47 protein-coding genes are annotated in these 57,671 nt (G+C 41.4%); 35 read left to right on the top strand and 12 right to left on the bottom strand.

Annotated elements, in window-relative coordinates; genetic code table 11:
* Positions 1-202 precede the first annotated feature (202 nt).
* The 4 genes from K5Q22_RS05795 to K5Q22_RS05780 all read right to left on the bottom strand — a co-directional run bounded on the left by K5Q22_RS05795 (position 203) and on the right by K5Q22_RS05780 (position 3,360).
* Positions 203-985, bottom strand: a complete 783-nt coding sequence (locus K5Q22_RS05795; RefSeq protein WP_024384750.1) for an ABC transporter permease — start codon at positions 983-985, stop codon at positions 203-205.
* A gap of 1 nt (position 986) precedes the next feature.
* Positions 987-1,766 carry an ABC-2 family transporter protein gene (locus tag K5Q22_RS05790; protein ID WP_024384749.1) on the bottom strand — a complete coding sequence of 260 codons (780 nt, stop codon included), beginning with the start codon at positions 1,764-1,766 and terminating at the stop codon, positions 987-989.
* On the bottom strand, positions 1,759-2,742 hold the full coding sequence (locus tag K5Q22_RS05785; RefSeq protein WP_205013887.1) for an ATP-binding cassette domain-containing protein: 984 nt from the start codon (positions 2,740-2,742) through the stop codon (positions 1,759-1,761). The genes K5Q22_RS05790 and K5Q22_RS05785 overlap by 8 nt, the downstream gene beginning before the upstream one ends.
* A gap of 84 nt (positions 2,743-2,826) precedes the next feature.
* Positions 2,827-3,360 (bottom strand): TetR/AcrR family transcriptional regulator, encoded by a 534-nt coding sequence (locus K5Q22_RS05780; RefSeq protein ID WP_205013889.1) that lies wholly within the window; start codon positions 3,358-3,360, stop codon positions 2,827-2,829.
* A 125-nt stretch (positions 3,361-3,485) separates the two neighbouring features.
* On the opposite strand from K5Q22_RS05780, the gene K5Q22_RS05775 reads away from it, so the two are divergent.
* On the top strand, positions 3,486-5,945 hold the full coding sequence (locus K5Q22_RS05775; RefSeq protein WP_205013892.1) for a YhgE/Pip domain-containing protein: 2,460 nt from the start codon (positions 3,486-3,488) through the stop codon (positions 5,943-5,945).
* A gap of 49 nt (positions 5,946-5,994) precedes the next feature.
* On the opposite strand, the gene K5Q22_RS05770 is transcribed toward K5Q22_RS05775, so the two are convergent.
* From K5Q22_RS05770 to K5Q22_RS05760, 3 genes are read right to left on the bottom strand one after another with little or no spacing between them, the layout of a single operon-like run.
* Positions 5,995-7,059, bottom strand: a complete 1,065-nt coding sequence (locus tag K5Q22_RS05770) for a DUF4097 family beta strand repeat-containing protein (RefSeq protein WP_205013895.1) — start codon at positions 7,057-7,059, stop codon at positions 5,995-5,997.
* Positions 7,056-7,811 (bottom strand): DUF1700 domain-containing protein, encoded by a 756-nt coding sequence (locus K5Q22_RS05765; RefSeq protein ID WP_105105134.1) that lies wholly within the window; start codon positions 7,809-7,811, stop codon positions 7,056-7,058. The genes K5Q22_RS05770 and K5Q22_RS05765 overlap by 4 nt, the downstream gene beginning before the upstream one ends.
* Complete coding sequence (locus K5Q22_RS05760; protein WP_205013897.1) at positions 7,798-8,124, bottom strand: PadR family transcriptional regulator; 327 nt, start codon at positions 8,122-8,124, stop codon at positions 7,798-7,800. Before K5Q22_RS05760 ends, K5Q22_RS05765 begins: the two co-directional genes overlap by 14 nt.
* Positions 8,125-8,417: 293 nt before the next feature.
* Between K5Q22_RS05760 and K5Q22_RS05755 the strand changes: the two genes are divergently transcribed.
* Both K5Q22_RS05755 and K5Q22_RS05750 read left to right on the top strand, forming a co-directional pair.
* Positions 8,418-8,798, top strand: coding sequence for a CidA/LrgA family protein (locus K5Q22_RS05755; RefSeq protein WP_105136652.1), 381 nt, complete (start codon positions 8,418-8,420; stop codon positions 8,796-8,798).
* Positions 8,791-9,486 carry an LrgB family protein gene (locus K5Q22_RS05750; protein WP_002937552.1) on the top strand — a complete coding sequence of 232 codons (696 nt, stop codon included), beginning with the start codon at positions 8,791-8,793 and terminating at the stop codon, positions 9,484-9,486. The genes K5Q22_RS05755 and K5Q22_RS05750 overlap by 8 nt, the downstream gene beginning before the upstream one ends.
* A 35-nt stretch (positions 9,487-9,521) precedes the next feature.
* Here K5Q22_RS05750 and K5Q22_RS05745 read toward each other — a convergent pair whose 3' ends face one another.
* Positions 9,522-10,322 (bottom strand): formate/nitrite transporter family protein, encoded by an 801-nt coding sequence (locus K5Q22_RS05745; RefSeq protein ID WP_205013898.1) that lies wholly within the window; start codon positions 10,320-10,322, stop codon positions 9,522-9,524.
* Between the two features lie 141 nt (positions 10,323-10,463).
* On the opposite strand from K5Q22_RS05745, the gene gla reads away from it, so the two are divergent.
* From gla to K5Q22_RS05665, 16 genes are all read left to right on the top strand, one after another.
* Positions 10,464-11,309, top strand: coding sequence for an aquaglyceroporin Gla (gla, locus tag K5Q22_RS05740; protein ID WP_044673757.1), 846 nt, complete (start codon positions 10,464-10,466; stop codon positions 11,307-11,309).
* A 129-nt stretch (positions 11,310-11,438) separates the two neighbouring features.
* Positions 11,439-12,971 carry a helicase HerA-like domain-containing protein gene (locus K5Q22_RS05735; protein WP_205013899.1) on the top strand — a complete coding sequence of 511 codons (1,533 nt, stop codon included), beginning with the start codon at positions 11,439-11,441 and terminating at the stop codon, positions 12,969-12,971.
* A 112-nt stretch (positions 12,972-13,083) separates the two neighbouring features.
* Entirely contained in the window at positions 13,084-13,692 is a 609-nt protein-coding gene (locus K5Q22_RS05730; protein ID WP_205013900.1) for a CoA pyrophosphatase, read from the top strand.
* Between the two features lie 269 nt (positions 13,693-13,961).
* Positions 13,962-16,982 carry an InlB B-repeat-containing protein gene (locus K5Q22_RS05725; protein ID WP_205013901.1) on the top strand — a complete coding sequence of 1,007 codons (3,021 nt, stop codon included), beginning with the start codon at positions 13,962-13,964 and terminating at the stop codon, positions 16,980-16,982.
* Between the two features lie 17 nt (positions 16,983-16,999).
* Positions 17,000-17,323 (top strand): hypothetical protein, encoded by a 324-nt coding sequence (locus K5Q22_RS05720; RefSeq protein ID WP_238146102.1) that lies wholly within the window; start codon positions 17,000-17,002, stop codon positions 17,321-17,323.
* 427 nt (positions 17,324-17,750) lie between these two features.
* Positions 17,751-18,518, top strand: a complete 768-nt coding sequence (locus tag K5Q22_RS05715; RefSeq protein ID WP_205013902.1) for a DeoR/GlpR family DNA-binding transcription regulator — start codon at positions 17,751-17,753, stop codon at positions 18,516-18,518.
* A 204-nt stretch (positions 18,519-18,722) separates the two neighbouring features.
* Complete coding sequence (gene lacA, locus K5Q22_RS05710; RefSeq protein WP_018031056.1) at positions 18,723-19,145, top strand: galactose-6-phosphate isomerase subunit LacA; 423 nt, start codon at positions 18,723-18,725, stop codon at positions 19,143-19,145.
* A gap of 26 nt (positions 19,146-19,171) precedes the next feature.
* A complete protein-coding gene (gene lacB / locus K5Q22_RS05705) occupies positions 19,172-19,687 on the top strand; it encodes a galactose-6-phosphate isomerase subunit LacB (protein WP_018031055.1) in 516 nt (171 codons plus the stop codon).
* A gap of 9 nt (positions 19,688-19,696) precedes the next feature.
* Entirely contained in the window at positions 19,697-20,629 is a 933-nt protein-coding gene (locus tag K5Q22_RS05700; protein WP_205013904.1) for a tagatose-6-phosphate kinase, read from the top strand.
* Between the two features lies 1 nt (position 20,630).
* Positions 20,631-21,611, top strand: a complete 981-nt coding sequence (gene lacD, locus K5Q22_RS05695) for a tagatose-bisphosphate aldolase (protein ID WP_205013907.1) — start codon at positions 20,631-20,633, stop codon at positions 21,609-21,611.
* A gap of 184 nt (positions 21,612-21,795) precedes the next feature.
* Positions 21,796-22,629 (top strand): PRD domain-containing protein, encoded by an 834-nt coding sequence (locus K5Q22_RS05690; RefSeq protein WP_205013909.1) that lies wholly within the window; start codon positions 21,796-21,798, stop codon positions 22,627-22,629.
* Positions 22,630-22,660: 31 nt separating this feature from the next.
* On the top strand, positions 22,661-22,978 hold the full coding sequence (locus K5Q22_RS05685; RefSeq protein ID WP_003048451.1) for a PTS lactose/cellobiose transporter subunit IIA: 318 nt from the start codon (positions 22,661-22,663) through the stop codon (positions 22,976-22,978).
* Positions 22,978-24,657: a lactose-specific PTS transporter subunit EIIC gene (locus K5Q22_RS05680; RefSeq protein ID WP_205013910.1), complete on the top strand. Its 1,680-nt coding sequence runs from the start codon at positions 22,978-22,980 to the stop codon at positions 24,655-24,657. The genes K5Q22_RS05685 and K5Q22_RS05680 overlap by 1 nt, the downstream gene beginning before the upstream one ends.
* A 70-nt stretch (positions 24,658-24,727) precedes the next feature.
* On the top strand, positions 24,728-26,134 hold the full coding sequence (gene lacG / locus K5Q22_RS05675; protein ID WP_205013911.1) for a 6-phospho-beta-galactosidase: 1,407 nt from the start codon (positions 24,728-24,730) through the stop codon (positions 26,132-26,134).
* Positions 26,135-26,198: 64 nt separating this feature from the next.
* Positions 26,199-27,095 (top strand): aldose 1-epimerase family protein, encoded by an 897-nt coding sequence (locus K5Q22_RS05670; protein ID WP_205013912.1) that lies wholly within the window; start codon positions 26,199-26,201, stop codon positions 27,093-27,095.
* A gap of 51 nt (positions 27,096-27,146) precedes the next feature.
* On the top strand, positions 27,147-27,986 hold the full coding sequence (locus tag K5Q22_RS05665) for a metallophosphoesterase (protein WP_205013913.1): 840 nt from the start codon (positions 27,147-27,149) through the stop codon (positions 27,984-27,986).
* Positions 27,987-28,193: 207 nt separating this feature from the next.
* Here K5Q22_RS05665 and rpmG read toward each other — a convergent pair whose 3' ends face one another.
* Both rpmG and rpmF read right to left on the bottom strand, forming a co-directional pair.
* On the bottom strand, positions 28,194-28,343 hold the full coding sequence (gene rpmG, locus K5Q22_RS05660; RefSeq protein ID WP_002262412.1) for a 50S ribosomal protein L33: 150 nt from the start codon (positions 28,341-28,343) through the stop codon (positions 28,194-28,196).
* A gap of 15 nt (positions 28,344-28,358) precedes the next feature.
* The gene (rpmF, locus tag K5Q22_RS05655) at positions 28,359-28,541 is read right to left on the bottom strand and encodes a 50S ribosomal protein L32 (protein WP_002937589.1); all 183 of its coding nucleotides are present in this window, start codon (positions 28,539-28,541) and stop codon (positions 28,359-28,361) included.
* Positions 28,542-28,816: 275 nt separating this feature from the next.
* On the opposite strand from rpmF, the gene hisS reads away from it, so the two are divergent.
* The gene (gene hisS / locus K5Q22_RS05650) at positions 28,817-30,100 is read left to right on the top strand and encodes a histidine--tRNA ligase (RefSeq protein WP_205013916.1); all 1,284 of its coding nucleotides are present in this window, start codon (positions 28,817-28,819) and stop codon (positions 30,098-30,100) included.
* A 226-nt stretch (positions 30,101-30,326) separates the two neighbouring features.
* Here hisS and adhP read toward each other — a convergent pair whose 3' ends face one another.
* Positions 30,327-31,352: an alcohol dehydrogenase AdhP gene (gene adhP, locus K5Q22_RS05645; protein ID WP_024406784.1), complete on the bottom strand. Its 1,026-nt coding sequence runs from the start codon at positions 31,350-31,352 to the stop codon at positions 30,327-30,329.
* A 452-nt stretch (positions 31,353-31,804) separates the two neighbouring features.
* Between adhP and adhE the strand changes: the two genes are divergently transcribed.
* The 14 genes from adhE to fni all read left to right on the top strand — a co-directional run bounded on the left by adhE (position 31,805) and on the right by fni (position 51,589).
* On the top strand, positions 31,805-34,456 hold the full coding sequence (adhE, locus tag K5Q22_RS05640) for a bifunctional acetaldehyde-CoA/alcohol dehydrogenase (RefSeq protein ID WP_205013918.1): 2,652 nt from the start codon (positions 31,805-31,807) through the stop codon (positions 34,454-34,456).
* Positions 34,457-34,908: 452 nt separating this feature from the next.
* A complete protein-coding gene (thrC, locus tag K5Q22_RS05635) occupies positions 34,909-36,393 on the top strand; it encodes a threonine synthase (protein WP_205013920.1) in 1,485 nt (494 codons plus the stop codon).
* 126 nt (positions 36,394-36,519) lie between these two features.
* Complete coding sequence (locus tag K5Q22_RS05630) at positions 36,520-38,277, top strand: ABC transporter ATP-binding protein/permease (RefSeq protein WP_205013922.1); 1,758 nt, start codon at positions 36,520-36,522, stop codon at positions 38,275-38,277.
* Complete coding sequence (locus K5Q22_RS05625) at positions 38,270-39,931, top strand: amino acid ABC transporter ATP-binding/permease protein (RefSeq protein WP_205013924.1); 1,662 nt, start codon at positions 38,270-38,272, stop codon at positions 39,929-39,931. Before K5Q22_RS05630 ends, K5Q22_RS05625 begins: the two co-directional genes overlap by 8 nt.
* Positions 39,932-40,525 carry an MptD family putative ECF transporter S component gene (locus K5Q22_RS05620; protein ID WP_105121566.1) on the top strand — a complete coding sequence of 198 codons (594 nt, stop codon included), beginning with the start codon at positions 39,932-39,934 and terminating at the stop codon, positions 40,523-40,525.
* The gene (locus K5Q22_RS05615; RefSeq protein ID WP_205013927.1) at positions 40,522-41,181 is read left to right on the top strand and encodes an energy-coupling factor transporter transmembrane component T; all 660 of its coding nucleotides are present in this window, start codon (positions 40,522-40,524) and stop codon (positions 41,179-41,181) included. The genes K5Q22_RS05620 and K5Q22_RS05615 overlap by 4 nt, the downstream gene beginning before the upstream one ends.
* Positions 41,145-42,572, top strand: coding sequence for an ABC transporter ATP-binding protein (locus tag K5Q22_RS05610; RefSeq protein WP_205013930.1), 1,428 nt, complete (start codon positions 41,145-41,147; stop codon positions 42,570-42,572). Before K5Q22_RS05615 ends, K5Q22_RS05610 begins: the two co-directional genes overlap by 37 nt.
* A 5-nt stretch (positions 42,573-42,577) precedes the next feature.
* The gene (locus K5Q22_RS05605; protein WP_205013932.1) at positions 42,578-43,855 is read left to right on the top strand and encodes an MATE family efflux transporter; all 1,278 of its coding nucleotides are present in this window, start codon (positions 42,578-42,580) and stop codon (positions 43,853-43,855) included.
* 556 nt (positions 43,856-44,411) lie between these two features.
* Positions 44,412-46,028 carry an ABC transporter ATP-binding protein gene (locus K5Q22_RS05600; RefSeq protein WP_024414370.1) on the top strand — a complete coding sequence of 539 codons (1,617 nt, stop codon included), beginning with the start codon at positions 44,412-44,414 and terminating at the stop codon, positions 46,026-46,028.
* 15 nt (positions 46,029-46,043) lie between these two features.
* Positions 46,044-46,919, top strand: a complete 876-nt coding sequence (locus tag K5Q22_RS09855; RefSeq protein ID WP_044674073.1) for a helix-turn-helix domain-containing protein — start codon at positions 46,044-46,046, stop codon at positions 46,917-46,919.
* Between the two features lie 527 nt (positions 46,920-47,446).
* Positions 47,447-48,382 carry a mevalonate kinase gene (gene mvk / locus K5Q22_RS05590; protein ID WP_205013934.1) on the top strand — a complete coding sequence of 312 codons (936 nt, stop codon included), beginning with the start codon at positions 47,447-47,449 and terminating at the stop codon, positions 48,380-48,382.
* Entirely contained in the window at positions 48,375-49,400 is a 1,026-nt protein-coding gene (gene mvaD, locus K5Q22_RS05585; protein ID WP_205013936.1) for a diphosphomevalonate decarboxylase, read from the top strand. Before mvk ends, mvaD begins: the two co-directional genes overlap by 8 nt.
* A gap of 1 nt (position 49,401) precedes the next feature.
* A complete protein-coding gene (locus K5Q22_RS05580; protein ID WP_205013938.1) occupies positions 49,402-50,481 on the top strand; it encodes a phosphomevalonate kinase in 1,080 nt (359 codons plus the stop codon).
* A gap of 10 nt (positions 50,482-50,491) precedes the next feature.
* Positions 50,492-51,589, top strand: coding sequence for a type 2 isopentenyl-diphosphate Delta-isomerase (fni, locus tag K5Q22_RS05575; RefSeq protein WP_205013940.1), 1,098 nt, complete (start codon positions 50,492-50,494; stop codon positions 51,587-51,589).
* 101 nt (positions 51,590-51,690) lie between these two features.
* Here fni and K5Q22_RS05570 read toward each other — a convergent pair whose 3' ends face one another.
* The gene (locus K5Q22_RS05570; protein ID WP_205013942.1) at positions 51,691-52,485 is read right to left on the bottom strand and encodes a serine protease; all 795 of its coding nucleotides are present in this window, start codon (positions 52,483-52,485) and stop codon (positions 51,691-51,693) included.
* Positions 52,486-53,152: 667 nt separating this feature from the next.
* Here K5Q22_RS05570 and K5Q22_RS05565 point away from each other — a divergent pair.
* On the top strand, positions 53,153-57,671 hold a 4,519-nt coding region (locus K5Q22_RS05565; RefSeq protein ID WP_221868597.1), incomplete at its 3' end, for a MucBP domain-containing protein.

Below are 57,671 nucleotides of genomic sequence, written 5' to 3'. Positions count from 1 at the left end.
TCCACAGGAGTGATTTGAACTCGCTTTGCCGTACTCCAGTACAGCCTGCGACTTTTTGATGCGAACGTTGTTCGCTTTATTTCCAGCCTCCAAAGGTTCCCCGAACCTTTGAAGCTAGTACTAAAAGCAAACTAAACAACTATATTTTATAAGTATATAGAAAAAAGCTAGTGTTCTCAATCCAGAGAATGCTAGCTTTTTTTTAATTTCCAACGCTGGTGAACTTGGTCATACCATGGCGGAAGAGTTTGTAATTGATGGTAAATAGGACCAGGACAACTAGTGGCAGAGCCAGTCCCCACATAGACAGGTCTAGGAAGTAGAGGGCTGGGAAATAGGCTGTAAAAGCATAAGGGAAAACAAAAATCAGCAGGATTTGAATGATTTTTGGATAGATATTGAGTGGGTATTGAGCCATCTGATTGAGGGCGAAAATTCCCATAGTCAAAGGGAATGATTCTACAATCCAAAATGCTAGAGCAGTTGGACCGAGCTGAATAGCTGCATAGAGTAGGCCGATACAAATGGCAATAAAGATTAGTAGGGCTAGTTTTCCAAGACTCCATTCCATACCCAGTTCCTTGGAAGCTTGGGCTAGTGCGAGGGAACCGATGAGGGTTGTTCCGATTCCTTGTGGCTGGATTCGTTCACAGATAAGCTGAAAAAGAGGATTGACAGGCATGAGGAGGAGGCGTTCAAATTCGCCTTGTCGGATGTAGCGACTGCCAAACATCCAGAGATTGTCAAAGAAAATCAAGTGAATGGAGCGTCCGACGGTCGCTATTCCATAGATAAAAAGCATTTGACCGTAGTTGAAACCAGCGATTTCCTTGATATTTCCAAAGAGGATGTTGAGGAAAATCAGGTAGACAATTTGTTCAATCAAAGAGGAGAAAAGCCCGATGAAGAAGTCCACCCGAAAGGACATCTGGGCCATCATGTAGACCTTGATGTTATATAGATAGAGGCTGATATATTTCTTCATGTTAACCTCCAAAAATGACAATACGACGCTTGGCTTGGGACCAAAGAGCGGCGATGAAGCAGGCTAGAATGGGTATCCATATAACTTGCAGTCCCAAAGCTGTTAGATCGCTTTCCTGTCCCAATAAAATGGAAACTGGAACGTTAACCGCATAATTATAGGGAAGGAGTTTCAAAAAGTTTTCCACAGCCTGTGGATAGAAGCTGAGTGGCAAAAGCGCCCCAGAGGCTAGATTGAAAAGTCCCATTCTCAGAAGCATGACTCCCCAGGCATTGACTGTAAAAAATGCTAAGAAGCCAAAAGCCATATCCAGTAATTGAACGATAAACATCCCTAAAATCGAACTGACCAGAAAGAGCAAAATGGTCTGGCCGTCAGGCAGGTAGAAATCTTGATGAACAAGTAGAATACCGATAAATACGATGGCAAATTTTATCAGTTCCAAGAGTTTATTTCCAAGGTCTTTGAAAAAGAGGGCTAGGATAAAGGAATAGGGTCTGAGAAATTCCCCCGCAATGCTTCCTTTTAAAATGCTGTAGGACAAATCTTCTCCGAGTGAGAAAGAATTTAAACTGGCTAGTAGATTAGCAAAGATGATATATGTAGTAAAGGTTTGCAGGGTAAAGCCATTGACTTCTGATTGAGTGAAGAAAATGGTTTTCCAAACATAGAGAGCCACCAAAATCTTCACTGCCAGTGAAACGAAAGTCGCTAGAAAGAAAGCCTTGTACTGCATGGCATTCATCATGGTCAGGCGGGTCATGTAGAGATATTTACGCATGGATACCCTCCTCATAAATTTGGCGGACCATGGTTTCAATTTCCAATTCCTTCATGGTGACATCTTCAATTGAATAATGATTGAAAACTTGCTCAATCACCTGGGCACTAGTCCAGACCTTGCTTTGGTAGTGGATTTCAAAGTGAAAATCATCTATTCGTTCAAATTCCCAGCCTTCTAGCTGAAAGTCTTTTTCAATCGGCTTTTCTGTGGAAAAGAGAATGGTCTTGACTGTGGAAAAGCGTTCTTTGAGGACGGTCAGAGAACCATCGTAGACTTTCTTGCCCTTATCAATGATAAAAATCCGCTCACAGAGGCTTTCAATATCCTTCATATCATGGGAAGTAATCAAAAAAGTAGTCTGGTATTCTTGATTCATATAGCGGATGAAGGAGCGAATGGTCTCCTTGACGCTGGCATCCAAGCCGATGGTTGGTTCGTCCAAAAAAACAACGGCAGGCTGGTGGATAAAGATAGCCGCAAATTCACAGCGAACCCGTTGGCCGAGTGACAGATTACGGATTGGTTGCTTCATAATATCAGCCAAGTCCAATAGGTCAATCAAGACAGCCAATCGCTCTTTGAATACCTTATCTGGAACATCATAAATTTTTGCGTGAAGGATAAAAGATTCCTGGACAGGCAAGTTCCAATCCAAATGGGATTTTTGCCCAAAGAGAACTCCGATTTGTTTATTGACAGCCTTGCGATTTTCTTGCGGATTGAGGCCGTTGATACGAACCTGTCCTTGGTCTGGGAAGAGGACTCCGGTAAGCATTTTGATGGTGGTGGATTTACCAGAACCGTTAGAGCCGATATAGCCGATGATTTCGCCTTTTTCTACCTGCAAGGAAATGTCTTGAACAGCAGGGATTGACTTTTTCTTTGGCTTGAAAAAGGCCTTAATCGAACCTTTGAGACCGACTTCCTTATCTATGATGGAATAGGTTTTTGATAGATGTTCAGCTTGAATCATATCATAATCTCCTGTTTGAAAACGTTTGCGTAAGATAAGGATATTATAATATATTCCCCAGAAAGTGGCGGTAAAAAGTCACATTTAAGGTAACATTTTTATTAGAAAATCGGTCATATATTGAGGAGATTCTTGCTTACCATTTTTAATCCATACCTGCATGATACCGAAGAAGGCATGTGAAAAATAGATGCTGCTGTATTCTTTTTCCAGTTGTGATAAATTCTCTTTTCCTAAGCGCTCCGCTAAATCATTGGCAACAAGAAGTCGGACTTTATTGATAAGAAAATTTTGGATTTCTTGAGTTCCGTTATGGGTCAGTAGGGCAGAAAGCAATTTTTCACGATAGAGCAACTCGAAAATTTCTAAAAATGATGATTGGCGATTGCCATCATAACGGTCAAATTTAGCCTCTAATTTGTGAAAAAGTCCCTGTTGATAGGAGTCAATCAATTCATATTTATCCTTATAATGGGTATAAAAACTAGAGCGACTAATTCCTGCTGTTTGAGCGAGGTGGGTGGTTGTAATTTCGTTAAACCCTTGAGTTTCTAGGCAAGTCACCATTGCTTCTAAAATGGCTTGACGTGTCCGTTCTTTCCGATTATCTGTTCCCATTTTACTCCTTTTAAACATTTTTAGACACATTGTCCAAAAAATGATTCTTATTACTTGATTTTGAAAATGATACTTGTATAATATATTTTATCAGTTTTTGGACAGGATGTCTAAAGGAGTTTCTTATGTCGGAAAAAGTAAAGAATTTTTTCAAAAAACCAATGACCATGATCACCATTCTCGGTGTTGCCTGTGTCCCAGCCTTATATAACATTAGTTTCCTAACCTCTATGTGGGATCCTTACGGCCGACTAGACCAGTTGCCTGTAGCAGTTGTCAATCAAGACCAGTCGGCGAGCTTTCAAGATAAAACCCTCACCATTGGTGATGATATGGTGGATAATATGAAAGAGAGCAAAAGTCTGGATTTCCACTTTGTATCAGAAACAGATGCGGAAAAAGGCTTGGAAGAAGGGGACTATTACATGGTCATCACCCTACCAGAAGATTTATCAGAAAAAGCATCCAGTCTCTTGACGGATCAGCCTGAACCACTAACGATTTCTTACCAAACCTCTAAAGGTCACAGCTTTGTCGCTTCTAAGATGGGCGAATCAGCTATGGAGAAATTAAAGGAATCTGTTTCAAAGACGATTACCGAAACATACACAACTGCCGTTTTTGATAGCATGGGAGAGATTCAAGCGGGTATGGTTGAGGCAGCAGATGGAAGTCAACAATTAACAAATGGAGCTAGTCAATTAGAAACCGGAAGTCAGACTCTATCATCAGGCTTATCTACCTTATCTTCATCAGGTCAATCACTGGTGACAGGAGCAAACCAATTGGCTACTGGAGTTGTGTCTTATACAGATGGAGTCAATCAGGCTGCTTCAGGAAGTCAAACACTTTCCAGTGGCTTAACAACCTACACAAATGGGGTAGCGAGTCTTGCTTCAGGTGCGGAGCAATTAAATGCTAATTCCTCTCAGCTCATCGCTGGGGTGGGACAATTGCAAACAGGAGCAAGCCAGGTTGAACAACTGGTAACAGGAGCCAATCAATTGCAGGCAGGTTTGGAGCAACTCGCTAGTTCAACTAGTTTGTCTGCTGAACAGTCTAGTCAAATACAGGCCTTATTGACAGGACTTCCTCAGCTGCAAGCAGCCATCAATCAATTAAATGATAGCCTATCAAGTATCGGAGGACTTGCAGTAGATACCTCTACTCTATCTAGCCTCTTGACAGAGATGGGGGCTCAAGCTCAAGGATTGTTGACTGCAGCTCAAGCTGATAAAACAGTCAGCATTGCAGCCTTGCAAGCAACGGCTACCTATCAGAACTTGACAGCTGATCAGCAAGCTGAATTGGTTGGCGCCCTCCAAAACTCGCCTTCGACAACAGCGACAGCAGCCCAAACGATTTTGGGTCAATTGTCTCAACTCAGTCAAGCCTTATCTAGCCTACAAAGTCTTTCTGGCATGGCAACACAAATGAGCCAGCTGCAATCAGCTGTCGGTCAGATTAACACGGCTGCCAATCAAGCATTGCCAGGCGCCACAACAGCCATTGAAAACCTATCAAGTGGCTTGATTCAGGTCAACACAGCTTTGAACCAGCAAGTTCTACCAGGAACTCAAGCCTTGACGAGTGGTGTGAGTCAACTTCAAACGCAATTATCAAATGGAGCGAGTCAACTCATGTCAGGAGTAACAGCCTATACCGCAGGTGTTGCCCAATTAGCAACAGGTGGCGCCCAGTTGGTTGCGAATAATAGTAGTATCCAATCAGGAGGTGGTCAGTTAACATCAGGATTGGCAACCTTGGCATCCAACTCCAGTCAACTTGTCAGCGGTTCAGGACAACTGGCTTCAGGTAGTCAGCAATTAATTGCTGGTGCGGATCAATTAGCTAGTGGCGGTCAAACCTTGACAAGCGGTATTTCCAGTCTTCGTACAGGTAGTGAAACCCTAACAAATTCACTCAGCTCAGCCAGTCAACAACTATCAGTCATCTCTGTAGAAGACAAAAATGCACAAGCAGTTTCTCAACCAGTCACCTTGGAACACAGCGACCAAGATGATGTGAAGACCAACGGTGTCGGAATGGCTCCTTATATGGTATCTGTCGCACTAATGGTTGCAGCCTTGTCAGCGAATGTTATTTTTGTCAAACACATTGATAATCGCTCCTACAAGAATCGTTGGGATTGGGCCAAAGGGAAATTGTTACTGAATGGTACGATAGCCAGCCTAGCGGCACTGATTCTGTACGGTGTTCTTCGCTTGATTGGAATCGAACCGGCTCATCCAATGGCAACCTTGGGATTAATCCTCTTAGCCTCTTGGACCTTCATGGCCCTCGTTACAGCCTTGGTGGGTTGGAATAATCGTTTCGGATCCTTCGCAAGTTTAATTATCTTGTTACTACAGCTTGGATCAAGCGCAGGTACCTACCCAATCGAACTCAGCCCACGCTTTTTCCAAGTCATTCAGCCCTATCTTCCAATGACCTATTCTGTTTCAGGACTTCGTCAAACCATTTCAATGGTTGGAAATAGTAGTCATCAAGTTTGGATGCTGAGCCTCTTCTTAGTAGGCTTTATGGGACTAGGTCTCTTGATTTATAATCAAAAAGATGAATAATAATAAAACCAACTGCTCCATGTGAACAGTTGGTTTTTGGTTGATGTAGTTATTTTGGTGTTGGTGTTCGTAAATTAATGGTTGCGTTAGTTGAAGTAATGGTCAGGCTATTATTGCTCTCTTTTTTCTCCAAAGTTAAGGTTTGTTTATCCTCCTCTTTTTTGATCGATAATGTTTGATACTTATCTTTAGTGAAAATACCGACGTTTTCAGCTTGTTCGTTGAAGTAACTCATATCACCAACAGCTTGCTTTAGTTCTTCGAGGGTTTCATAGTGGTAGCCTAAGTGTTCCGCAAGTGTTTTGATGTCCAGCTGTGTACTGATATTCAGATTGATGTCTTGTAAGCTCTTATCTGTTAGGTTTATATTTGTAACAGATAGGCTGTGTTCGGAAGGAGTGAGGACGTTTTTTCCTAGGAGAGTCAATTGATTTGCATTCAGTTCTTGGTAGTTTTTAATTGTAACATTTTCCAAACTGGTTTCAGATAGGTGGATGCTACTTTCCTGGAGGTTGATGTGCATATCTTTTAGAGTGGATTGTGTCGCTTGGAAGTAGCCTGCTTCAATCTGACCGCTGTTAATAGTCACCTTGTCAAGAGTGACACCACCAGACAGATTTGCCTCTTTGATATGGATATTCTCAATCGTGAAACCGCCAAAATCATAGAAGTGGAGATTGTGTCCCTCTAATTTATCCAGTGTCTTCCCTTTAGGCACTTCAATGGTGACGGAGAAGACATTGATACGACGTTGGGCCAACCTTTCTCCAAGATACTGCATAATTCCTTCGATAGCAAAAGATTCTTGTTGTGAAGAAAGGGTCAAAGTTCCCTCTTTTTCTGCTAGTTTTAAGGGGGATTGCATATTGTTGTCGGAGTTGGCATAGGTCACATGGTAGTTGCTATCGCTAGACTCCTTGATATAGACGCTGTGGGGGATAAAGTCAATTTTAATGGTATTCAAATCTGTGAAGGTCTTATGGACTTCCGTCGGAGCAGCAACCTCTTCCAAACGGGTTACGCCCCCAGTGAAAAATCCAATGCCAGCTAGAATTAAGCCTGCAATCAGGCTGACAAAGCCGATAATAATGGCGATGGTTAGTTTCTTTTTCATGCTCGTTTACCTCGTTTCAAGATCCATTTGAAGCAAGCCTTGACCAGTCGCCAAGACCAGTAGGCAAAAAATCCAGTCAAGATGTAGATGAGAATAGCTCCGCCAATCAAAGACAAACCTGAGCCAAACCCCATGAGGAAGATATTGAAACCTTCTGACATAAGGCTAAAGGCTTCCCAAATCAGATAGCCACCGCTGGTGAGAAGTCCGACACCCAGAACAAAGGCACCGACAATGAGGGCCAAGATGAGCGCCACCAATCCCAATAGACTAGCTAGGAGAATGAGCAAAAGTGGAATGGCGATAGGCAGGGAAATGACAGCTAGGATAGCCAACCAGAGCGTTCGTTTTGTTTGGCTAAAATTACGGAAGTAGCGACCGAGGAAAAAGGCGCCGAGGATAAGAGTTGCAAACAGAGGAATGACTCCGATAAACTCTCCCATGATAAAGAGTAGGAAGAAAGAGAAGAGACCTGTCATACTTAAGGCTCCCAGACCAACCCAGAGTTTCCAGTTGAGTTGAACAGGCTCTTGTTGATCCTTCTCCTCCTGGATTTGCTTGTTGAGCATGTTATTAATCAACTCACTAGCAGCTTCTTTTGGTGAACCAAGTTCTTCTATAATTTCTGTTTCACGCTCTGGTCCAGCCTCGTCAAAATACTCATTAAAGAAGCTGATGGCTTCAAAGTATTCTTTGTGGGGCAGTTTTTTGAGATATTTTTCTAACTGCTCCATGTATTCAGTTCTTGTCATGGCGGACGCTCCCTTCTATGATGCCGTTTATCGTGTTTGTATAGGTATCCCAGTCATCTTTGAGTCGGACCAATTCTTCGTGACCTAACTGAGTTAGGCTATAATACTTGCGCATACGACCTTGATATTCTTGGGAATAAGTAGTCAAAAAGTCATTTTGCTCCAATCGCTTTAGGATGGGATAGAGGGCGGACTCCTTGATGTTGGCAATTAATTTAATGGTCTGACAGATTTCATAGCCATAAGAATCATCGGATTCCAAAATAGCCATGATGAGAAATTCTGTCAGCACTGCGGGGATTGGAAAATGCATAGGACGCTCCTTTCCTTTGTTGTTAGTTGGGTTCGGTTTTGATATATAGTGTTCAGTTGCATATATCAAAATTTGTTATATATTAAATATACACCTACAAAAATAAATTGTCAAGTGATTATGTGCAAAATAAATAAAATAGCTTAAGACAAATTTTTAATGTGTAAACGTTTTATAGCCTTGAAAAATATTTTCAGAGTAGTAAACTTAATAACAGTACTAACATTCAGGGAGTTTCTGGACTAAAAGAGAATGACCTCAGATGGATTAGTAGTATTTAAGGTGGTGTAAAGATGAAACTATATGTTCAGTTTATGATTATTCTAGTATTTTCATTTTTAGGGGAAGCTATTTCGACTATTTTTCATCTTCCTATTCCGGGAAGTATTATTGGCTTAATCCTCCTATTTTTAGCCCTAGAGTTCAAATTGATTCGTCTTCGCCACATTCATACGGTTGGAAATTTTTTGCTGGCTAATATGACCATTCTTTTTTTGCCTGCAGCGGTGGGCATTATGGAGAGATTTGATGCAATTAAAGATTATTTACTTCCTATTATCATCGTCATTTTAGGCGCCATTTTTTTAAATATCTTAGTAATTGGTTTTGTTGTTCAATTTGTGAAGCAAAAGTTTGAAGGTGACTACATTGATGTGGAGGGAATGCATGACTGAACTTTTTTCAAATCCTATTTTTGGTATTATGTTATCAATTGCAGCATATTTAATTGGAATGCTGATTTATCGGAGATTTCCTCATCCAATAACAACCCCACTGTTGGTAGCTACAGGATTGATTATTGTCTTTTTAAAAATGACAGGTATCTCCTATAAGGAATATTATGCAGGAGGTTCCTATCTAAATATGCTTATTGTGCCTTCAACAGTAGCTCTGGGTATTCCTTTGTATCGTTCTTTCCATCTAATGAAACATCACATTCGAAGTATTCTTTTGGGAATTTTTGTTGCCTGTATTGTCAATACTGTCTTTACTGCCCTGATTGCCAAATGGTTTGGGATGGATTTTTTTCTAGCAATCTCTCTTTTTCCAAAATCAGTCACCACTGCTATGGCTGTTGGTATTACTGATAAAATGCAAGGAATAGCAACTGTTACTCTTGTAGTCGTTGTTGCAACAGGAATTCTGACAAGTGTTCTTGGTCCGGTCTTTTTAAAGCTACTAAAAATTGAAGACCCGGTAGCTGTTGGTCTTGCTTTGGGAGGAACAGGGCATGCCATTGGAACGGGTACAGCGATAAAATATGGGCATACGCAAGGGGCAATGGCTGGCTTAGCTATTGGGATTACAGGAATTATGTATGTGGTGATTAGTCCTATAGTTGCGCAGATTATCTTACAATAAAAAAACTACGGTAGGAATTCCAACCGTAGTTTTTTTTAGTCTACATAAAGTTTGGATTGATTATTCAACCAACTATAAAGAAGTCCGATAAAGAGGCCGCCCCCCACGTAGTTTCCTAATCCAGAAAAGAGGAAATTGCTTAGTACACTTAATAGAGTCATTCCCTCAACTGGTCCACCATTTGCAAAAAAGGCCAGGGAGAAGAGTGAAAAGTTCGCAATGACGTGCTCATATCCCAAGAAAGCAAAGATAAAGATGATGAAAATAACGGAAATGAGACGTCCGGCATCATCTTTGATGCGTAAGAAGGTAAATACGCCGATATTCACAACAATATTAGCAAAGATTCCTTCAATAAACTGGGTAAGAGGTGTTTTTTCTAGTTTTGTCACTGTCGCTTCAAATAGGTAGCTGTGAGCATCAACGTGCTGATAAGGCAGTGTCAATGAAACAAAGTAACAAACAAGGACAGCACCGATAAAGTTGAAAAGGATACAGGTTGCCAACATCTTGAGGGCTGTTTTAGTAGGAATCGTTTTTCGATGGCTGGCTACTGTCATATACATCATGTTGGATGTTCCTAGTTCGGCATTCATATATAAAATCATGAGTAGCCCCCAACCAAACATCAACCCATAACTAAACTTCCCGAGTCCTTCTGCGACATGGTTGAGTTTGTCTGCTGTATAAAGAGAAATGACAATTCCCAATCCTAAATAAAGACTAGCTAGTATCGATCGTACAGCGTAGGCAGAAAAACGGTGTTCAAACAAATCTGCTTTTTTCTTAATGCTTTTTTCAATTGTATATAGTAGTGTATCTTGGGTAGCTCCCATCCTAATCTCCTCACTTTATCTACTACTTTTATAGGGTAAACGTTTTCTTTTTGTCGAATGGCTTTACTTTGTTTATTATACTTGATAAAATGGTTGTTGTCCAAAAAAAATTTAACTTTTGAAAGGAAATATAAGAAAAATATGGATGTTACATGGACAGTGAAATATATCACTGAATTTTTAGCGACTGCACTCCTTATTATCATTGGTAATGGTACAGTTGCAAACGTTGATTTAAAAGGCACCAAAGGAAACAACTCTGGTTGGATTCTCATTGCGATTGGCTATGGTTTGGCAGTTATGATGCCAGCATTGATGTTTGGTAACGTTTCTGGTAACCATATCAACCCAGCCTTCACACTTGGTTTGGCTGTTTCAGGTCTCTTCCCTTGGGCTCACGTTGCTCAATACATTGTTGCTCAATTGTTAGGCGCAATGTTTGGTCAGTTAGTGGTTGTAGCAGTTTACAAACCTTACTTCTTGAAAACTGAAAATTCTAACCATATTCTTGGTTCATTCTCAACTATCAGTGCGCTTGATAACGGAACGAAAGAAAGCCGTAAAGCTGCGACAACTAATGGTTTCTTGAATGAGTTCGTTGGTTCATTTGTATTGTTCTTCGGTGCCCTTGCTTTGACCAAACATTTCTTTGGTGCAGAGTTGGTTGGTAAATTGATTGAACAAGGCTATGATAAAACAGTCGCTGAGACAATGACTGCTCCATATACTTCAGGTTCAATTGCAGTTGCTCACTTAGGCATTGGTTTCCTAGTTATGGCACTTGTTGCGGCTCTTGGTGGTCCAACAGGTCCTGGTCTTAACCCAGCACGTGACCTTGGTCCACGTATCGTCCATGCCCTTCTTCCAAAATCTGTTCTTGGTGAAAACAAGGCTGATTCAAAATGGTGGTATGCTTGGGTTGGTGTATGTGCTCCAATTATCGCATCAATTGCCGCTGTTGCACTATTCAAATTCTTGTATCTATAATATAGAGAACCCGATTCGTCGGGTTTTTCTTTTTCTCTTGGTATATCCAATGTAAAGTTGTCTGCTCTGCTATTTTTCCAAAAACTATGCTACAATAAAGCTAGAAAAAATCGGAAAAGAGGCTAAAATATGTCAGATGTTATTGCTTTTGGCTATGGAAGCAATCGAGCAGAGATGCAGCTCAAGCGACTCAATCGTCATGGAATCATCGCAGGTGCGACAGGTACAGGGAAGACCGTGACCTTGAAGGTCTTGGCGGAGCAGTTAAGTGATGCGGGAATTCCTGTCTTTCTATCGGACATCAAGGGTGATTTGAATAGTTTGGTTGCGGCTAATACCAAGGAGATTGATCCTAGTCGCTTGGAGAAAACCCACTATCTTGATTATAACCCTGTTGGCTATCCAGTTGAGTTGTGGGATGTCTTAGGGGAAAATGGGACTCCTGTCCGCATGACTATTTCAGAGCTTGGACCTGTCTTATTGACACGTTTACTGGGCTTGAATGATACTCAGGAGTCCATCTTGAATATCGTTTTCAGCGTGGCAGATGAGCGTGGTCTTCTCTTGATTGACTTAATGGACCTGCGTGCTATGCTGAATTTTGTGGCTGAAAATGCAGCAGAGCTGAGCCAATATTATGGAAATATTCCAGCTCGTTCGGTTGGTGCTATCTTACGTAGTCTGGTCGTTTTGGAGCAACAAGGTGGTAAGATTTTCTTCGGTGAGCCAAGCCTTGAGATTGCTGACTTGATGCGTACAGCAGAAGATGGCCGTGGTATTATTAACGTTCTTCAAGCTACTGAGCTGTTCAATCAACCAACTCTTTATTCGACAGTCCTGCTCAGCCTTTTGTCAGAACTCTATGAAGTGCTGCCTGAGGTGGGCGATTTGGACAAGCCTAAGATGGTCTTCTTCTTTGACGAGGCTCATGTTCTCTTCAAAGATGCTCCAAAAGTTCTTCTTGAAAAGATTGAATTAATTGTTCGTTTGATTCGTTCAAAAGGTGTAGGTGTCTTCTTTGTAACGCAGAATCCGACGGATATTCCTGATAGCGTGGCAGCCCAGCTGGGCAACCGTATCCAGCATGGTCTTCGCGCCTTTACACCAAAAGAGCTCAAAACAGTTGCGACTGTTGCCGAAACCTTCCGTCAAGAAGGTGGGGAGGATTTAGCTAAGGTCATTCAGGAGTTACAAGTGGGTGAAGCTGTTGTGTCTACCCTTCAAGCTGACGGCACACCAAGCTTTGCGGATCGGGTTTTGATTTACCCACCGAAGAGTATGCTTGGAACGGTCGAGCCGAGCGCCCTCTTGTCTGTCATCAATAACTCTCCTTTGATGGAAAAATATGCTGACGCGGTCAACCGTGAATCTGCCCACGAGCAGATTCTAGCCATGACAGAGGCCAAAGAAGCCGAACTCATCAAAAAAGCAGAGCAGGCCGAGGCGGAAAAACAGGCAGAAAAAGAAGCTAAGGCAGCCGCAAAAATGGAAGAGAAAGCCCAGAAAGAGGCGGCTAAAGCTGCACAAAAAGCCAGTCAGCCAGCTAGTCGCAAAACAGACTCTATGATGGACCGCTTTACCAAGAACCTGATGAGCCAGGTCGGACGGGAAGTTGGGCGCGTGGTGACTCGTGGCATTATGGGCATGTTAAAAGGAAAATAAGATGAGGAACTGGGAAGGAAACTTCTCAGTTTTTTTATCTAGACAAAGTTCTTGCCAGATGCCACAAAATTCGTTAAAATAAACACAAATCACTAGTTAGTAAGGAGTTGCCATGACTGATCAATTGCAGGCATTATTGAAAGACTATCAGCCCCAGCCCTTGGGTGAAAAACGTTCCTATGCAGTCTTCTTGCCCTTAGTCTGGTCAGACAATCAGTGGCAGGTCTTGTATGAGATTCGGAGCGAGTCCATTTCTCAACCAGGAGAAGTTTCCTTCCCAGGTGGTGGAATTGATGAAGGTGAGACAGCAGAAGAAGCTGCCATTCGTGAGGTTATCGAAGAACTTGACATTCAACAGGAACAAATTGAGTTGCTAGGGGAAATTGATTATCTAGTTTTTGGACGCTCGACGATTCGCTGTTTTGTCGGTCGACTTCACTTGGACTGGCAGACTCTTCAACCCAATGATGAAGTGGCTCGATTCTTTACCGTTCCACTAGAAACCTTGCTGAAAACGGCCCCTGTCTATTATCAACTGGATTCACAGATTATCCCAGATTGTGACTTTCCCTTTGAACGTTTGAGAGGTGGGGTTGACTATCCTTTCAGTCATCACAAACGCTCTGTTCCCTTTTATGAAAATCTACCAGAAAATATCTGGGGAATGACTGCTCAATTTACCCATCGTTTTGCGGAAATAGTGAAAAATAATCTATCGTGAAATGATAGGTTATTTTTTTGGAGGAAAAACCAGCCTTTGCGATATGTATCAGTGAAAAAATGGAGACAAAGCTCAACATGAGCAATGTATAGAAAAATACAAAAAAAACAGGTGCGTAGCAGGTAAAAGATAGCTATGACTGGTATACTTTGTATGGTCCATATTTTGAAGTGCCATCATCTATCCAGAAATGCGACAACATTCATGTAAACGCATTCAGTAGATGAGTGGGAAAATGTATAAATCTATATTTTAAGAAGGAGCCAATTATGAGCAAGCAGAAAGTTGTGTCCAGTCTATTATTAAGCACAGTCGTATTAGGGGGATTAGCCTTTTATCCAACGACAACGGTTAAAGCAGAGGTGCTAGAACCAGATGTTACATCAGTTAATGCAAGCGATGCTACTAATATACCGGTAGTATCAGATGGAGGAGAAAGCGACTTTTTAGCTGAAGAGGAGCTTGAAGACGATGAGACTTTGGAAGAAGAATTAAATGAGAAAGCCGAAGAGGTTACGGAGCCATCTTCACCTGAAGCACTTCTTCAACCTCGTGCGGTGATGAGTAATTCTGGTAGTAATGATATGGAAGAAATTCCGGTGAATGATGAGCCTTCAGATAATATGGCAGAAAAGGTAGTGAAGCAACAGTCGGAACTAATTCAATCATCAAATGCAGATTATAAGAATGCTGGAGATCAAAGTAAACTTAGTAAATCAGTGTCTGTAGATCTCTTGAGTGCGGAACGAGGTCAGGTTACATGGAAAGTAAGCTTTGACACAAGTGCATGGTCTTTCAACCATAATGGAGGTCTTTATTTTGTTCTTCCAAACGGGTTGAAGTTGACAGCCATTATTGATAATAACTATGAGAAAGCTAATATAATTGATAAATTCCCTACAAATGTTAATACTTCGGAGAATAACGGTGGACAAAAATACCGTTTCTTTAGTAAAAAAGAGAATGGACAGGGTGATAAGAATTTTGATAGTCAATGGGGCTGGTCTGTAGACCAAGCTGCTCCTAACGAAAAGGTTAAAAATTGGAAAACAGAAAATCGTTTTTCTGAGATTTACTTCATAGATAAAATACAAGCTACTACTCAGTTGACATATACTTTAACTGCTAGTGTGACTGACCCAAGCCAAAAAACATTCCCTCTTGTGGCGGTGATGAAGAGTTTTAGGTATGGAAATTCGTCGGGAACAGAGGTTACTTCACTAGGTGCACGTGAGATTACCCTTGAGAAAGAAACCCCTATGCCACCTAAGGAGACTCCAAAACCAGAAGAACCAAAACAAGAGGCTCCACAAACCCCGGCGCCAGACGCTCCTCAACCAGAGGGGTCAAAAGATACTCCGGAGGCTTCACCAAAACCAGAAGCGCCACAAACACCACCAGCACCGGAAGCCTCTCAACCAGAGGCGCCTGAATCAAGTGGAATAGTTGAACTTGGAACAATTCCAAAAGAAAGTTTAAAAGTGAAGGTTACTTTTAAGGAGAAGGGAGATATACTTACGACCCCAGATAGTGCATATAGACTACAAGAAGGTCAGTATTTAGAAGAAGTAATCATTGGAAGTAATATCGAGGATACTCTTGCAAGAGCCCAAAAAAGAGTGACAACGAAAGAGGGGTATGAATTTGTTGGATGGGCTCTTGAAAGTGACCCTGAGAAGGAAATTGAAAAGAATTTAAAAGTTTCGCATGATATAACTTTGGTTGCTATTGTACGGAAAAAGTCCTCAGAGGAAACACTGAAACCGATGGAACCCAAAGTTGAGAAACCGACTCCAGAAGTACCACAGGTACCAGAAGCGCCACAAACACCGGAAGCACCAACGGAAGAACCTAAGAAGGAAGACGCTCCAGCGCCATCGACTCCATCAGTGCCAGAAGAGCAACCAAAAGAGACTCCAGCGCCAGAAGTTCCGTCAACTCCTGAAAAGCAACCAGAAGCTCCAAAGGAAGAGTCAGAACAAGACGCTCCACAAACACCAGAAGCGCCATCAACTCCAAAAGAGGAAGCACCGAAGAAAGAAGTTCCAGCTCCAGAGGTTCCATCAATACCAGAAGAGCAACCAAAAGAAACTCCAGTGCCAGAAGTTCCAAAACAAGAAGAAGTCCAACCGGAAGCACCAAAATCTGATAAAGTAGAAACTGACAAACCAATGCCAGAAACTAAGAATCCAGATATGAAGCAACCGAAGACAGACGACATGCCTAAGGAACAAAAGCCGAAAGCCGAAGCTCCAAAGGCGGAGCAACCACAAATGGAAGCTCCTAAGAAAGATTCGGAAGCACCAAAAACTGGTAAAGCAGAATCTGACAAACCAATGCCAGAAACTAAACAACCAGATATGAAGCAACCGAAGACAGACGACATGCCTAAGGAACAAAAACCGAAAGCCGAAGAGCCAAAGGCAGAGCAACCACAAATGGACACACCACAAATGGAAGCTCCTAAGAAAGATTCGGAAGCACCAAAAACTGATAAAGCAGAATCTGACAAACCAATGCCAGAAACTAAACAACCAGATATGAAGCAACCGAAGACAGACGACATGCCTAAGGAACAAAAACCGAAAGCTGAAGATCCAAAGGCGGAGCAACCACAAATGGAAGCTCCTAAGAAAGATTCGGAATCACCAAAAACTGGTAAAGCAGAAACTGACAAACCAATGCCAGAAACTAAACAACCAGATATGAAGCAACCGAAGACAGACGACATGCCTAAGGAACAAAAACCGAAAGCCGAAGCTCCAAAGGCAGAGCAACCACAAATGGACACACCACAAATGGAAGCTCCTAAGAAAGATTCGGAAGCACCAAAAACTGGTAAAGCAGAAACTGACAAACCAATGCCAGAAACTAAGAAACCAGACATGAAGCAACCGAAGGCGGATGATATGCCTAAGGAACAAAAGCCGAAAGCCGAAGCTCCAAAGGCAGAGCAACCACAAATGGACACACCACAAATGGAAGCTCCTAAGAAAGATTCGGAAGCACCAAAATCTGATAAAGTAGAAACTGACAAACCAATGCCAGAAACTAAGAAACCAGATATGAAGCAACCGAAGGCAGATAAACAAGAAGCAGAGAAAGCTCAAATGACACGGACAGAGGGTATGAAGCCTGAATCTAAGGTTTCAATGATGCCAAAAGCAGAGGCACCAAAAGCAACTTTGCCAAATACAGGTGAAGCAAGTAGCGCAATAGGCTGGCTAGGTGGTGCTTTAGCCACTCTTGCCACAGGCTTGTATCTATTCAAAAACAAAAAAGAAGAATAGTTAGAGAGTTTGTAGAAATGCTTGTTTTAGGGCTAACTGTGGACATATTAAAGGAACTAGTTTTTAAGATTGTTGGCTCAATTAAAAAGAAAAAAGTAGTAATCATTGATTCAAATAAAAAAACAAAACCTGCTAAACTAACTATAAAATCCACAACTGATAAAGGTACAATATATTTAGAAATTCCAAGTGAGATTTCTGATAAAGTCTATCAAGAGTCTATAGAAAAAATAGTAGATGCCAAAAAAATTCTTGATAATAGTAGTGGAAAAGGGATTGACGACTTATTTATTGTAGAAGATAAACCTGGAAATTTATTAATTATGACATTGAACGAGTAGTTATCCAATATTTTTATTGATACTAGGATGGAAGATTGAAGTGATCCAACTTTTAGTAAAAAATGGGTTATGTAGAATACCATGAATAGCGATTCTATGGAATACCTAGTAATCCATTAGGATTAGAGGAAAACTATTCTCTAAAATCATATTTCCTTACAAACAAAATAATAAGGTCTAACTTTGTAGAGTTCCCATTTGATATTATAAGTTATAATGAATTGCAGTTGGATATAATTTGCTAGAGATTAATTACTTCTATATACTAATAAAAAAGGAATTTGGTGAAATAGTACCTTGACTATATAATAGAATAACGGATTTTTAAAAAGATTAAGTCTCTATTCCAATTGTAATAAATGTTCAAAATTCCAACATCTTCTTGTTGATTTTTGATATAATGTAAAAAAACAATAAAGGATTAAACATGAATAAACGAGAACGACTAGAAGAAATTACACGATTGGTAAACAAAAAAGGTACAGTTAGAATTTCTGAGATTGTTGAATTGCTAAATGTTACTGATATGACTGTTCGACGTGATTTTATAGAGTTGGAAGAGCAAGGCGTTTTAACAAAAATCCATGGCGGTGCTAGAAGTAATAAGGCTTTTCAATATCGTGAATATTCTCATTCTGAGAAACACATTCAAAATAAGGAAGCTAAGCAAGAGATAGCAGAAAGGGCAGCACAACTGATAGAAGATGGCGACACGGTATTTTTAGGTCCAGGCACAACAGTTGCTTTTCTGGCTGAGGCCATTAATAATCCTCGTCTCACTGTCATCACAAACTGTATGCCAGTTTTTACAATCTTATCTCAAAAGAAGACAGAGGATTTTCAAGTCTTTCTTCTTGGAGGAGAATATCGCCAAGTGACAGAATCGTTTGTAGGAGAAATTACCAATACAAGTTTAGAAAAAATGCGATTCAGCAAGATTTTCTTTTCAGGTAACGGACTTAAGGGAAGTGATGTCATGACTTCCACTCTAGCGGAAGCCTATACGCAAAACATTGCCATCAAACATTCTTTAGAAAAATATCTACTGCTAGATGCCTCGAAAATTGGCAAAGATGATTTTACTTCCTTTTGTGATTTGAATGATTTGACAGCACTAGTGACAGATATGAATGCGAATGATGAAAACTACCAATTATTACATAACCACATTGAAATTATTTCTACAAAATCATAAAGTTATCAAAACCAACAGAAGAATGTTGGTTTTTTGTTTGTATACGAAAAAAACAAACAAAAATAAAACAAAACATGTTGACTTTATGTTTATTTGGTTGTATAATTTAAACATAAAAAGCGAAAACGCTTTTCTAAGTTTTGCAAAACAAAGATTTTCTGCCATATATGGCTACAACTTTCTATGTTTGTTAGGAGATAGGTTATGACAATCATTATCGGTGCTGATCCAGCGGGCTCAAAACTAAAAGACGTTATTAAAGATTATTTGCTAGAGAAATCATATGACTTTAAAGATGTCAGTGATGGAAGTGATTTTGTTGATACAACTTTGGCGGTAGTTGCAGCAGTCAATCAAGAGGAAGGAAATCTTGGTATTGTGATTGATGCTTATGGTGTTGGTCCATTTATGACCGCAACTAAAGTCAAAGGCATGATCGCTGCAGAAGTTTCAGACGAACGTTCTGCCTATATGACAAGAGGACACAACAATTCTCGCATTATTACAATCGGTAGTGAGATTGTAGGAGAAGGAATTGCTAAAAATATCGTTAAAGGATTTGTTGAAGGTGAGTATGATGGCGGCCGTCACCAAATCCGTGTCGATATGCTAAATAAAATGTGCTAATTGTTGTAAACAAAGGAGAATAAGAGATGAAAATTGCAATCGGTTGTGACCACATTGTAACCTATGAAAAAATCGCTGTGGTAGATTATTTGAAAAATCAAGGATATGAAGTATTGGACTTTGGGACTTATGACAATGTTCGTACTCATTACCCAATCTTTGGTAAAAAAGTTGGTGAAGCTGTTGCAAGCGGACAAGCAGATTTGGGAATTTGTATCTGTGGAACAGGTGTTGGAATCAATAATGCTGTAAACAAGGTTCCTGGTGTTCGATCAGCCTTGGTTCGTGATATGACCTCCGCACTTTACGCTAAGGAAGAGTTAAATGCCAACGTCATTGGTTTTGGTGGCAAAATTACGGGTGAGTTGCTTATGTGCGACATCATTGAAGCCTTCATTAAAGCAGAATACAAACCAACTGAAGAAAACAAACGTTTGATCGAAAAGATTGCTGCAGTTGAAACACTCAATCAAGAGCAGGCTAATCCAGAGTTCTTTACTGAATTTCTTGAAAAGTGGGATCGTGGAGAATACCACGACTAGGAGGCTCACATGATTTTGACGATCACTTTAAATCCGTCGGTTGATATTGCCTATCAATTGGATACCTTTCATTTGGATACGGTCAATCGAGTAGAAAACGTTCAAAAAACAGCTGGAGGCAAGGGGCTCAATGTCACACGGGTTTTGAAACAAATCGGTGAAGATGTTGTGGCTACTGGTTTCATTGGTGGTGAGATTGGAAGTTATGTAAAGAAACAACTCACTCGAAATGATATTAAAAATTCTTTTGTGGAAATTGGGAATGAAACCCGTAATTGCATTGCAGTCCTTCACGATGGTCAACAGACAGAGATTTTAGAACAAGGACCAACTATTCAAGAACATGAAGCCTTGAATTTTATCGAACACCTTGAAATTATTCTGAACAATGTAGATGTTGTTGTTATTTCAGGAAGTTTGCCTAAGGGACTTGCTAGTAACTATTATGTTAAGGTCATTGAACTTTGTAAAAAATGTGGTGTTGCTGTTGTTCTGGATTGTTCTGGTGAGGCGCTGAAAAACGTTTTAGAAAGCCATCAGAAGCCGACTGTTATCAAGCCGAATACAGAAGAGTTATCACAGTTAATTGGAAAAGATGTCACAGATGATATTCAAGAATTGAAAGAAGTTCTGTCTGATCAATTATTCCAAGGAATTGAATGGATAGTCGTATCCTTGGGTGCAAAGGGGGCTTTTGCCAAGCACAATGACAAGTTCTATCGTGTAACAATTCCAAAAATCAATGTCGTCAATCCAGTCGGTTCGGGTGATTCAACCGTTGCAGGTATTGCTGCTAGTTTGAAACATGCATTACCTGATGAAGAACTACTAAAAAATGCAAATGTTTTGGGCATGTTAAATGCTCAGGAAGAACAGACAGGTTATGTCAACTTAGAACATTCAGAAGTATTGTATTCTCAAATCGAAGTCGAGGAGGTTTAAGATGGTAGTAACAGCAGAAAAAAGAAAATATATGGAAAAAGTCAGTAATGAAGCAGGAGTCATTTCAGCTCTTGCCTTCGACCAACGTGGAGCCTTGAAAAAAATGATGGCAAAACATCAGGCAGAAGAACCTACTGTGGAGCAGATGGAAGAGCTAAAAACTCTAGTTTCTGAAGAACTAACACAGTTTTCTTCCTCAATTCTGTTAGATCCAGAGTTTGGTTTGCCAGCTTCACGCGCCCGCGATGAGCAATGTGGATTGCTTTTGGCTTATGAAAAAACTGGCTATGATACTAGCTCTACCAGTCGTTTGCCAGATTGCCTGGTAGAATGGTCTGTAAAACGATTAAAAGAAGAGGGGGCAGATGCCATTAAGTTTCTACTCTACTATGACGTCGATGGTAATCCATACGTTAATCTTCAAAAACATGCTTATATTGAACGCTTAGGTTCAGAATGTCAGGCAGAAGGTTTGCCATTCTTCTTGGAAATTTTGAGCTATGATGAGACGATTGAGGATAATGCTAGCGTTGAGTTTGCTAAAGTTAAACCTAGAAAAGTAAATGAAGCCATGAAAGTATTTTCTGACGAACGCTTTGGAGTAGATGTTCTCAAGGTAGAAGTACCTGTGAACATGAATTTTGTAGAAGGCTTTGGAACAGGGGAAATCGTTTATACAAAAGAAGAAGCAGCCGAATATTTCCGTCAACAAGAAGCATCAACTCATTTGCCATACATTTATCTAAGTGCCGGTGTTTCAGCTAAGCTTTTCCAAGATACTCTAGTGTTTGCACATGAAGCAGGTGCTAAATTTAACGGTGTTCTCTGTGGTCGTGCAACATGGGCAGGTGTTGTGCCAGTTTACATTGAACAAGGAGAAGAAGCAGCACGTGAATGGTTACGAACTGTTGGTCGTGAAAATATTGAAGGGCTTGATGCGGTCTTGTCTCAAACTGCTACTTCTTGGCTAGAAAAATTATAAAAAAATAACCATTTTCTAAAAAGAAAGGGTTTACATTTCCTGAGAATATGCTATAATAATCTCATCAGCAAGAATAGAGTGGATTGTAACTAATTCGATTAGGCAAGACTACAAATGGATTTGAGAGTAGAATATTCTCGGTTTGTTTGTAGTCTTTTTTTGCTTAAAAATATAGGAGGAATATATGTTTAGGATTATACAGTCACTAAATAATAACGCTGCTCTGGTGAAAAATGAACATGAGGAACAGGCAGTCGTGATGGGATTGGGTATAACCTTTCAAAAGAAGAAAGGGGATTTAATTGTTAAGGATAAGATAGAAAATATCTTTTCGCTAAAAAATGATGAGGCCAAGGAAAACTTTCTAACCTTATTAAAAGATATTCCCTTAGATTTTATTTCAGCAACCTACACGGTTATCAATCATCTAGTAGCAACGTATCATTACCCTGTACAAGAGTATCTGTATGTGACACTGACAGATCATATCTATTGTGCATATCAGGCGGTTTTAAAGAATACTTATCAAGAAAGTAAGCTACCCAATATTTCAGCCGAATATCCGTTGGAATATAAAATGGCGCGTGAAGCCTTAGCTATATTTCGTGAAAAGTTGCTAAAAGATTTTCCGAATGATGAGATTGGAAGAATTGCCCTTCACTTGATTAATGCAAAGGGTGAAACCATTCATCCCACAAGTGAAGAACATGACATCAGCAAAAAAATTATAGCAGAGGTTGATCAAATCTTAACGGAGAATGGGATTAAACGCTCAAAAGAAAATAGCAATTTTTATGATCGCTTTATGATTCATCTGTCCTATTTTCTGAATTACTTAGATAGATCTCATCAGTCAAATGAATCGATTGCTAGTTTGGAACAGCATATCAAGCTCCAGAATCCAAGAGCTTACCTGATTGGAAGCCAGATTTTTGAGATGATCACAACATTAGTTGATGAACCTGTAAATGACAGTGAAAGGTTCTATATTGTACTACATATTCAACGGTTATTGTAAATCAATTCAATTTTAAAAGGAGGTTCATATTATGAACAGAGAAGAAATTACGTTATTAGGTTTTGAGATTGTTGCGTTCGCTGGTGATGCTCGTTCTCGATTGATGGAGGCCCTGGCTGCGGCTCAAAAAGGTGATTATGCAAAAGCAGAGGAACTAGTTGAAGCTGCCAATGCTTGTATTGTTGAAGCCCATCATGCTCAGACTAGCTTGTTGCAAAAAGAAGCGGCTGGTGAGGATTTAGCCTTTAGTGTGACACTTATGCATGGTCAAGACCATCTCATGACAACATTATTATTGAAAGATATGATGAGTCATATGATTGAACTGTATAAACGAGGTGATAAGTAATGAATAAATTGATTGAATTCATTGAGAAAGGGAAGCCTTTCTTTGAAAAGATTTCGAGAAACCCTTATTTAAGGGCTATCCGTGATGGTTTTATCGCAGCCATGCCAGTTATTTTGTTCTCAAGTATCTTCCTATTGGTAGCTTTCGTGCCGAATATCTTTGGATTTACTTGGTCTGATGAAGCGGTTGCGGCCATCATGAAACCTTACGGTTACACAATGGGGATTGTAGCTGTCCTAGTTGCAGGAACGACCGCAAAATCTTTGACAGATGCTTTTAACCGTCAATTGCCAAAAACCAATCAAATCAACTTCATTTCAACTATGATTGCCTCAATTTCAGGGTTCCTATTACTGGCTTCTGATGGTATTGAAGGTGGTTTTGCCAATGGTTACATGGGAACTAAAGGGCTTTTGACAGCCTTTCTAGCAGCCTTCATTACAGTTAATATCTATAAGGTCTGTGTGAAAAACAATGTCACCATTCGTATGCCAGATGAAGTTCCGCCGAACGTATCCCAGGCATTTAAAGACGTAATTCCATATGCATTATCTATCTTTGTCTTGTATGGAATTGATCTTGCGACACGTCAACTGGTTGGAACAAACGTTGCTGAGGCTATTCTAAAATTATTTGAGCCATTATTTACAGCAGCAGATGGTTATTTTGGTATTACCATTATCTTTGGTGCCTATGCCTTGTTCTGGTTTGTAGGGATTCATGGTCCATCAATTGTTGAGCCAGCAATTGCAGCCATTACTTATGCCAACATTGAAACCAACTTCCAGCTTCTACAGGCGGGTCAACACGCTGACAAAATCCTGACTTCAGGTACTCAAATGTTTATCGTGACAATGGGTGGTACAGGTGCTACCTTGGTTGTGCCATTCATGTTTATGTGGTTGACTAAGTCTAAACGAAACAAAGCAATTGGACGTGCTTCAGTTGTTCCAACATTCTTTGGTGTAAATGAACCAATCTTGTTCGGTGCACCACTTGTACTTAACCCAGTATTCTTTGTTCCATTTATTTTAGCTCCAATTGCTAACGTATGGATTTTCAAATTCTTTGTTGATACGCTAAAAATGAACAGTTTCAGCGTCAACTTACCATGGACAACTCCAGGTCCTTTGGGGATTGTCATGGGAACAAACTTTGCCCCACTCGCCTTTGCACTAGCTATCCTATTGGTCGTTGTTGATGTTCTTATCTATTATCCATTCTTGAAAGTTTACGATGAGCAAATTCTTGCTGAGGAACAATCAGGTAAAGTAGAAAATAGCTTGAAAGAAAAAGTGGCAGCTAACTTTAATACTGCCAAAGCAGATGCTATTCTTGAAAAAGCTGCAGTCGATACCGAAATTTCTGAACAAACAAACGTTCTGGTGCTTTGTGCAGGAGGCGGTACAAGTGGATTGCTTGCCAACGCTTTAACTAAAGCTGCAAAGGAATACGGTGTTCCAGTCACAGCAACAGCAGGAAGTTATGGAGCTCACCGCGAGATTTTACCAGAGTATCAATTAGTCATCCTTGCACCTCAAGTGGCATCGAACTACGATGATATAAAACAAGAAACCGATGCATTGGGTATTAAACTTGCCAAAACTGAAGGGGCTCAATATATTAAACTCACTCGTGATGGTCAAGGTGCTCTTGACTTTGTCAAACAACAGTTCTAATCAAAGGGGGTGGGAGTGAAATCTCCAACTCCTACCCCCTTATTTATTTTTGATAGAAGAAGGTAGGCATATGGTTAAAACATTACCAAAAGATTTTATATTTGGTGGAGCAACTGCTGCATATCAAGCAGAGGGTGCCACAAAAACAGATGGAAAAGGTCGTGTTGCATGGGATAAGTATCTAGAAGATAATTACTGGTACACTGCGGAACCAGCTTCTGATTTTTATAATCGTTATCCAGTTGATTTAGAACTAAGTGAACAATTTGGGGTAAACGGCATTCGTATTTCAATTGCTTGGTCTCGTATCTTCCCAACAGGCTTTGGAGAAGTGAATCCAAAGGGAGTAGAGTTTTACCATAAATTATTTGCGGAATGCCATAAACGTCACGTAGAACCATTTGTAACGCTTCACCATTTTGATACACCAGAAACGCTACATTCTAATGGTGACTTTCTAAATCGAGATAACATTGAACACTTTGTCAATTATGCAGCGTTTTGTTTCAAAGAATTCCCTGAAGTTAATTACTGGACTACCTTTAATGAAATCGGCCCAATTGGTGACGGTCAGTATCTTGTTGGGAAATTCCCACCAGGTATTCAGTATGATCTTTCTAAAGTATTCCAATCTCATCACAATATGATGGTTTCACATGCCAAGGCAGTTAAGCTCTACAAGGATGCTGGTTATAGTGGAGAAATTGGAGTCGTACATGCATTGCCAACGAAATATCCTTATGATCCAACCAATCCAGAAGATGTCCGTGCAGCGGAACTTGAAGATATTATTCACAATAAATTTATCCTAGATGCGACATACTTGGGTTACTATTCTGAAAAAACACTTGAAGGTGTTCGCCATATTCTGAAAGTAAATGGTGGGGAATTAGACCTTCGTGATGAAGACTTCGCGGCCTTAGATGCTGCAAAAGATTTGAACGACTTCTTGGGCATCAATTACTATATGAGTGATTGGATGAGAGCTCATGATGGAGAAACTGAAATTATCCATAATGGTAAAGGTGAAAAGGGAAGTTCTAAGTATCAAATCAAAGGAGTTGGTCGTAGAGAGTCCCCAGTTGATATTCCAAAAACGGACTGGGATTGGATTATCTATCCACAAGGTCTTTATGATCAAATCATGCGTGTGAAAAATGACTATCCAAACTATAAAAAAATCTACATCACTGAAAATGGTCTAGGTTATAAAGATGAATTTGTAGATGGTACAGTCTATGACGATGGTCGAATTGATTATGTGAAAAAGCATTTAGAAGTGATTTCAGATGCTATCTCAGATGGTGCCAATGTTAAAGGGTATTTCATCTGGTCCTTGATGGATGTATTTTCTTGGTCAAATGGATACGAGAAACGATATGGTTTGTTCTATGTTGACTTTGAAACCCAAGAACGCTATCCAAAGAAAAGTGCTTATTGGTATAAAAAAGTAGCAGAAACACAGGTTATTGAATAAAAATAATACAAGGATGCCTAGCTCAAGTTAGCATCCTTGTTTTCATATAAGGGAGGCAGTTTTTATGTTCGAATTAAAAAATGAGAACTTAACAGTACAATTTTCTGAATTAGGTGGACAAATTACTTCGATAAAAGACAATGATGGTGTCGAGTATCTTTGGCAAGGAGATCCGACCTATTGGAGCGGTCAAGCACCAGTTCTTTTTCCTATTTGTGGAAGTTTACGAAATGATTGGGCTATCTATAAACCTGCAGAAAGACCGACATTTACAGGCACAATTCCAAGGCATGGACTCGTGAGAAAAATGATGTTCAAAAATGTAAGAAGAACCGAAAATTCTTTGGAATTTTCTATTTCATCAAATGAGGAAACCGTAAAAAATTACCCATATGAATTTGAACTTTCCATTAATTACTCACTACTTGGCAATACAATCCGAACTGAATATCGGGTGAAAAATCTTGAAGGACATAGAAAGCTACCTTACTTTATTATTGGGGGTCATCCAGGTTTTAATTGTCCTTTGTTGGATGGTGAGAGTTATGAAGACTATTATTTAGAATTTGAAAAAGTAGAATCTTGTACAGTACCTAGAAGTTTTCCAGAAACTGGCTTACTTGATCTGCGAGATCGCCGTCCATTCTTGGAAAATCAAAAGATCTTGGACTTGTCCTATCAACTGTTTGAGCACGATGCCATAACATTGGATCAATTAGTATCACGAAAGGTAACTTTGAAATCTAAAAATCATCAGAAGACTCTTTCGATTGCATTTGATGATTTTCCATATTTAGTGATTTGGTCAACTACAAATCAGAGTCCCTTTATCGCATTAGAACCTTGGAGTGGACTCTCTACATCACTGGAAGAATCTGATATATTCAATGCCAAACGAAATATTAGTTACGTCGCTCCAAAAGAAGTTGATACAAAACATTTTGATATTATTATTGAGTAAACTTTTGAAAATGTTGGCTCGTTACAGAAATTTGGTAAAATAGTTCATATAATGAAAAAACTAAAAAATATTAAGCCACGATGGTTTATTCTTATTTGTATCCTAATTTTTCTCGCTTTAGGTTTTGACAGTCGGCTTCAAGTAACTCATTACAGGCTTGCTAGTCACAAAATATCTCAGCCAATCAGACTTGCTCTAATTACTGATTTACACTCATCAAATTACGGTAAAAACCAGATACAAATCTTGGAAGTATTAGAGAAAGAAGGTCCAGATATCATTTTATTAGGTGGTGATATTTTTGATGATGAACTTTCTGACAGAAAAACACTAGAACTATTGAGCGGGCTAAGTAAATTTAATCATACTTACTATGTGTCAGGTAATCATGAAATATGGAGTAATCGATATGAACAGATGCTTGAACATCTGCGACAACAGAATGTAGCCATATTATCTGGAAATACTAGTAGAGTTGATATACGGGGGCGGTCAATCACTATTTCAGGCATTGACGATCCTGAATATTTTCAAAAGTATGATACTAGTGTGAATTTGCTAGACCAACTTGAAGACATAAAAGGGAAGCTAATAAGTACCGACTTTCAAATTTTACTAGCGCACCGCCCAGAACTAGTTGATACGTATCAAAAGTATGGATTTGATTTAGTGTTATCAGGTCATGCGCATGGAGGACAATGGAGAGTACCTTATTTGGTTAATGGTGTATTTGCGCCTAATCAAGGATTTTTTCCGAAATATGCAGGTGGTTTATATGAATTTGAAAACTCGAATTTTATTGTAAGTAGGGGTCTGGCCAAAGAATCTACACGAGTACCAAGATTTTTTAATCGCCCAGAAATTATCGTTGTAGATCTTGTTAATCAGTAACTTCGCTCTTTTCCAATCACTCAAAAACCCCACTGACTTTAATTAGCCAGTGGGGTCTATTACTTATCCGAATCAAAATCTTATTTCAAAAAAGGTAGTGAAAAAGGTAGTGATTCGGTTGATTTATACTGCAATCTACTGAAATTCAAAATTTCAAGAATCGCATTAAATCAAGGTTTCTACCGTCTACTGACGTGTAGTGAATCCTTATTTCACCTCAGTAAAAATCACGTGCTTACGCAATTTTGGTGAGTATTTTTTCAATTGAAGACGGTCTGGAGTGTTACGTTTGTTTTTTGAAGTAAGGTACAAACGCTCACCAGATTCTTTGTGTTCAAGTGTAATATTTACGCGCATGGTATCTCCCTTCTATTATTCAGCTGAAGCAGCCTTAGCGATTTTACGTCCTTTGTAGTATCCTTTCAAAGATACACGGTGTGAACGTGAGTAATCTCCAGTAGTTTCATCAAATTTCACAGTTGGAGCTGCTACTTTATAGTGAGTACGACGTTTGTTTTTCTTCGCTTTTGAAGTGCGACGTGCAGGTACTGCCATTTCTTTCTTCCTCCATTAAATGTCAGGGCTAAGCCCCTTTTAAATCTAAAATAGTGCGTATGACTTTCGTCAACTTTAACAGTATAACAAAAGTTTTTTGTAAAGTAAAGTTACTTGACAGATTTTTTTTCACTTTTTTGGAAAATAGCAGAGCATTTATGGTAAAATAAGGAGGATTGCAAGGCTCGACTGGTAGAGTTTGAGCCCTTATGACTTAATTTGGAAAGGAAGAGGCACAACTTCGAGCGACATAAGTTGGCTTTATACACTTTAGTATGAAACTACAAAAACCTAAAGGAACACAGGATTTACTACCGCAGGATTCTGCCAAATGGCAGTATGTGGAAAACTTTACCCGCAGCATTTTTAAACAGTACAATTACGCTGAGATTCGCACACCAATCTTCGAGCATTATGAGGTGATTAGCCGTTCGGTTGGCGATACGACAGACATTGTGACCAAGGAGATGTACGATTTCTATGACAAGGGAGAGCGTCATATCACCCTCCGTCCAGAAGGTACGGCACCCGTTGTTCGTTCTTATGTAGAAAACAAGCTCTTTGCTCCAGAAGTGCAAAAGCCAGCTAAGTTCTATTACATGGGTCCAATGTTCCGCTATGAGCGTCCGCAGGCAGGTCGTCTCCGTCAGTTCCACCAGATTGGTGTGGAGTGCTTTGGTTCCAATAACCCAGCGACAGACGTAGAAACCATTGCTATGGCCTATCACTTCTTTGAAGAGTTGGGGATCAAGGACATTCGCCTCCACCTCAACAGTCTGGGCAATCCAGAGAGTCGTGCTGCTTATCGTCAGGCCTTGATTGACTACCTGACACCGCTCAAAGACCAGTTATCTAAGGACAGCCAGCGCCGTCTAGAAGAAAACCCCTTGCGTGTGTTGGATTCCAAGGAAAAAGAAGACAAGGTTGCAGTGGAAAATGCACCGTCCATCTTGGACTATCTGGATGAAGAAAGTACTGCTCACTTTGAAGCGGTTAAGACTATGTTGGACAGCTTAGGCATTGCTTATGTGATTGACACCAACATGGTGCGTGGTTTGGACTACTATAATCATACTATTTTCGAGTTTATGACCGAGGTAGGTGGTAATGACCTGACCATCTGTGCCGGCGGTCGTTATGATGGTTTGGTGACCTACTTTGGCGGACCTGAAACACCAGCTTTTGGCTTTGGTATGGGGATTGAGCGCCTCATCCTAGTCCTTGAAAAGCAAGGCATCGAGCTCCCTCTCGACACCCAGCTAGATGTCTACATCGCAGTTTTAGGTCAGGAGGCCAATGGCGGAGCGCTCGAGTTGGTTCAAGCCATCCGCAAGCAAGGCTTCCGAGCAGAGCGAGATTACCTTGACCGCAAGCTTAAGGCTCAGTTTAAATCAGCAGATGTTTTTGGCGCTAAGGCCATCATTACCCTGGGTGGTAGCGAAATCGAATCTGGACAGGTTGTGGTGAAAAATAACCAGACAAGAAGTCAAGTTAAAACAAGCTTGGAAGCACTCAAAACAGATTTCGCAAGTATTTTAGAAGAATTGGAGAAGCAGTAGTCTAGGCTGCTTCTTTTTTATTTTAGAAAGCAAAAAAAAGGCTGGGCAAAAAGCCCAGCTCCACTGCTCAGAGTTCGTGTCAACATCTCAGCGCAGGGGTTGATTGGCAGATTTGTTCGTGTTTCACACTCCAAATCTGACCTAATCAACTGTGCGGGGGTGGGAAAACGAACTCATTTTAGACCAGTCGAGTTCTTTCCCACTCCCGAAAATAGTGGAGAACGCATTAGTGTGAGTGGCAGAAGTCTAAGACCATGCGACCTTGGATAGTTCCTGCTGCCATTTCATCAAAGACTGCTTCGGCATCTTCGACAGGACGTTTTTGAACGACTGGAACAACTAGTCCCATAGCACCGAAGTGGAAGGCCTCTTCTAAATCTTTACGAGTACCAACTAGTGAGCCGACCACTTTGATACCGTCTAGCACAGTCTTCACGATACTGAGGTCCATGTATTCAGATGGAAGTCCTACAGCTACTACATATCCACCAGCACGAACACTGTCAATAGCTTGGTTGAAGGCTACTTTGGAAACAGCTGTTACAACAGTAGAGTGTACACCGCCACCAGTAATTTCTTTAATGTATCCAGGAACATCTTCTACTTCAAGTCCGTTGATTGTCACATCTGCACCAACTTCTTTGGCGAGTTCCAATTTATCATTATTGATGTCTACGGCGATAACATGAGCGTTGAAGACTTTTTTAGCGTATTGTACGGCAAGGTTTCCGAGTCCACCAGCACCATAGATAGCAATCCATTGACCTGGTTCCAAGTGAGCTTCTTTAATCGCTTTGTAGCAAGTAACGCCAGCACAAGTGATCGAACTTGCTTGAGCTGGATCAAGACCTTCTGGAACTTTTACTGCATAGTCTGCTGTTACAATACATTGCTCAGCCATGCCACCGTCAACAGAGTAGCCGGCATTTTTTACGGTACGGCAGAGAGTTTCGCGACCGGTTGTACAATATTCACACATACCACAGCCTTGGAAGAACCAAGCAACGCTGACACGGTCACCGACTTTTAAGCTAGTCACATCTGGAGCAATTTCAGTCACAATACCGATACCTTCGTGGCCAAGAACGCGACCAGGAACCTTACCAAAATCACCATTGGCAACGTGGAGGTCAGTGTGACAAACACCACAGTACTCAATTTGGACCAAAGCCTCACCAGCTTCGAGTGGACGAAGTTCCTTATCGACAACGACAACACCAGTAGATTCTGGATTTACAACGACTGCTTTCATAAGCAGACCTCCTGTTTTAATATTTTATGTACATTTTTGGATGTGTTAATATAGTTATTTTATATTGTTAAGAATATCACAATGTAGACAAAAATGCAAGAGTAGAAAAGAAGGGACAAATGAATGTAAAATTGAAAATTATCACGTAATTACTACAATATTTTCAAAAAAATCTATTTACTTGGAAGCGTTTTCTTGGTAAACTAGTATCGTAAATGTTAGAGAAAGAATAAATGATAAAGATTTGTCTTACTTTATGTATTTTTTGACCAAACAAAGCAGAAACAAATCTGACTATTTTCTGAAAACAAGAAAAAGTAAGCGCTTACTATAGCAAAACAGAAAAAATGTGAAAAAATTAACAATTTCTCTTTACAAATAAAAATAAAAGTTGTAGAATAACATTGTGAAAAAGTTAACAAAATGTTGACGAGGAAATTTGGAGGAACACAATGGCTGATAAAAAAGTTGTATCACCAGAAGAAAAATTAGTAGAAGCTCGCAAACACGTTGATGAGCTTGTTCAAAAAGGTTTGGTTGCTCTTGATGAGTTCCGCAAACTCGGTCAAGAAGAAGTAGACTACATTGTGGCTAAGGCTTCGGTAGCTGCTCTTGACAAGCACGGTGAATTGGCAATACATGCCTTTGAAGAAACCAAACGTGGTGTATTCGAAGATAAGGCAACAAAAAACTTGTTTGCCTGCGAGCACGTGGTTAACAATATGCGCCATACAAAAACAGTTGGTGTTATCGAAGAAGATGATGTAACAGGCTTGACCTTGATTGCCGAGCCAGTTGGTGTTATCTGTGGTATCACTCCGACAACCAACCCAACGTCAACTGCCATCTTCAAGTCATTGATTGCTTTGAAGACACGCAACCCAATTGTCTTTGCCTTCCACCCATCTGCACAAGAATCTTCAGCTCATGCAGCGCGTGTTGTCTATGAAGCAGCAGTAGCAGCGGGGGCTCCAGAAAACTGTATCCAATGGGTTACAAAACCATCTATGGAAGCAACGTCTGAGTTGATGAATCATGACGGAATTGCAACAATCCTTGCGACTGGTGGTAACGCAATGGTGCGTGCGGCTTACTCTTGTGGTAAACCAGCTCTTGGTGTAGGTGCGGGTAACGTTCCAGCCTATATTGAAAAATCTGCAAACATCCGCCAAGCGGCACACGATATCGTCATGTCTAAGTCATTTGACAATGGTATGGTCTGTGCGTCAGAACAAGCAGTTATCATTGACAAAGAAGTGTACGATGAGTTTGTAGCAGAATTCAAATCTTACAAAACTTACTTCGTTAATAAGAAAGAAAAAGCTCTTCTTGAAGAATACTGCTTCGGTGTGAAAGCTAACAGCAAAAACTGTGCGGAAGGCAAATTGAATGCGGACATCGTTGGTCGCCCAGCTGCATGGATTGCTGAGCAGGCTGGCTTCTCAGTACCAGAAGGTACAAACATCTTGGCAGCTGAGGTTGCTGAAATCGGTGAAAAAGAACCATTGACTCGTGAGAAATTGTCACCTGTTATTGCCGTCTTGAAAGTTGACGGTCGTGCAGAAGGTCTTGAAGCGGCTCGCCAAATGGTTGAATTCCACGGTCTCGGTCACTCTGCAGCTATTCATACGGAAGACGCAGAATTGGCGAAAGAGTTTGGTACAATCGTACGTGCTATCCGTGTTATTTGGAACTCTCCATCTACTTTCGGTGGTATCGGTGATGTTTACAACGCATTCTTGCCATCATTGACACTTGGTTGTGGTTCTTACGGACGCAACTCAATCAGTGATAACGTAAGTGCTATGAACTTGCTCAACATCAAGAAAGTAGGAAGACGTAGAAATAATATGCAATGGTTTAAAGTTCCTTCTAAAACATACTTCGAACGTGATTCTATCCAATATCTCCAAAAATGTCGTGACGTTGAACGTGTCATGATCGTTACAGACCGTGCAATGGTAGAACTTGGATTCCTAGATCGTATCATCGAACAATTGGACCTTCGTCGTAATAAAGTTGTTTACCAAATCTTCTCAGACGTTGAGCCAGATCCAGACATCACAACAGTTTATAAAGGTACAGAATTGATGCGTACCTTCAAACCAGATACAATCATCGCACTCGGTGGTGGTTCACCAATGGATGCTGCCAAAGTTATGTGGCTCTTCTACGAACAACCAACAGTTGATTTCCATGACCTAGTTCAAAAATTCATGGATATCCGTAAACGTGCCTTCAAGTTCCCAGAACTTGGTAAGAAATCTAAGTTTATCGCGATTCCAACTACATCAGGTACAGGTTCAGAAGTAACACCGTTCGCCGTAATCTCTGATAAAGCAAACAACCGTAAATACCCAATCGCTGACTACTCATTGACACCAACTGTGGCAATCGTTGACCCAGCACTCGTATTGACAGTACCTGCACACGTTACAGCAGATACTGGTATGGACGTATTGACTCACGCTACAGAAGCATATGTTTCAACAGTAGCAAACGACTTTACAGATGGTTTAGCACTTCAAGCTATCAAACTAGTATTTGAAAACCTTGAAAGCTCAGTGAAGAATGCTGACTTTGTATCACGTGAGAAAATGCACAACGCATCAACTATGGCAGGTATGGCCTTCGCCAACGCATTCCTAGGTATTTCTCACTCAATGGCTCATAAGATTGGTGGACGCTTCCATACTGTTCACGGTCGTACAAACGCTATCTTGCTTCCATACGTTATCCGCTATAACGGTACTCGTCCAGCTAAAACAGCTACATGGCCTAAGTACAACTACTATAAAGCAGATGAAAAATACCAAGACATCGCTCGTCTTCTAGGCTTGCCATGTTCAACACCAGAAGAAGCTGTTGCTGCATACGCACAAGCAGTTTACGACCTCGGTGAACGCATCGGTATCCAAATGAACTTGAAAGCACAAGGTATCGACGAGAAAGAACTCAAAGAACACTCTCGCGAATTGGCTCTTCTTGCCTACGAAGATCAATGTACACCAGCTAACCCACGTCTAGCAATGGTTGACCACATGCAAGAAATCATCGAAGACGCCTACTACGGTTACAAAGAACGTCCAGGTCGTTTGAAATAATCCTATTCCGTCGTCTTTTGTCGTTAGATTTCCTTGGTGAACTTCAGTTCTACCTTCGTCAATCTGCCTAGAAAGACTTAGGACTAGAATTATTTCGGTCGTTCGCCTTGTCTCGTTTAGAAAATCATCCCTTGATGACTGGGTTATCTTCGTCAATCTGTCTAGAAAGACTTAGGACTAGAATTTTTTCGGCGTCAAGTCAGTATACTGAGCCTTGCTCAGTTGAACGGAGTATGATTTATAGGTAAATTGCCTCCAAATATCGTAAGACAATCCTCTATTGAAAAATAGGGGATTGTTTGTTTAGAAATAATGGTGGAGATCTTGAAAAAAGCGAAAGTGGTTGGAAAGTTAGGGTTTAGCCGAGAAAAAGAGACTTTTCTATCTATCTTTCACAATTTTCTGTCAATTTATGGTAGAATAGAAAAAATAGATTTTTTATGAGGGATACCATGACATTAGTATATCAATCAACACGCGATGCTAAAAATACTGTATCGGCTAGTCAAGCTATTTTGCAGGGCTTGGCGACCGACGGTGGTTTGTTTACACCGATTTCGATTCCAACAGTTGACTTGGATTTTTCTGTTCTTAAAGATGCTTCTTATCAAGAAGTTGCTAAGCTCATTTTGTCGGCTTTCTTGGACGATTTTACGGCAGACGAGCTGGACTACTGTATTAACAATGCCTACGACAGCAAGTTTGACACGTCAGTTATTGCCCCAGTTGTTAAACTCAACGGTCAGTACAACTTGGAGCTCTTCCGAGGTTCAACCATTGCCTTCAAGGATATGGCTCTGTCCATCCTGCCTTACTTGATGACGACAGCAGCGAAAAAACATGGTTTGGAAAATGAGATTGTTATCTTGACCGCGACTTCAGGTGACACAGGAAAGGCAGCCATGGCTGGTTTTGCAGACGTTCCTGGCACGCAAATCATCGTCTTCTATCCGCGTGACGGGGTGTCTAAGGTCCAGGAATTGCAGATGACCACGCAGACAGGGGCTAATACCCACGTGGTGGCTATTGACGGAAACTTTGACGATGCCCAAACCAACGTCAAGCACATGTTCAATGATGAGGCTCTTCGTGCCAAGTTGGCGGCCAAGAAACTCCAGTTTTCATCTGCCAACTCCATGAACATCGGCCGCTTGGTGCCACAGATTGTTTATTATGTCTATGCCTATGCTCAACTGGTTAAGACTGGCGAGATTGCGGCGGGTGACAAGGTCAACTTCACCGTTCCGACAGGCAACTTCGGTAACATCTTGGCGGCTTACTACGCTAAGCAGATCGGTCTGCCAGTTGGCAAGCTCATCTGTGCTTCCAACGACAACAATGTCCTAACCGACTTCTTCTCGACAGGCGTTTACGACAAGAACCGCACCTTCCGCGTGACCACCAGTCCATCCATGGACATCTTGGTGTCCTCTAACTTGGAGCGGTTGATTTTCCACCTCTTTGGTAATGATGCTGTCAAAACAGCTGAGCTCATGGAAGCTTTGAACACAGCTGGTCAGTATGACATTCAAGGAGCTGACGCGGATATCCTCTCTCTCTTTGCTGCCGCCTTTGCGACAGAAGAAGAAACTGCTGCGGAAATCAAGCGTGTCTATGAGGAGTCAGACTACATTGAAGATCCACACACGGCTGTTGCCTCAGCTGTCTATAAACAGTATGTGGAGCAAACAGGTGACCAAACTCCGACAGTGATTGCTTCTACAGCAAGTCCGTACAAGTTCCCAGTGGTTGCGGTTGAAGCTGTGACAGGCCAGTCAGGCTTGACTGACTTCGAAGCCCTGGCAAAATTGCATGAGATTTCAGGTGTAGCCCTGCCACCAGCTGTGGACGGTTTGGAAACAGCACCAGTCCGCCACAATACCGTTGTTGCAGCTGCAGATATGCAGGCTGAAGTAGAGCGCTATTTGGGTGTTTAATAAAAAATGAATTATGACAAACTGCTTATTTTGAGCAGTTTGTTTTTTATTATCATTAAAATTAAAATTTACAGATAATTCAAAGAATGATATACTATAATGGAATGTGTTTTAGAGAGGTAAACAATGGCACAAGAAGAAAAAATTTCTCGTGAAAAGAAAAAAGCCCTCTTGAAGCGGCTCAAAGAACGCATCAAGCCCAAGATGAAGCTAGTCTATTTGGCAGCCTTTCTATCCTGGGTACAATTTTTGATGCGGATTATTTCCTTCTATTTGATTGCCCAGGGCTTTGTGACCTACTATGAGGGTGGTCAGGTTGATTTAGTACAGTTTGTCCTCATCTTGCTAGGGCTCAATGCCTTTGGTTATGGTGTGGCCTTGATTGCCAAGCGTTTGCAGGGCTTGGGTTCCCAGTTTGCTCGGGATTCGCTCAAGCAGTCCTTTTTTGAGGCCCTCTTGGCCAAGGACGGTCAGTTTGCATCAAAAGCGACAGCGGCAGATGTCTTTAACATCGCTTCCCAGGGGATTGACAGCCTGGATACCTACTATTCCTATTACATGGCTTCTTCCTTGCGGACTCAGTTCAACTGTGCGACTGTGCTCTTGCTGGTCTTTCTGATTTTCCCGCTGGGTGCGGTCATTTTCATCTTGGCCCTGCCTCTGATCCCTATTTCCATTATCGCTATGCAAAAGCGGTCCAAGCGGATCATGAATCGCTACTGGGGCTCCTACATGGATGTGGGCAATCTTTTCCTGGACGACCTCAAGGGGCTCAACACCCTCTATTCCTATCAGGCGGACGCGGCTTATGAAAAGACCTTCAATGAACAGGCGGAGGACTTCCGCGATGCGACCATGGAGTTGCTCAGTTTCCAGCTGCAAGCGGTGGGCTACATGGATGCAGTTATGTATCTGGGGATTGGTCTGTCTGGTTTTGTGGCGGTCAATAGCCTAGCGGCAGGCAATCTCTCCCTCTTTAGTATGCTTTTCTTTGTCCTCATTGCGACGGAGTTTTTTGCACCCATACGGGAGCAGGGCTACGGTATGCACTTGGTCATGATGAATACCAAGATGGCGGATCGCATTTTTGGTTTCTTGGACAGCATGACAGCGGAGCAGGAAATCGATGCTGCCCATGTGCCTGCTTTTGACAGTCTGAAACTGGAAAATCTGGCCTTTGCCTACGGAGAAAAGTCAGTCCTAGAAGATATTTCTATGACCATGACGGCTGGAAAGGTCTATGCCTTGGCCGGTGAGTCAGGGCAGGGGAAAACGACCTTGGCCCAGTTGCTCTTGCGACGCTTGCGGGCGGATAAGGGAGCGATTTACTTGGGTGAGCAGGAGATTTCAGGTGTCAGTCAGGTATCTCTGAATGAGCAGGTACTCTATGTGTCGGGCCAGTCCACCTTGCTCAACCAGTCGAACTATGAGAATTTACGCATGGCTTGTGACTGGTCCAAGAAGGACATCTTGGCTTGGGCAAATCAGTATGGGGTCTTGCAGTTTGTCAAGCATCTGCCAGACGGTCTGGACACGATTGTGGGCGATGACGGTGCTTTCTTGTCACCTGGTCAACGCCAGCAGGTCATCTGTGCCCGTGCGGTCTTGGCCAAACGCTCGCTCTATATCTTTGACGAGGTGACTTCTAGCGTCGATCAGGACAATGAAGGTTTGATTTACGACCTGATTAACCTGGTAGCAAAAGATGCCATTGTCATCATTATTACCCATAAGATGAAGCAGGTGGAGCAGGCAGATGATATTCTCTTCTTGTCTGCGGAGGGGGCTGTGACAGGCAGTCATGCTACACTTTATCAGACTAGCTCGGCTTATCGTCAGCTGGTCGATCAACAAAGAGAATTGGAGGAAGCCGTTTATGGATAAGAAAGAAATGCCGACACGGGTGCTGATTCCAAGACTCTTGCAGTCTATGAAACATCTCTTGCCACGGATTGCGGTGGCGGTCTGCTTTGCGGTCTTGGGACAGGTGGTGACCATTGCGATTCCAGTAACCTTGGTCTACCTGGCTTTTGCTGCCCTTGCTGGCAATCCTGCTCCGCTATGGACCTTGGTAGCCCTAGTCATTCTGGCTCTTCTACGCGGTGCCTTCCGCTATGGTGAGCACTATTTTGGTCACTATGTGGCCTTTCATACTCTGGCTGCCTACCGCCGTCTGATTTTTGCAAAATTGCGGGCCTTGGCTCCTGGGAAATTGGACCGACAGGACAGTGGTAGCCTGCTCAAGATGATTGGGGAGGACATCGAGGCCTTGGAGGTTTTCTTTGCCCATACCATTGCTCCGATTTGTACAGGGATTTTAGTGGCTCTGGGATTGACAGTCTATTTTGGTCTATCCAGCTGGGGCTTGGCCCTTATAGCCTTGGTGACCTATGCCCTTTTAGCGATTGCCATTCCCAATCGATTTGCCCAGCAGTTGCAACCCTTGCTCAAGGAGCAAAATGCCAGTCGTAAGGCCTATGTTTCCTACTTTATTGAAAGTCTTAAGAGTATGAAGGATCTCATGCAGTTCCAACAGACAGATGCTCGGTTTGCCAATCTGACACAGAAAAGTCAAGAGGTCAATGGTCAGGAGCGAAAGGTTGCCCAGACCAACTTTATGCAGTATGCTGTGTCATTCTTAGTGGTAGGTCTGTCTATCATGGGCTTTGCCTGGTTGACCTTCGACTTGGTAGGCAGTCAAAACTTGGAACTAGCGACAGGAGTAGCTCTCCTGGTGTCCTTTACCAGCTCCTTTGCTCCCTTCTTAGAGCTCAGCCGTCTGCCCCTTGGTTTCAAGCGGGCCATGAATGCTGGTCGGAATATCTATGCTCTTTTGGATGAAAAAGAAGCAGAGCGAATAGGCGACTTGGTTGAGGTCAGCGTGACGGAGATTGCTATTGAGCAACTAGACTTCGACTATGATGACCGAGAAACAGGGCTTTATCGTAACCTGTCTGTCCAGTTTGAACAGGGGGGCATCATTGGTCTGGTCGGTGAGTCCGGTGCAGGAAAATCCACCTTGATGAAACTAATCATGCGTTGGTATGACTGGCAGCAAGGTCAAATCCGTCTGTCTGGCTTGGATAGTCGGAAGGTGGACAAGGCTCATTTGCAAGGCTCCTTTGCCTATGTGCCTCAGGTACCGCAAATCTTCCGCCAGACCATTCGAGAAAATCTTGTCTTGGGGCGGACGGATGTATCGGATGAAACCATTATGGACTTGGCAGAAAAATGCCACATGAAAGAACGGATTCTGGCAGCACCGCAGGGCTTGGATACGATTGTGGAAGCCAGTGACTTTTCCGCAGGAGAAGGACAACGCCTGGAACTCATGCGGGCCCTGCTCAAAAACGCGGACTGCTATATCTTTGATGAGCCGACCAGCAACTTGGATTCGCTCAATGAAGCTCGCTTTATCCAGCTGGTTAAGGCACACTGTCAGGGCATGGTCTTCTTGATTTCCCATAGAAGCTCAACCATGGCTTGTGCAGATACCATTTTCCGCTTGGAAGACGGACAATTAGTAAAGGAAAAATAAATGAAGAAATTACAAGTAAAAGATCTGATGGTAACAGGGGCTTTTGCTGCCCTCTACTTTGTTTGTGTTGGTCTAGGAACCTTGTTGAGCTTGGTTTTTGATCGTTCGGGTAATATGATGTATGCACCTGCTGGAGCAGCCCTTTTGGCAGGACCTGTTTATATGTTATTGGTAGCCAAGGTTGGTAAATTTGGTTCAATTAGTCTGGTTGGAGCAGTAATGGCCTGTTTCTTTTTCCTATCAGGCTATATGACAGCGGCCTTTCTCCCAAGCTTGACCTTTGGTTTTTTGGCAGAAATGGTAGCGAAGTCAGGTCACTATAAACAAAAATGGACCAATCTTCTTAGCTATATCATTTTCTCTTTTGGAAACCTGGGACCGATTATTCTTATGTGGTTCATGCGTGATGCCTATGAGGCCAATCTTTTGGCCCGTGGAAAATCAGCAGAATACATCGCTCGTGTCATGCTTGATTTCACTCCAGGGAATGTACTCTGGTTGTCAACGACCATTATCTTAACAGCTCTTATCAGTGGTCTGTTTGGTCAATATATGCTTCAGCGCTATTTTAAACAATCAGGTTATCTTTCATGAAATTAGATGCTCGTACAAAAATTATTCTCGTCATCTTCACTAGTTTTACCTATGGGATGCGTCTTACAATACTAGAAAATGCAGTGCTGGTCTTAGGCCTTAGCCTGCTTTTCTGGTTTTCTGGAAAGCGGAAAATGGCTATAATGAGTCCGATAGCCTATGCTATGTTTTGTCTGATGTCCTATATCACATTTTTACCAGCATGGCTGACGCATTTGTTGCTTGTATTGACCTATACATGGCCTCCGCTTTTGGCAGGACATCTATTGCTGATGACGACAAGTGGTTACGAACTCATTCATGGCTTGCGGAAATGGCACTTGCCAGAGGTATTTCTTTTGACGTTGGGAGTAATGTTTCGTTTCCTGCCTGCCATTAAACAGGATGCTCGTACGATTTGTGCCTCTTTGAAGGTTAGAGGAATTTTTTTACGGAAGAGAGATGTGGTTTATAAGCCACTCCAGTACATGGAGTTTTTCTTGGTTCCCTTGATGATGTCTCTCTTGCGAACAGCTCAGGAATTGACAGTAGCCAGTCTGACAAAAGGTTTGGCTGTATCTACAAAATCACCTGCATATATTCGGTCGTCTTGGACCGTGCTAGATTGGAGTCTTTGCTTATGTTGTATCGGTTTTCTGATTCTCGTCCGGCTGTGACGGTAAAAAATGTAGCATTAACTTATTCAGGGGCAGATAAACCAGCCTTGCAGATAGAGAATCTGACCATTCCAGAAGGCCAGTGTGTTGTTTTATGTGGGCAGAGTGGCTCTGGGAAGTCTAGTTTTCTCAAGGTACTGAATGGTTTGACGCCAGAATATTATCCTGCTCAGCTTTCGGGACAAATTTTCTTAGGGGACTTGGATTTACAAAAATCTAGTCTGGAAGAAACATCTTGGCACATTGCTTCCGTCTTTCAGCATCCGTCTACTCAATTTTTTCATAGTCAGGTCTTGCAGGAATTGGTTTTTCCTTGTGAAAATCAGGGTTTGGCAAGAGAAGAAATCGAGAATCGCCTGGCTTGGGTTATGGAATTATTTGGTTTGGCTTCTCTTAGTCAGCGAACGATTTCCAATCTATCAGGTGGTCAGCAACAACGTCTAGCCTTGGCTGTTGCAGCCATGCAAGGGACAGATGTCTTGGTTTTAGATGAGCCGACTGCCAACCTAGATCAGGAAGGGATTGCGATTGTACAGGACATCTTGAAAACTTTAAAAAGCCAAGGAAAGACCATTATTATTGCCGAGCATAGACTGTCTTATCTCAGTCAGTTGGCAGATCGCTATTTATATTTTCAAGATGGGCAAGTGGTGACGGATTATCTAGCAGATGAGTTTTTAAGTCGGACAGAAGAATGCCGTCAGGATATGGGACTGCGTTGTTATGACTCGGAGCCTTATGGGCGGGCAATAGCGGAGCTGGCGGACCAGTTTGTTAATGATAAAGAGGGTTTACTTGTTGAAAATTTATCGGTAAGTCAGAAAGAGAATACTCTCTACGAGATTGAAAAACTCTGTTTGGCACCAGGACAGGTGGTGGGTTTGGTTGGATCGAATGGTTCTGGAAAAACAAGCCTTGCTCGTTATCTGGTCGGTTTAGCGGAAGATAAGAAGAGTAGGATTTCTTGGCAAGGTCAAACCTTATCTAGTCGCCAGAGATTGGAAAAAACAGCCTTTGTTATGCAGGATGTTCGACTCCAACTATTTGCGGAAAGTGTTGAGCGAGAACTTACTCTTGGAAGGAAAAATAGAGCTGTCGATGAACATTTGGTAGCTCGTTTTGGTCTATCGGATTTGTTGGAGAGACATCCGGTCAGTTTATCGGGTGGTGAACAACAGCGCGTGATGATAGTAGCTAGCTTACTGGCAGATAAGGAAATTTTCATTTTTGATGAACCGACGAGCGGTTTGGATTTGAGACGAATGCAGCAAGTTGCTTCCGCTTTAGTAGACTTAAAAATGAAGAATAAGTTGGTTTTGTTAATTTCTCACGATGAAGAGCTATTGAATCTTGTTTGTGATAAAATAGTAGATATTAAACAGTTGAAATAGAGATTATGAACAAACAAACCTATAAAGAAATTTTAACCATTGCCTTTCCAGCCATGGGGGAAAACCTTCTCCAGATGTTAATGGGGGTAGTAGACTCTTATCTAGTAGCCAGTATTGGCATCGTAGCTTTGTCTGGAGTTTCCCTTGCTAATAATATTTTAGCCGTCTATCAGGCGGTTTTTATTGCCCTAGCAGCAGCGGTGTCTTCTCGTTTGGCTCAGACTTTAGGTGAAGAGGCCTCAGAAGGCATTGGAGGAACTGCTAGTGAAAGTGTCAAGTTTACAGTTTTTATCGGTCTTATTTTAGGAATTTTTTCAGTTCTGGCAGGTCCAATAGTACTTACTAGCTTGGGGGCAGAGTCAGAAGTGGTACAGGCTGGAGGTCTTTATTTGATATTGGTTGGTGGGGGAGCGCTTTTTTTGGGACTTATGACAAGTTTGAGTGCAATCTTACGAACCTTGGGGGAACCACGTTTTCCTATGTATATCAGCCTGTTTTCTAACATTTTAAATGCACTATTTTCAGCATTTGCAGTCTTTGTGCTTCATGCAGGTGTAGCTGGGGTTGCGATTGGAACGGTATTATCGCGATTGATTGGTTGTAGTCTGCTTTGGTCTCGCTTACCGATTTCTTTAAAACCATGGACCTGGTCCTTTGATAAAGAACTGCTTAGACTTGCCCTGCCAGCAACTGGTGAACGGTTGATGATGCGGGTGGGAGATGTGGTAGTCGTAGCTTTGATTACCAGCTTAGGAACAGCGACGGTAGCTGGAAATGCGATTGGAGAAACCCTGACGCAGTTTAATTATATGCCGGCTTTAGGGATTGCTACCGCGACAATTATCCTTACAGCGAAACACAGACAGGATAAGGCTATGGTCCGACATATTTTTCGAACAAGCTTTGGCCTTTCTTTGCTGTTTATGTTTTTGGTGGCTGGTGTGACTTATTTTGCGGGGCCTTTCCTGATCGGTCTTTATACTAAGGATATTCAAGTAGCACAAGCTAGTCAAACAGTATTATTTTATGCCATGTTGGGAGTTCCCTTTACAGCTGGCACTCTTATTTTGACAGCTCTTTGGCAAGGTTTAGGAAATGCTAGATTACCCTTTTATGCCACAACTATCGGTATGTGGCTAGTGCGGATTGGCATAGCTTATTTACTTGTAACATTTTTTAAAATCGGTTTGTCAGCCATTTGGATTGCAACGATTTTAGATAATGCCTTCCGAGCAGGGGTGCTATTTTTTCAGTATAGGTATTCAAAACAAGAATCAATTTAAGATAGGGCTAAGAAAACTTTCAGTTTCTTTTAAGTTAGTAGCTATATACTATATTCAAGCTAGAAATAGCGAACAACTTTACTGAATAGTATTCAGTATCGTCATCCGTAAGAGCTAAAGCTCAAACGGCTGGCATATCTTTTTCATATAATCTCCTAGAGAACAGTCGACTGCGGTCGACTGTTTTCGTGTTTCGGCGCATTTTGGAAGTTTGCTTAGTTATATTCGTCCATCTTTTCACCTAAAGGTGTCCCTATCTTTGTTAACAGACTTTTTCAACTAAAATCATTTTCAGACTTTTTATATCTAGTTAAATCTGTAAAGTGAATTTTTCTCTTTAGATAGATTTTTAGTAAAAAGACACTCTAAAACAGAATATAATTCAAAAATATTATAAAAATTATAAAATAAACAAAAAAGTAATTGATTTTTCTGGAAAAGTATTCTATACTTGTCTTATACAGATACGTAAAATATAAGCAAGGTGTGCAAACAGCACCCTCAGAATTTGCTTTATATTTACTTGATGAAATCTTTAGAAAATGGAGAACGGATTATGAAATTAAAACAGGTATGGAGAATATTGCCTAAGTTTAAAATATGTTTACTCTTGCTTGCATTGGTAGGAGCGAGTTTTGACGGTATTATTATGTCTCAAGTTATTTCGAGAGTTAGTCAATTTAGCTCGGAATCAACTGTAAAAGATGTTTTACTATTCGCCGGTTGCAGTATATTGTTCTATTTATTGATTCAATTATCAGATTTATTTGTTTCAATAATAAAAAACGATTTACTAAAAAATCTGCATAAAAAGTATAAGATGGAGCTGTTAAACTATCTTGGAAATAAGGGAAATGCATTAGATGTTACAGAGTCTCTTGCGGTATTAACAGTAGATTTAAAATTAGTAGAAGATAAATATTTTTCCGTTCTTTTTGATTGCTTATACTACAGTCTTTTAGGGGCAGTTTCATTGATATATCTTGTCTATCTAAGTCCTGCAATTTCTGTATTATTTATTATTTTCTCATTTCTTCCAATGTTGCCAGCAATACTATTTAGCAAATATCTAGGAACAGCAACAGAGCACTTTACAAAGTCGAATGAGAAATTTATTCGTAGCATAAAAGATATTTTTCAAGGTTTTTCGGTTCTATGGACATATGGTGCGAATCGTAAGTTTTTAGGGATGGCTGAGACAGTTGTCAATGACTTAGAAAATAGTAATGAGGCATTAAATAATAAACACAGCATAGTTAATCTCGTTTCTTCCATGCTATCGTGGTTAAGTTATATTGTTCCAATAACTGTAGCTCTAGTATTTGTAACCCAAGGGAAACTAGATGCTAGTATTGTTATCGCTTTATTTTTAGCCAGCGACCGTGTTATCTATCCATTTAGAAATGTTTCGAACTATTTACGGATGATACAATCAACGGAGCCAACTCGAAAAAAATTAGAGAAAATGTTACAGGATTCTCAGCAACAGGAAGTGTCTGAAAATCATATTGATGAATCAATAGTGACGCCTGAGATTCATTTTTCAGGAGTAGCCATTGGACATGGGGCAGCAATTATCAAAAATTTTAATGCTACAGTCCCATATGGTCGTAAAATACTTATTAGAGGTGCTTCAGGAAGTGGAAAGACGACCTTACTAGATAGCATACAGGGTGTACTGCAACCGTTGGAAGGGGAAATATCTGTATTAAATCATCAGAAAAAAATAAGTAATCCTAGCAATCAAATGGCAAGAATCCAACAATCGCCCTACTATTTTGAGGCAAGTTTAAAAGAGAATCTCCTAATGGCGCTTGAGTCAGTTCGTGAGGAGGAGTTGTTAACCTTGCTTTCAGAGCTAGGGTTGGTAGAAGAGCTAGGTGAAGATTGTTTAGAGAAATATTATGGTGAAAATGGGGCGCAGTTATCAGGAGGACAAAAACAACGTATTGAGATTGCTAGAGCCCTCCTTCATAATAAGAAAATCTTGTTAGTTGATGAGGGGACATCAGCAATTGATAAACAATCCTCAGCCCTCATTCGTAAAAAGCTTGCCAATTTACCAATTACAATCTTTGAGGTTGCTCATCACTATTCAGAGTCGGATCTTGGCCTATACGATGAGATATGGGAAATTCATCCGAATAGTGGTACAATAGAGAAAATACTATGAATTGGAATGTGAATTGTGAAAGAAAAAATTGCTAGTCTTATTAAGCGGACGCGTTTGGAGAAAGGGTTTAGTCAAAAAGAACTGTCTGAGGGTATTTGTGCTCAGGCAGTTATTAGTAAAATTGAAAAAGCTGAGGTTTCTCCATCAGTCGAATTATTTTTTAAGCTCGTCAAAAAATTAGACATTGATTCTAGTGTGATATTGGAATTGTTTCAACTAAAGAAGAGTACAGAGGAATCGATTCTTACGGATGAATTGAAATCCATTCTTTACCGAAGAGAGTATGATACATTGGAATATTTTTTGCAGTTTATTTCAAAAGATTCTGTATCTCCGATTCAAAGTCCATATATACAATACCTTAACGGGGTATTGTTATTTGGGAAATACAAAAAGTCAAATGAAGCTTTAGAGATTTTGGAAGGGTTGCTGCCTACTTTGGTTGAAAACTCTAATCTATTTTTACGAGTTGGTATTGCTATTGCGGGAATATATTCGGAGTTAGAAGAGTATGCAGTATCATTGAACCAATATGAAAGTCTCATTCATCACTATCATGAATCAAATGATTGGGAGTTGAAAGTATTATTTCAATACGGATATTCTAGAATTTTGTACCTGTGTAACAACTTTGAAAAAGCCTTGGTTTACAATGCAGAATCACTAGAATTGTTAAAGAGCCGAAATACTTTATTTATGTTAGGCAATACTTTGTTAATGAGAGCCAACATATTAGCAAAACGCTCCATTATTTCAGAGGCAATTGATATGGTCAAAAAATCAATAATTGTTTATGACTTAGAAGGCGATGAACTCTTAAAAAATTTAGCTCAGTCACTCCTTATAGATTTATTGGAACAGGAGTCGCAAGACGAAAAAGAAATTCATTAAATTTAGTGTATTATTGCTTACATATGTGATATTATTCGGAGATAAGATTCCATCAGTGATGCTAAGTTAAAATTTGGAATCAGTTCAGATGATGATAAAACATCTAAATTCCTCAGAATGAGTTGGAATTAGGTGTTTTTGATTGGTGTAAAAAGATGAGAAGTATTAATAGTTCCGAGTTTCTAGGTTGTATTCAAATTTTTAGATACGATAATATATAAAATCGTATGAATTTTACAGTTCAGTGGACTGTAAGAGGTCTGAGCCTTGAAACTCAAAGCAAAGAGGAAATATACAGCCTCATTTTGCGGTCGGCTGTTTTCGTGTTTCGGCGCATTTTGGAAGTTTGTTTAGTTTATATTCGTCCATCTTTTCACCTAAAGGTGTCCCTATCTCTAAGTCGCACGCGAAAAAGAGCTAGGTATCATATAATCTCCAGAGAACAGTCGGCCGCGGTCGGCTGTTTTCGTGTGTTTTATTCTTATGTAAAAGTGGTATAATAGTAGTGATTGTATAAGGAGAAAAGTATGTCGGTAGTAGGAAAAGCAAATGGGAAAATCATTTTGATGGGAGAGCATGCGGTGGTCTATGGGCAGCCTGCTATTGCTATGCCTTTTTCTGCTGTTGAAATTATTGCTCAGGTAACTGCTCAAGGGGAAGCGCTGACTGTTGCTTGTGACTTCTATAAAGGCTTAGTTCACAAGATGCCAAAAATCTGGGAAAGCCTCAAGCATGCCATCCGTTTCTCGCTCTATCGTATCGGAGCGCCGACAGACCCAGCTATTCATATCGAGATTAGTTCCACCATTCCTGCTGAGCGTGGCATGGGCTCCAGTGCAGCCGTGGCAGTTGCAGTAGCACGCGCCCTCTTTGCCTACTATAAGAAAGAACTGACCGACAGCGAACTCTGGGACATCGTTCAGTCTTCGGAAAAAATTGCTCACGGCAATCCATCAGGCATTGATGCGGCGACCACCAGCGGCAAGTCCCCCGTCTTCTTTATCAAGCACCAGCCCATCGAACCCTTGGAGCTGAAACTCCGTGCCCACTTGGTAGTGGCTGATACAGGCGTAACGGGAAACACCTTAGAAGCCATTTCAGACGTGGCGGATTTGTTGGAGAAAAAGCCAGAGGCTATCAAACTAGTAGAAGAACTGGGCAACTTGACCCGACAGGCCAAGGAAGATTTAGCCACAGACCAGGCAGAGCTTCTAGGTGGCAGAATGAACCAAGCTCATGGCCTCCTGCAAAAATTAGGTGTGTCTGATCCTAGCCTGGATAAGCTAGTCAGCCTTGCCCAAGAAAATGGAGCCCTCGGAGCCAAATTAACTGGTGGCGGTCGAGGTGGCTGCATGATTGCCCTGGCAAGAACAGCCCAGGATGCCCAAAATCTTGCACACATCCTTGACCAAGCAGGTGCCCGCCAAACCTGGATACAGTACTTAGGAGAAACCAATGACTAAACAAACAGGCATAGCTCGTGCCCATACCAATATTGCCTTGATTAAATACTGGGGAAAACGCGATAAGGAATTATTCCTACCCATGAATTCCAGTCTATCCCTGACCCTTGACGCATTTTATACCGATACCAAGGTCGTTTTTGACCCAGAATTAACTGCGGATGAGTTCTATCTCAACGGAATCTTACAAAAAGAAAAAGAAATTTTTAAAATTTCTCGATTTTTGGATTTGTTTTGCGAATATATAGGTGAAAGGGCATTTGCCCGAGTGGAAAGTCTAAATTTTGTTCCGACTGCGGCTGGTTTGGCCAGCTCAGCATCAGCCTTCGCAGCACTTGCACTTGCAACTGCAACTGCCTTGGATTTAGATTTGTCACCAGCCACCCTATCAACCCTTGCTCGCAGGGGTTCTGGCTCCAGCACCCGCAGCCTATTCGGTGGATTTGTCGAGTGGGATATGGGAACGGGTTCGGAAGATTCTATGGCCCATCCCATTGACGATGCCGATTGGGATATTGCCATGGTCGTCTTAGCCGTCAATACTGGACCGAAAAAGATTGCCAGCCGAGAGGGAATGGACCACACGGTTGCTACCTCGCCATTTTATTCCGCCTGGGTAGAAACCGCCAAACAAGACTTGGTGGACATCAAGGCAGCTATTGCCAACCGTGATTTTGAAAAACTTGGTCAAATCACAGAGCACAATGGTATGAAAATGCATGCAACAACTCTTTCTGCCAATCCGCCTTTTACCTACTGGTCAGCTGATAGCCTAGTGGCCCAAGAGGCTGTTCGTCAGGTTCGTGAGGTAAGTGGCTTGTCAGCCTACATGACTATGGATGCAGGTCCAAATGTCAAGGTCCTCTGCCGAGCAAGTCAAATGGATGAGCTAGTAGCTGAATTGACCAAAGTCTTCCCAAGAGAGAAAATCATCACCAGCAAGCCTGGTCCTGCTGCCTACGTCCTCAGCGAAGACGAGTGGCAGGCTTCGCAAGCAGCGTTTGAAAAGGGCTTGTAGCATGAAAGTACAAGTAAAGATACCTGGAAAACTCTTTCTAGCAGGGGAATACGCAGTTGTCGAGGCAGGCTATCCCGCAGTGATTGCGGCCCTTGACCAATACCTGACTGTCACCATTGAACCAAGTGACCACGGTCTTCTTCATTCCAGCCAGCAAGCAGATCTCTATCTGACCTGGGAACGTCAGGAAGGTGTCGTTCATGTCCAAGGGGACCATCCCTATACTCTGATTGAAACAGCTATGCAGGTGACAGAAGCCTATCTGACAGCCAAAGGTCAGTCCTGTCAAGCAACCTACAGCCTAGCGGTCCAATCTGACCTGGATGACCAGACTTCAGGTACCAAGTATGGCTTGGGGTCGTCAGGGGCAGTGACGGTTGCGACGGTCAAGGCCCTGCTAACCTACTACGGTCACCGACCAGATGCCCTGCTGATCTACAAGCTGGCAGCCCTGGTCCAGACCAAGCTAGGTATGACGGGTTCCTTCGGTGACTTGGCGGCTTCCAGTTTTGGTGGCTTGATTGCCTATCATTCCCTGGACCGTTCTTGGCTTTTAGGGAAAATGGCAGAGCTGTCCCTGCTTGATCTGGTAGAAAGTGATTGGCAGGGTTTGTCCATCAGTCCGATCCAGCTACCAGAAGGCTTAGACCTCTTGGTTGGCTGGACAGGGTCGGCGGCTTCGACAGATCGATTGGTTTCCCAGATGGAAAGCCAAAAAAGTCAGGCAGAAAAAGAGCACATTCATAGCCAGTTTCTAGCCGACTCCAAGACCTGTGTAGAGCAGTTGATAGTAGCTTGTCAGACAAATGACTCAGCGTCAGCAAGACAGGCCATTACTCAGAACCGCAAGCTCTTACAAGACTTTGCGAGAGGAATGGGCTTGGTCATTGAAACGCCTCGACTGAGCCAACTCTGTGACCTGGCCCAGACTTATGGGGCGGTGGCCAAATCATCTGGTGCAGGCGGTGGTGACTGCGGCATTTGCTTGGTAGACAGTAAGGAACAAAAAGTAGCGATTGAGAAGGCTTGGCAGCAAGCCGGCATTCTTCCACTCCAACTAAAGATCACAAGTAGAGAATAAGGAGAACCCTATGTTTTATCTAGGAGAATTTGGTTTAGACCGCAAGGATCAACACGTTGGCTTGGCCAACCAGCAATATAGTGCCACACCGGCCAAGGACTTTACGGAGACCTTGTTTGTCCATCATTCCCTACCTCAGACCAAGGTGGATGAAGTGGATATTTCGACCAGTGTAGCTGGTTTGGACTTTGCCTTTCCTTTCTTCATCAATGCCATGACCGGAGGAAGCAAGAAGACGCGGGAAATCAATCGTCTCTTGGGAATTATGGGGCATTTTGGGAAGATTGCTCTGGCTTCAGGTTCGGTTAGTGCGGCGATCAAGGATCCGTCTGTTGCGGAAACCTTCTCCGTTATGCGTCGGGAAAATCCTTATGGCATTATTTTTGCCAATCTAGGTGCCCACCACAGTGTTGAGAATGCCAAGCGGGCGGTGGATTTGTTGGAGGCCAATGCCATCCAAATCCATGTCAATGCACCCCAGGAGATTGTCATGCCTGAGGGAGACCGTGATTTTACCATGTGGTTGAAGAATATTGAAAACTTGGTGCGGGAGATGGAAGTACCTGTCATTGTCAAGGAAGTTGGTTTTGGTATGAGCCGTGAAACAGTGGCCCAACTGGCTTCTGTCGGTGTCAAGACCATTGATGTGTCTGGGACTGGGGGGACAGATTTCGCCAAGATTGAAAATGCCCGCCGTACCTTCAATGATTATACCTATCTAGAAGGTTGGGGGCAGTCAACTGTGACATCCTTGGTGGAAGCTATGGCTGTTCCTGAAGAAGTTCGCCCAAGCCTGATTGCATCTGGTGGTATTAAGACGCCACTAGATATTGTCAAATCATTGGCCCTCGGTGCAGACCTTGTTGGTATGTCCAATCATTTCCTTCAGTATGTCAAGGATGGTAAGGGGCATCGTTTTGATGACGGCCTGCAGGCTATTAAAACCTTCCAATGGCAGATGGCTGAAATCATGACCATGTTGGGTGCAAAAAACATTGCGGAACTCCGTCAGAAAGATTTGGTCTTGGCGCCAAATGTACAAAACTGGTGCGAAGCGCGTGGGATTGACTGGAAAGCCTATGCCCGTCGGTCGCAATTGGTAAAATAAGCATTAAAGAAAGAACTATCTCAAAACTACATTTCATAGTTACGAGATAGTTCTTTTATTTTCATGAACAGCTAATATATAGAAAGGGATGTTAATGGTTATTATTCAATAACAGAAACTGGAATTCCGTTTGGATCAAATAGTTTGGCTTTCATATCCATTGTAAACGGAGTAATTGTTGCTTTGCTACACATTGGAGAACCTTGACAATTTGGGACATCTGCAACACCAGTGACTACTCCGATAATCTCTCCATTGTAAAAAACAGGAGAACCAGAGTTTTGCTCAGCTACATAGAAATCAACGGTTAAAGTACCGTCTTCTTCAACACGCAGCACGGTACCTTGTGTTTTTGTCAAATCTCCTTTGAAATAGCGAGAGTAGCCGACAGTGCTAATTGTTTTTCCGACAAGATATTGTAAATCGTTATGAACAGTAAGATGTACTCCACTAGTATCAAGAGGAACAGATGCGGGCTCGCTTACCTTGATTAAGCCAACATCGTTTTTAAAGTTTTGAAAACCTGCATAGCCAGACATTGGTTTAAATGGATTTCCTGAGAAGACGGATTTCTTAAAAGCTTTAAAAGCTACAGGATGACTAGCAGCATTTGTTTCCGCAGTTGCACTCTGTGTAGAATTAATACTACCATGACGATCAGTCATGCAATGACCGGCGGTTAAGAGATAATTATCTCCAATGTAAGTTCCTGTACATCTCATAACACCGTTCTCTGTCTTATCTATATTCAGGGCATAAATTAAGTTGTTCGGACTGATTACCTTTTCTTCTGTTGTAAGTGGTTCGCGTATAGTGTTAGCTATAGCCTTTGTAGGGGATATATATGAGAAGTACAACAATATTATTGCAACAATCATTGCTAATTTTTTAGACATACATTTCTCCTTTTTATAACATAAATAACCCTCTCTTCATTAAATATTAGCTGATACCTTTCGTAAATTATTATATTACTATATTTTTTGAAAGTCAATCAAAAAGAGGTAATCGTTTAAAGAAAATAAGTCAATTTTTACATCAGAATTTATAGTTTTGTTATTGTAATAATTAATGGATATTACAATATTCATTTTTTGGGTAGTTATAGATGAATTTGGGAAAATATACTGTATATTTTAGAGTTTATTCATTGTTTAATCCATCTCTGGCTGATAAATATACGCAAGGATTCATTTAACAAATATATTTTGACAAATCTTAGGGAGCTAAAATAGAATAAAAATTCAAAAATATTCAAGCAAGTAAAATATAATATAATGAAATGTTTTTGTGTTACTTTATTAAAATGCGAATGAAATAGTATCCTTACTGAAAGAATGTTCAAAATTAGCTAATTGGGATATTTTTCTATCCAAAAAAACACATAAAAAACAAAACGAATATGAGCCTTTTTGATTGACGAATTCCAAGATAACTTATATAATCAGCTTATAGATTTTCGCTTTATTATATGAGGTGAATGTCAAAAAATTTAGGGGAGAATTTAGACATATGTTTAAAGATCAATCAAAAAAGATGATCAAGAAACAGGAGTATTTCTCATTGCGCAAATTTAAGCGTGGACTTGCTTCTGTTACTGTAGGTGCGACGCTATTTATGGCAGGCGCAGCGGTGGAATCATTTGTTGCACCACAAGTAGTTGTTTATGCAGCGGAGGAAACTTATTCTGCAAACAGTAAATGGACTTTTACGGACAACATTCCGACAAGCAATCCCAACGTTAACCCACAGATGACAGCGTGGGACTATACGCCACACACGACTGGTCAGGCAACTGTTACTAAAGAAGATGGTTCAACAGTAACAGTAACGGCTGCTATCGTACCGACAAACGGTAACGGAGTAGGTATTAGCTACCTTGTACCAGGTGATGATCAATCATATTATAAAGCTACTGCAGAAATGTTGGCGGGAAATCCAGATCCTGCAACTATTCCAGCGATGGGGGTTTACCTTCAACCATCTCCTGTAACTCCGGGAACAAGCTTGGCTGATAAGTTGAATTACAATGGTGTGGTTGAGAATGCTGAGTTAACCTTGACTTTTAGCGAAGAGGTGACTAATCCAATCATCGACCTTTCAGGTGTTGGTGGTAGTGGTAAAGCAATTGTTGATGATACTACCGGTAGAGTATATGTTGCTAAGGGATCATTTAACAGTACCAACTTCGAGCTGATTACACCTGGTGTTAAGTTAGAGCAATTAACAGGGACAAACTTGACAGTTACGGATACTACTCTTCAAGTAACTGAAAAAAATACTTATGATAAGGCAGTTGTTGGTGCGGATGATTTGTACCTTGGCGACTACCGTCTTCCAGACATGGTACCAGCCGGTACAGGTTCTGTTCGCTTGGTAGGTACCTTTAAACAAGTAACGTTCAAGCTTTATCATCAATCAACACCATTCTCACAGTATCCAACAGCAACTTATCAAACTTCACCACTCTTCTTTGATAATAATACTATTGGAGATGGTGTCAATGGTTTGAACAAATTCTGGTCGGATAGTGTTAGAGAAGTAAGTGACTCAACGACAAACGCGGACCTTCTTCGTTTCTCAGTTCGTTTGAGTAATACCAAGTATGGTTCAGTTATCGTTAACTATGTCGATACTGAAGGTAACGTAATCGGTACTGAGTTCAAAGATACTACAAACCAGGCTGAAGGTACAGCTTACGATACAACCGTAGATACTGGTACAGTAGCATCAGATGCTACAACTGAGCGTCCAGCAGTGATTACCAAAGATGGTAAGACGTACAAGTTGGTTGCTAAAGATACAACTGCAACAGTTGGTACGGTAAAAGCTGACGGTAGCTTGGCAGCAAATGGTACAAACTTTAACTTCGGTACAGATGCAGTTTCTGGTACAGTTGCTGAAGGTACTAAATCAATCACTTACGTATACGAAGAAGTGAAAGGTTCAGTTATCGTTGATTACGTTGATACAGACGGGAACAAGATCGGTACTCAGTTTGTTGATACTGCTAACGAATCAATCGGTACTGCTTACAATACAGCAAACGATACAGGTACAAAAGCTTCAACAGACACTTCAGAGCGTCCATCTGTGATTACTAAAGATGGTAAGACTTACAAATTAGTCCCTGCTGGTAACTACAATGTAGGTACTGTTGGAACAGATGGAAACTTGACAGTAACAACTAAAGATTTGGGAACAGATGCAGTTTCAGGTGAAGTTGCTGAAGGTACGAAGAAAGTTACTTACGTATACCAAGAAGTGAAAACTGGATCAGTTGTAGTTGACTACGTTGACACAGAAGGTAATGTTCTTCAGAAACAATACGTTGATTCACCAGAAGGTACTGCTGTAGGTACGGCATATAACGCAGAACAAATCACAGGTACAACTGAAAAACCAGCTGTTATCGAAAAAGATGGTAAAACGTATGAACTTGTTCCTGCAGGTACTTATACAGTTGGTACAGTCGGTGAAGACAATAACCTTACTGCAACAACGACAACATTTGGTGTTGCTCCAGTAACAGGTGAAGTTGTTGAAGGTGTAACAAAAATCACTTACGTCTACAAAGAAAAAGTTGAAACACCTAAGACAGGTAACGTTGTTATCACTTACGTTGATACAGAAGGTCTTGAGTTGAAGACAACTGTTAAAGATACAACTGACGGCGAAGTTGGTTCAACTTACAACACTAAAGAATCAGCGGATGAGTATCCAGAAACAATCGAAAAAGATGGCGTGACTTACAAACGTGTCGTTGCAGGCACACACACAGTTGGTGAAACAACAGAAGACGGTCACTTGGTAAGTTCAGATGCGGCAGAAGGAACTGTTGAAGAAGGGACTAAGACAGTTACTTATGTATACGAAAAAGTTGAAACACCAGTCGTTAAGACAGGTTCAGTAGTAGCTCGTTACGTTATCGAGGGTACAGAAACTGAAATCGCAGACGATAAGACAGTTAAACCAACAGACACACCAGTCGATGAGCCATATGGTGACACACCTCCAGCAACAATCGAAAAAGATGGTAAGACCTACGAACTTGTTCGTACACGTACAAACGAAGGTGACGCTCCAAGCAACGGTACAGTTGTAGAAGGCGAACAAACCATCACATACGAGTACAAAGAAAAAGTTGAAACACCAGTCGTTAAGACAGGTTCAGTAGTAGCTCGTTACGTTATCGAAGGCACAGAAACTGAAATCGCAGACGATAAGACAGTTAAACCAAACGATACCCCAGTCGATGAGCCATATGGTGACACACCACCAGCAACTATCACAAAAGATGGTAAGACTTACGAACTTGTTCGTACACGTACAAATGAAGGTGACGCCCCAGAAAACGGTGTTGTTAAAGAAGGCGAACAAACCATCACATACGAGTACAAAGAGAAAGTTGAAACACCAGTCGTTAAGACAGGTTCAGTAGTAGCTCGTTATGTTATCGAAGGCACAGAAACTGAAATCGCAGACGATAAGACAGTTAAACCAACCGATACCCCAGTCGATGAAGTTTATGGTGATACTCCACCAGCTACTATCACAAAAGATGGTAAGACTTACGAACTTGTTCGTACACGTACAAATGAAGGTGATGCCCCAAGCAACGGTACAGTTGTAGAAGGTGAACAAACTATCACATACGAGTACAAAGAAAAAGTTGAAACGCCAGTCGTTAAGACAGGTTCAGTCGTAGCTCGTTACGTTATCGAAGGTACAGAAACTGAAATCGCAGACGATAAGACAGTTAAACCAACCGATACCCCAGTCGATGAAGTCTATGGTGACACCCCACCAGCTACTATCACAAAAGATGGTAAGACTTACGAGCTTGTTCGTACACGTACAAACGAAGGTGACGCCCCAGAAAACGGTGTTGTTAAAGAAGGCGAACAAACCATCACATACGAGTACAAAGAGAAAGTCGAAACACCAGTCGTTAAGACAGGTTCAGTCGTAGCTCGTTACGTTATCGAGGGTACAGAAACTGAAATCGCAGACGATAAGACAGTTAAACCAACTGACACACCAGTCGATGAGCCATATGGTGACACACCACCAGCAACAATCGAAAAAGATGGTAAGACCTACGAACTTGTTCGTACACGTACAAATGAAGGTGATGCTCCAAGCAACGGTACAGTTGTAGAAGGTGAACAAACTATCACATACGAGTACAAAGAGAAAGTTGAAACACCAGTCGTTAAGACAGGTTCAGTAGTAGCTCGTTATGTTATCGAAGGCACAGAAACTGAAATCGCAGACGATAAGACAGTTAAACCAACCGATACCCCAGTCGATGAGCCATACGGCGACACACCTCCAACTACAATTTCATTTGGTGGTAAGACTTATACACTTGTACGCACTCGTACAAATGAAGGCGATGCCCCAAGCAACGGTACAGTTGTAGAAGGTGAACAAACTATCACTTACGAGTACAAAGAAGTTGTTGATACACCAGATCCAGTTGAGAAGAAAACAGGTAGCGTCCTTGTTCGTCACATCACTGATAAAGGTGAGGTTCTTGCAGATACAACTGATGTCGTTCGTGATGGTGAAGTAGGTTCAACCTATGAAACAACAGTTGGTAACTTCGAAGGCTATACATTTGTTAAAGTTGATGAAACAGGTGCTACACCAACAGGTGAAGTTGAAGAAGGTGAGAAGACTGTAGTTTACATCTACACTAAAGTTGAAACACCAGTTGCTAAGACAGGTAGCGTCCTTGTTCGTCACATCACTGATAAAGGTGAGGTTCTTGCGGATACAACTGATGTCGTTCGTGACGGTGAAGTAGGTTCAACCTATGAAACAACAGTTGGTAATTTCGAAGGCTACACATTTGTTAAAGTTGATGAAACAGGTGCAACACCAACAGGTGAAGTTGAAGAAGGTGAGAAGACTGTAGTTTACATCTACACTAAAGTTGAAACACCAGTCGTTAAGACAGGTTCAGTAGTAGCTCGTTACGTTATCGAAGGAACAGAAACTGAAATCGCAGACGATAAGACAGTTAAACCAACCGATACACCGGTCGATGAGCCATACGGTGACACCCCACCAGCTA

Origin of the sequence: Streptococcus sp. 2018162, from assembly GCF_019754175.1 — a bacterium.
GTDB classification, from domain to species: Bacteria; Bacillota; Bacilli; order Lactobacillales; family Streptococcaceae; genus Streptococcus; species Streptococcus hashimotonensis.
This window is presented reverse-complemented; position numbering and strand designations above follow the sequence as displayed.

Excerpts from the sequence above, each read along its gene's own strand:
- K5Q22_RS05795 (WP_024384750.1), bottom strand. The coding sequence starts at position 985 with ATGAAGAAATATATCAGCCTCTATCTATATAACATCAAGGTCTACATG.
- K5Q22_RS05700 (WP_205013904.1), top strand. The coding sequence starts at position 19,697 with ATGATTTTGACGATCACTTTAAATCCGTCGGTTGATATTGCCTATCAA.
- K5Q22_RS05715 (WP_205013902.1), top strand. The coding sequence starts at position 17,751 with ATGAATAAACGAGAACGACTAGAAGAAATTACACGATTGGTAAACAAA.
- K5Q22_RS05725 (WP_205013901.1), top strand. The coding sequence starts at position 13,962 with ATGAGCAAGCAGAAAGTTGTGTCCAGTCTATTATTAAGCACAGTCGTA.
- K5Q22_RS05600 (WP_024414370.1), top strand. The coding sequence starts at position 44,412 with ATGAAATTAAAACAGGTATGGAGAATATTGCCTAAGTTTAAAATATGT.
- K5Q22_RS05685 (WP_003048451.1), top strand. The coding sequence starts at position 22,661 with ATGAACAGAGAAGAAATTACGTTATTAGGTTTTGAGATTGTTGCGTTC.
- K5Q22_RS05745 (WP_205013898.1), bottom strand. The coding sequence starts at position 10,322 with ATGGGAGCTACCCAAGATACACTACTATATACAATTGAAAAAAGCATT.
- K5Q22_RS05735 (WP_205013899.1), top strand. The coding sequence starts at position 11,439 with ATGTCAGATGTTATTGCTTTTGGCTATGGAAGCAATCGAGCAGAGATG.
- K5Q22_RS05760 (WP_205013897.1), bottom strand. The coding sequence starts at position 8,124 with ATGCATTTTCCAATCCCCGCAGTGCTGACAGAATTTCTCATCATGGCT.
- K5Q22_RS05720 (WP_238146102.1), top strand. The coding sequence starts at position 17,000 with ATGCTTGTTTTAGGGCTAACTGTGGACATATTAAAGGAACTAGTTTTT.
- adhE (WP_205013918.1), top strand. The coding sequence starts at position 31,805 with ATGGCTGATAAAAAAGTTGTATCACCAGAAGAAAAATTAGTAGAAGCT.
- K5Q22_RS05765 (WP_105105134.1), bottom strand. The coding sequence starts at position 7,811 with ATGACAAGAACTGAATACATGGAGCAGTTAGAAAAATATCTCAAAAAA.
- K5Q22_RS05780 (WP_205013889.1), bottom strand. The coding sequence starts at position 3,360 with ATGGGAACAGATAATCGGAAAGAACGGACACGTCAAGCCATTTTAGAA.
- K5Q22_RS05755 (WP_105136652.1), top strand. The coding sequence starts at position 8,418 with ATGAAACTATATGTTCAGTTTATGATTATTCTAGTATTTTCATTTTTA.
- K5Q22_RS05730 (WP_205013900.1), top strand. The coding sequence starts at position 13,084 with ATGACTGATCAATTGCAGGCATTATTGAAAGACTATCAGCCCCAGCCC.
- K5Q22_RS05785 (WP_205013887.1), bottom strand. The coding sequence starts at position 2,742 with ATGATTCAAGCTGAACATCTATCAAAAACCTATTCCATCATAGATAAG.
- mvaD (WP_205013936.1), top strand. The coding sequence starts at position 48,375 with ATGACTAAACAAACAGGCATAGCTCGTGCCCATACCAATATTGCCTTG.
- K5Q22_RS05570 (WP_205013942.1), bottom strand. The coding sequence starts at position 52,485 with ATGTCTAAAAAATTAGCAATGATTGTTGCAATAATATTGTTGTACTTC.
- K5Q22_RS05790 (WP_024384749.1), bottom strand. The coding sequence starts at position 1,766 with ATGCGTAAATATCTCTACATGACCCGCCTGACCATGATGAATGCCATG.
- K5Q22_RS05775 (WP_205013892.1), top strand. The coding sequence starts at position 3,486 with ATGTCGGAAAAAGTAAAGAATTTTTTCAAAAAACCAATGACCATGATC.
- lacG (WP_205013911.1), top strand. The coding sequence starts at position 24,728 with ATGGTTAAAACATTACCAAAAGATTTTATATTTGGTGGAGCAACTGCT.
- K5Q22_RS05605 (WP_205013932.1), top strand. The coding sequence starts at position 42,578 with ATGAACAAACAAACCTATAAAGAAATTTTAACCATTGCCTTTCCAGCC.
- K5Q22_RS05615 (WP_205013927.1), top strand. The coding sequence starts at position 40,522 with ATGAAATTAGATGCTCGTACAAAAATTATTCTCGTCATCTTCACTAGT.
- hisS (WP_205013916.1), top strand. The coding sequence starts at position 28,817 with ATGAAACTACAAAAACCTAAAGGAACACAGGATTTACTACCGCAGGAT.
- K5Q22_RS05665 (WP_205013913.1), top strand. The coding sequence starts at position 27,147 with ATGAAAAAACTAAAAAATATTAAGCCACGATGGTTTATTCTTATTTGT.
- K5Q22_RS05610 (WP_205013930.1), top strand. The coding sequence starts at position 41,145 with ATGTTGTATCGGTTTTCTGATTCTCGTCCGGCTGTGACGGTAAAAAAT.
- adhP (WP_024406784.1), bottom strand. The coding sequence starts at position 31,352 with ATGAAAGCAGTCGTTGTAAATCCAGAATCTACTGGTGTTGTCGTTGTC.
- mvk (WP_205013934.1), top strand. The coding sequence starts at position 47,447 with ATGTCGGTAGTAGGAAAAGCAAATGGGAAAATCATTTTGATGGGAGAG.
- K5Q22_RS05690 (WP_205013909.1), top strand. The coding sequence starts at position 21,796 with ATGTTTAGGATTATACAGTCACTAAATAATAACGCTGCTCTGGTGAAA.
- K5Q22_RS05625 (WP_205013924.1), top strand. The coding sequence starts at position 38,270 with ATGGATAAGAAAGAAATGCCGACACGGGTGCTGATTCCAAGACTCTTG.
- K5Q22_RS05770 (WP_205013895.1), bottom strand. The coding sequence starts at position 7,059 with ATGAAAAAGAAACTAACCATCGCCATTATTATCGGCTTTGTCAGCCTG.
- K5Q22_RS05630 (WP_205013922.1), top strand. The coding sequence starts at position 36,520 with ATGGCACAAGAAGAAAAAATTTCTCGTGAAAAGAAAAAAGCCCTCTTG.
- K5Q22_RS05580 (WP_205013938.1), top strand. The coding sequence starts at position 49,402 with ATGAAAGTACAAGTAAAGATACCTGGAAAACTCTTTCTAGCAGGGGAA.
- K5Q22_RS05620 (WP_105121566.1), top strand. The coding sequence starts at position 39,932 with ATGAAGAAATTACAAGTAAAAGATCTGATGGTAACAGGGGCTTTTGCT.
- lacA (WP_018031056.1), top strand. The coding sequence starts at position 18,723 with ATGACAATCATTATCGGTGCTGATCCAGCGGGCTCAAAACTAAAAGAC.
- K5Q22_RS05750 (WP_002937552.1), top strand. The coding sequence starts at position 8,791 with ATGACTGAACTTTTTTCAAATCCTATTTTTGGTATTATGTTATCAATT.
- thrC (WP_205013920.1), top strand. The coding sequence starts at position 34,909 with ATGACATTAGTATATCAATCAACACGCGATGCTAAAAATACTGTATCG.
- K5Q22_RS05680 (WP_205013910.1), top strand. The coding sequence starts at position 22,978 with ATGAATAAATTGATTGAATTCATTGAGAAAGGGAAGCCTTTCTTTGAA.
- lacB (WP_018031055.1), top strand. The coding sequence starts at position 19,172 with ATGAAAATTGCAATCGGTTGTGACCACATTGTAACCTATGAAAAAATC.
- fni (WP_205013940.1), top strand. The coding sequence starts at position 50,492 with ATGTTTTATCTAGGAGAATTTGGTTTAGACCGCAAGGATCAACACGTT.
- gla (WP_044673757.1), top strand. The coding sequence starts at position 10,464 with ATGGATGTTACATGGACAGTGAAATATATCACTGAATTTTTAGCGACT.
- lacD (WP_205013907.1), top strand. The coding sequence starts at position 20,631 with ATGGTAGTAACAGCAGAAAAAAGAAAATATATGGAAAAAGTCAGTAAT.
- rpmG (WP_002262412.1), bottom strand. The coding sequence starts at position 28,343 with ATGCGCGTAAATATTACACTTGAACACAAAGAATCTGGTGAGCGTTTG.
- K5Q22_RS05670 (WP_205013912.1), top strand. The coding sequence starts at position 26,199 with ATGTTCGAATTAAAAAATGAGAACTTAACAGTACAATTTTCTGAATTA.
- rpmF (WP_002937589.1), bottom strand. The coding sequence starts at position 28,541 with ATGGCAGTACCTGCACGTCGCACTTCAAAAGCGAAGAAAAACAAACGT.